Genomic DNA, 54774 nt, shown 5'->3' with positions numbered 1-54774 from the left:
GACATCCTTTTTGGAAATCGTCGAACTGGAAGACGGACGCATTGCTTTGCGTCGTTCAGAGGAAGAAGGCGAACCCCTGGTTATTATCGAGTTTTCCGGTGATGCCAAAGGCTTTCTTCATGGCCAGCAAGTGGAGGTGGCCAAAGCCATGATGAACGTCGGCGTGCAAATGGCCGCGCGCATGGCTGAAGGCGAGAAAGTTTCGGATGGCCCGCGAGTGCTGCATTAAGGTTGCTTCTTGCAGTGTTGTGAGAAACAACAGACAAAAAAATCCCCGGTAGCAAGCCGGGGATTTTTTTATGCTTAGCGCTTAAGCGCTGGCGGTAAGTGCGGCTGAATCGCCGTCAGTACAGCCTTAAAGCACTTAGTGTTGCCGGCAACAATATGCCCCTTGGCCAAGAAATCGTGGCCGCCGGTAAAGTCACTCATTAAGCCGCCCGCTTCTTGAATCAGCAGTGCACCGGCTGCCATGTCCCATTCGGACAGGCCGAACTCCCAAAATGCATCAAAGCGGCCAGCGGCCACGTAGGCTAAGTCTAGGCTGGCAGCGCCGGCACGACGAACACCAGCCGTTTCACCGACCAAGCTGCGGAACATGCCAAGATAGCTGTCCAAGTATTCCAGCTGGCTATCGCGGAACGGAAAGCCTGTGCCCAGCAGTGCACCCTCAAGGCTTTTGCGGTTGCTCACGCGGATGCGCTTGCCGTTCAGCTGTGCACCACGGCCACGGGTGGCGGTGAACTCTTCTTGGCGAGAAGGATCCAGTACAACGGCGTGCTCAAGGCGGCCTTTGTATTTGCAGGCGATGCTGACCGCGTAGTGGGGCAGGCCACGGGTGAAGTTGGTGGTGCCATCCAGCGGATCGATCACCCAGATGTAATCTTTGCCTTCGCCTTTGCCTTCTTGGAAGCCGCTTTCTTCGCCGTAGAAGCCATGGTCAGGGTAGGCCTTTTGCAGCGTGCTGATGATCAAGCGCTCAGCGGCCAGATCAATCTCGGTGACGTAGTCTTTGGCATCCTTTTCGTTGACGCTGATTGCATCCAGTCGGTCAGTGGAGCGGATGATCAGTTCGCCGGCTGCGCGAGCGGCACGCAGGGCAATATTCAACATGGGTTGCATGGAAGGATACCTAGACTGTTAAAGAAAGCCGGCCATTCTAGCAGAAAACCGAATAACTTGAAGGAGTCATGGCGTGCTGGGTGAGGCTTTTGTAACATGCCTGTCCCTGCGGATTCTGTAAGTAGCTTGAGCGTGTCTGAGAACATTCGAATTGTATTGGTCAACACCAGTCATCCCGGCAATATCGGTGGTGCCGCGCGTGCCATGAAAAACATGGGCTTAAGTCATTTATATCTGGTTGAGCCAGAAGACTTTCCCAATGGGAATGCGAAGGCGCGCGCCTCAGGGGCGGACGATATTTTAGAAAACGCCCGCGTGGTGAAAACCTTAGATGAGGCGCTGCAAGGTTGCTCTTTGGTCATGGGAACCAGTGCCCGTGACCGGCGTATTCCTTTGTCGTTGCTTGACCCGCGCGAGTCAGCGAACAAGGTGCTGGAGCATTTTGATGCTGGGGTAGAAGGGGATGTGGCGCTGGTGTTTGGTCGTGAGCACTCCGGGCTGACCAATGAAGAGTTGCAGCGTTGTAAATTTCACATTCATATCCCGTCTAACCCAGAGTTTAGCTCGCTGAATTTGGCGGCTGCCGTGCAGGTGTTGGTGTATGAGCTGCGGATGGCGCAACTGGCCCGGGCTGAAGCGCCGCTCAAGCAGCGCAAATTTGAAGCGTCATCCATGCTCAATGAACAGCCAGCCAGTGCTGATGAGATGGAGCGGTATTTCGAGCACTTAGAGCAAGTGCTGATCGAGGTGGGCTTTCATGATCCGCAAAAGCCACGTCATTTGATGGCCAGGCTGCGCCGCCTGTATGGGCGTGCTGAGGTGAATAAGTTAGAGATGAATATATTGCGTGGCATTTTGACGGAGACACAGCGTAGCTTGCGTGGTGAGCCAGGTAAGCGGGGAGGCAGTGATGTTTGAAGGTATAAAGGACGATATCCAAAGTGTTTTCCGTCGCGATCCGGCAGCACGCAATACCTGGGAAGTCATCACCTGCTATCCAGGCTTGCACGCCATATGGTTACACCGTATTGCGCATGCTTTGTGGCTGCGTGGCTGGAAGTGGTTGGCGCGCGCTGTGTCTAATTCGGGGCGTTTTTTGACCGGCATTGAAATTCATCCTGGCGCCAAAATTGGTCAGCGCTTCTTTATTGATCACGGTATGGGTGTGGTGATCGGTGAAACGGCAGAGATTGGTAACGATGTCACTCTTTATCAAGGCGTGACCTTAGGGGGTACCAGCTGGAACAAAGGCAAGCGCCATCCGACGCTAGAAGATGGTGTGGTGGTTGGTGCGGGCGCCAAGGTTTTGGGGCCGTTTACCGTGGGTGCCGGGGCTAAAATTGGCTCCAATGCAGTCGTGACCAAGGCGGTGCCGGCGGGCGCTACGGCAGTAGGCATTCCTGGTCGCATCATTGCCAAGGCGGATGATGAGCAGGTTGCGCGGCGTCAGGCGATGGCCGAGAAAATCGGCTTTGACGCCTACGGCGTAAGTCAGGACATGCCAGATCCTGTGGCGCAGGCGATCGGCCAGATGCTGGATCATATGCAAGCGGTGGATGACCGTTTAGGTGGCATGTGCAAAGCCCTGACAGCGCTGGGCAGTGATTATTGCGCCAAGGCGCTGCCAGAGTTAAACGCCGCTGATTTTGCCGGTGTAGCCGTTGAACCTGTGGAGGATGCGGCAGGCAAGGCGGAAGGCGAAGTGGCCAAGGGCTGATTGTCAGCGGGGCTTCTGTTATAGTCGCCCCGCAGCTTTAGCTAATTCCGACTAAATCACTAGGTTAAATACTTGACTTAAATAGTCGGGATTAGCATACTGGCACCACGTTCCAGCCACCTGTGATGAGTCATGCGTCTGACTACTAAAGGCCGTTACGCGGTTACCGCTATGCTTGATCTTGCGCTACATGCGCAATCAGGCCCTGTATCGCTGGCTGATATCTCCGACCGTCAAGGCATCTCGCTGTCTTATCTAGAGCAACTGTTCGCCAAGTTACGGCGCTGCGAGCTGGTTTCCAGTGTGCGCGGCCCGGGTGGCGGCTATCAGTTATCGCGTGAGTCGCAGTCTATTCATGTGGCGCAAGTGATTGATGCAGTCAATGAGTCCGTCGATGCCACGCGCTGTCACGGTGCGGGCACCTGTCATCCCAGTGGAACTTGTCTCACACATCACCTTTGGTGTGACTTGAGTCAACAGATCCATGATTTCTTAAGCGACATTAGTCTGGCCGACTTGGTCAAGCGCCGTGAGGTGCAAGAAGTCGCTGCGCGTCAGGATCGTCGCACCGACGATGCACGACGCGCGCTCGATACTATTTTGACGTCGGCAGTTGACTGACCGGCGCAGCCCAAGCCTGAGGGGATAACACCATGAAATTGCCGATTTATCTTGACTACTCAGCGACCACTCCAGTGGATCCGCGTGTGGCGCAGAAGATGATCGAATGCCTGACCTTGGAAGGGAATTTCGGCAACCCAGCATCACGCTCGCACCTGTTTGGCTGGAAAGCCGAAGAAGCGGTGGAGAACGCTCGCCGTCAGGTGGCGGAGCTGGTGAATGCTGATCCACGCGAAATCGTTTGGACTTCCGGTGCGACCGAGTCTGATAACTTGGCGATCAAGGGTGTCGCGCACTTCTATCAGGGCAAGGGCAAGCACATCATTACCTCCAAGATCGAGCACAAAGCAGTGCTGGATACTTGTCGTCAGCTTGAGCGCGAAGGGTTTGAAGTAACCTACCTTGAGCCCGATAGTGACGGTGTGATTTCGCCCGCCCAGGTCGAAGGCGCACTGCGCGAAGACACCATCTTGGTCAGTTTGATGCACGTGAACAATGAGATTGGTGTGATCACCGACATTGCCGCCATTGGCGAACTGACCCGCAGTCGTGGTGTGCTGTTCCATGTGGATGCTGCGCAATCCACTGGCAAAGTGGCGATTGATCTTGATGCGTTGAAGGTCGACTTGATGTCGTTCTCGGCGCATAAAACTTACGGCCCCAAAGGTGCCGGCGCATTGTATGTGCGCCGTAAGCCGCGTGTGCGTCTTGAGGCGCAAATGCATGGCGGCGGCCACGAGCGTGGCATGCGTTCGGGCACTCTTGCCACGCATCAGCTGGTCGGTATGGGCGAAGCGTTTCGTCTGGCCAAGCTAGAGCTGGAAAAAGACCGTGAGCATGCCAAAGCACTGGCCAAGCGTTTTTGGGACCAGCTGTCAGACATCGAAGAGGTTTACCTCAACGGCTCGGCTGAGCAACGCGTACCGCACAACATGAACGTCAGTTTCAACTACGTGGAAGGCGAGTCGCTGCTGATGTCGTTGAAAGATTTGGCGGTATCTTCTGGCTCGGCGTGTACTTCTGCTTCGCTGGAGCCTTCTTATGTGCTGCGCGCTCTGGGCCGTAGCGATGAGTTGGCGCATAGCTCGATTCGTTTCAGTTTTGGTCGCTTCACCACCAATGAAGAGGTGGATTTTGCAGCGACGCAGGCGCGCCAGGCAGTCGAGAAGCTGCGTGAGTTGTCGCCTCTGTGGGATATGTATAAGGACGGCGTAGACCTGTCCAAGGTGCAGTGGCAGGCCCACTGAGCCCCGAACGATTAGCGAGGATTACTACCATGGCATACAGCGAAAAGGTCATCGACCATTACGAAAACCCACGTAACGTGGGCAAGCTTAACGATCAAGATCAGGATGTGGGGACCGGCATGGTCGGCGCTCCAGCCTGCGGTGACGTTATGCGCTTACAGATTAAAGTAAGTGCTGACGGCGTGATCGAAGACGCCAAGTTCAAAACCTACGGCTGCGGCTCGGCGATTGCCTCGAGCTCGCTAGCGACTGAGTGGATGAAGGGTAAAACCTTGGAAGAAGCCGCTCAGATCAAAAACACCCAGCTGGCTGAAGAGCTGGCATTGCCGCCGGTCAAGATTCACTGCTCAGTTCTGGCTGAGGATGCGATTAAAGCTGCTGTGCAAGATTACAAGCAGAAAAATGGCATTTCCTGAGGAGAGTTAAGGCAATGGCTGTCACCATGACCGAAGCAGCAGCGCAACACATACGTCGTTCTCTTGATGGGCGCGGTAAAGGTGAAGGGATTCGCGTTGGCGTACGTACCACAGGGTGTTCTGGTATGGCGTATGTGCTGGAGTTTGTTGATGAGCCAGTGAGCGAAGATCAGGTATTCGAAAGTCACGGCACCAAGGTGTATGTCGACGCAAAAAGCTTGGTTTACATCGATGGCACCGAGTTGGATTTTGTTCGTGAGGGCCTTAACGAAGGCTTCAAGTTCAATAACCCCAACGTGCGTGGTGAGTGCGGTTGCGGCGAAAGCTTCAATGTCTGAGTGCCACTTTGGTCTGTTTGGTTTAAAGCCTGCGTTTGAGCTGGATTTAACCGAGTTATCTGCGCGCTACCGTGAGATGGCTAAGGCGGTGCATCCGGATCGTTTTGCCGATGCCGATGCGCGCGAGCAACGCTTGGCCATTGAGCGCTCGGCCAATATGAACGAAGCCTATCGGGTGTTGAAGAACCCGGCGCAGCGCGCGCTTTACCTGTTGCGTTTGCAAGGCTGCGATTTGGCCCTGGAAGCGACGGTGCAAGATCCCAGTTTTTTAATGCAGCAAATGCACCTGCGTGAAGCGCTGGAAGAAATCACCGACTGGCCCGCAGTGAATGCCTTCAAAGCAGAGTTAAAACAGCTGCAGCAAGCGCAAGAGCAAGAGTTTTCAGCTATTTGGCAGGATGCTGCGCGCATGTCAGAGGCCGAACGCTTGGTGCGCCGCTTACAGTTTCTCGATAAGTTGGCCAGGGAAGTGCGTCAGCTAGAAGAGCGTCTGGACGACTGAACCTTATTGCGATGCTAGGCAGCGCCTGGCTAAGAATGACCCATGGCACTACTACAAATTGCAGAACCAGGACAGGCTCCTAAGCCGCACCAGCGTCGCTTGGCGGTGGGTATCGACCTGGGTACTACCAACTCGCTGGTAGCCAGTGTGCGCAGCGGCTTGGCTGAAACGCTGCCCGATGCGGACGGCGCGGTTATTCTGCCCTCGGCCGTGCACTATCAGGCCTCGGCGACTGTGGTCGGCGCGGCAGCCAAAGCGGCGACATCGCAAGATCCTTTGAATACCATCGTGTCGGTAAAGCGCCTGATGGGGCGCGGCTTGCAAGATATTCATCAGCTGGGCGAGCAACTGCCTTACCGCTTTGTTGCTGGCGATTCGCAAATGCCGTTTATCGAAACCTGCCAGGGCAACAAGAGCCCTGTCGAGGTGTCGGCCGATATTCTTAAAGCCCTGCGCGCTCGTGCTGAACAAACCTTGGGCGGTGAGTTGGTTGGTGCGGTGATTACCGTACCGGCTTATTTTGATGATGCGCAGCGTCAAGCCACCAAAGATGCGGCCAAATTGGCCGGTCTCAATGTGCTGCGTTTGCTTAATGAACCGACTGCAGCAGCGGTGGCCTATGGCCTAGATAAACAAGCTGAAGGTGTGGTGGCGATTTATGACTTAGGCGGCGGCACGTTTGATGTGTCGATCCTGCGTCTAAGTCGCGGCGTATTTGAAGTGCTGGCCACCGGTGGTGACAGCGCGCTGGGTGGCGATGATTTGGATTTAGCCATCGCACACTGGGTGCTGGGCGAGGCGCAGGCCTCCACTGATTTAACTCCGGCCCAACAACGAAGCTTATTAGAGCAGGCTTGCGCAGCCAAAGAGGCACTGACTGACGCATCTTCGGTACAGCTCAGTTATGGCTCTTGGCAGGGCGTGCTAACCCGCGAGCGTTTTGTTGAACTGATCGATCCATTGCTTGAGCGTACCCTTAAAGCCTGTCGCCGCGCCTTGCGCGATGCCGACGTTGAGCTTGAGGAAGTGGACGCTGTGGTCATGGTGGGTGGTTCTACACGTGTGCCCCGTGTTCGAGATGTGGTTGGGCGCTTGTTTGCGCGCGAGCCCTTAACCGATATCGATCCCGATCAAGTCGTGGCTATCGGTGCTTCTATCCAGGCAGATGTCTTAGCAGGCAATCGCAGTGGCGATGAGCTGTTGCTGCTGGATGTGATTCCGCTGTCGTTGGGGCTAGAAACCATGGGCGGACTGATGGAGAAGGTGATTGCGCGCAACACCACGATTCCATCGGCACGCGCCCAAGAATTCACCACCTATAAAGATGGCCAAACGGCCATGTTGATACATGTGCTGCAAGGTGAGCGTGAGTTGATCAGCGCCTGTCGCTCACTGGCGCGCTTCGAGTTGCGCGGCATTCCGCCGATGCCGGCCGGCGCGGCCAAAATTCGCGTGACCTTTCAGGTTGATGCCGATGGCTTATTGGATGTCACAGCGCGTGAGTTGAACTCGGGCGTTGAAGCCAGCATCCAAGTTAAGCCCTCGTATGGTTTAAGTGATGATGAAATCGCTCGCATGCTCACAGAATCGATGGAATATGCCGGTGTCGATAAAGACGCCCGCGCTCTGGCTGAGGAACAGGTGGATGCCGATCGTTTGTTAGAGGCGGTGCAGGCAGCTTTGGCGGCGGATGGTTTGGCTTTATTGAGTGAGGCGGAGCGCCGCGATATTGATCAAGCAATCGCGCAGTTGCTCCAAGTGCGTGCGCAAAGTGCGGATGCGGCGGCAGTGAGTGCGGCCGCTAAAGCGCTGAGCGTGGCCACCGATGAATTTGCTGCTCGCCGAATGGATGCCAGTGTTCGCGCGGCACTTGCTGGCCGCAACGTGCAAGAAATTGAGGAATAAGTCATGCCGCAAATAGTATTTTTACCCCACCCCGAACAATGCCCGGAAGGGGCTGTGATTGAGGCGCAGACCGGTGAGACCATCTGCGATGCGGCGCTGCGTAATGGCATTGAGATTGAGCACGCGTGCGAGAAGTCGTGTGCGTGCACGACTTGTCACGTCATAGTGCGTGAGGGCTTCCAGTCGCTTGAGCCTTCCGACGAGCTTGAAGATGACATGCTGGATAAGGCGTGGGGGCTTGAGCCTGATTCGCGCTTATCTTGCCAGGCTGTCGTGGCTGACAGTGATTTGGTGGTAGAGCTGCCCAAGTACACCCTCAATCAAGTGTCCGAGCGTCATTAAGGAGGCCAGCATGAAGTGGGTGGATGTGTTGGATATCGCGATTGAACTGGTGGATACCCATCCTGATGTTGATCCGCGCTATGTCAATTTTGTTGACTTACATAATTGGGTAGTGGCCTTGCCGCAATTTGATGATGACGCCCAGCGCGGCGGCGAGAAGGTGCTTGAGGCGATTCAGCAAGCTTGGATCGACGAGCGCGACTAAAAGCGCCCTTCGCTTAAATTTCATAACCCGCGTATAATCCGCGGGTTTAATCCGTTGTTTTATCTTGCTTTCTTAATTTATTGGAGTTTTCCATGGCTGTTGAACGCACTCTGTCCATCATCAAGCCCGATGCTGTTGCCAAGAACGTAATCGGTGAAATCGTCACCCGTTTCGAGAAGGCCGGCCTGAGCGTTGTGGCTTCCAAGATGGTGCAGCTGTCCGAGCGTGAAGCGGGTGGCTTCTACGCCGAGCACAAAGAGCGTCCTTTCTTCAAAGACCTCGTTTCTTTCATGACTTCTGGTCCTGTGGTTGTTCAGGTGCTGGAAGGTGAAGGCGCTATCGCTAAAAACCGTGAGCTGATGGGCGCAACCGACCCGAAGAAAGCTGACGCCGGTACTATCCGTGCTGATTTCGCAGTGTCTATCGACGAAAATGCTGTTCACGGTTCTGACTCTGAAGCGTCTGCTGCTCGCGAAATCGCTTACTGGTTTGCTGCCACCGAAGTGTGCGCACGCATCCGCTAAGTGTTATTGAGAGTATTGTGATGAGTGATCAGACTGCCCCAAAAGTGAATTTGCTCGGCTTAACCAAGCCGCAAATGGAAGATTTCTTCGAGTCGATAGGCGAGAAGCGCTTTCGGGGTGGTCAGGTCATGCAGTGGATCCACCACTTTGGTGTGACCGATTTCACTGGCATGACCAACGTCGGCAAGGCTTTGCGCGCAAAGCTCGAAGCACGTGCCGAAATTCGCCCGCCTGAAGTGGTGAGCGAAGATATTTCCGCCGATGGCACACGCAAGTGGGTAGTCCGCGTGGCATCGGGTAGCTGTGTTGAAACGGTGTACATTCCACAAAATGGTCGGGGCACTTTGTGTGTGTCTTCTCAGGCTGGTTGTGCGCTGGATTGCAGTTTTTGCTCAACCGGCAAACAAGGTTTTAACAGCGATCTGACCAGTGCCGAAATTATCGGCCAGGTGTGGATCGCTAATCAGTCGTTTGGCAGTGTGCCAGCGAAAATTGATCGCGCCATCACCAACGTGGTGATGATGGGAATGGGCGAGCCGTTGTTGAACTTTGACAACGTTGTGCCGGCCATGCAGATCATGATGGAAGACTTAGGCTACGGCATCTCTAAGCGTAAAGTGACGCTATCGACCTCAGGTGTCGTGCCGATGATCGATAAGCTCGCCGAGCACGTGGATGTCTCTTTAGCGCTGTCATTGCATGCGCCTAACGATGAGCTGCGTAATCAGTTGGTGCCGCTGAACAAGAAGTATCCACTGGATGTCTTGCTCGATACCTGCAAGCGTTATGTCGCACGCTTAGGCGAGAAGCGCGTACTCACCATCGAGTACACCTTGCTCAAAGGGGTGAACGATCAGCCCGAGCACGCTGAGCAGATGATTGCATTACTGAAAGATGTCCCTTGCAAGATTAATTTAATCCCGTTTAATCCATTTCCACATTCGGGTTATGAGCGGCCGAGTAATAATGCGATTCGCCGCTTTCAAGACAAGCTGCATCATGCCGGCTTTAGCGTGACAGTCCGCACCACGCGTGGCGAAGATATCGACGCGGCTTGCGGTCAATTGGTGGGGCAGGTGATGGACAAAACCCGTCGCAGTGAACGCTATATCGCCGTACGGCAGCTGGATGAAGACGCTGCCGCTAACCGTAACTGACAGGGAGTAACCTCATGCATTGCCAACGTGCATTGTTCATGATGTTTGCAATATTGCTTTTGGCTGGCTGCGTCAGTACGACGACCTCTGGGATGCGTAACCCGCTAAAAACCGAAGAAGGGCGTGAACAGGCCGTTGATGCCTACGTTGATCTGGGTAAGGGCTACCTGCGCTCAGGTACCCCAGAGCGCGCCAAGACTCCCTTGAAGAAAGCGTTGGATATTGATCCGGATAATACCGATGCCCTAGAAGCACTGGCTTTGGTATTCCAGTATGAACAAGAGAACGAGCTCGCTGAGGATTACTACCGCAGGGCGTTATCAACGACTAACGATCCGCGCGTCTTGTACAACTACGGCGGCTTTCTGTTCGAACAAGCTCGCTATGCCGAGGCCTACAAACAGTTTGAACTGGCTTCTAAAGATACCCTCTACGACAGTCGCTCGCGTGTGTTTGAGAGTCTTGGCATTACCGCACTGCGGTTAAATGATCCCGTCAAGGCGAAGAAGTTTTTGGTTAAATCGCTACGCCTTAATCGCGATCAGCCGCTGGCATTGATTGAGTTGGCGGAGCTGACCTATACCAACAAAGACTACTTGGCTTCCCGTGACTACTACGCCGCTTATTCGGATCTGATTCGTCAACAGGATGCTCGCAGCTTATGGCTGGGTATTCGTTTGGCACGCGTGTTTGATGATCGTGATACGGCGGCCAGTTACACCTTGCAGTTAAAGCGTTTGTTTCCGGCGTCACCGGAATATCAGGAATATCTTAAAACGGGTGGGCAATGAGTTCCGTAGTACCTGACGCGCCGGTTAATCCGGCCAATCCTGGTGAAACACTGCGCCAAGCGCGTGAAGCGAAAAACTTGTCGCAAGACAGCGTCGCGCAGAGCCTGAACCTAACGCGCGCTAATCTGAATTATCTTGAGGAAGGCGCTTTTGAGCGCTTGCCTGGGTTGACCTTTGCCCGTGGTTACGTACGTGCTTATGCCCGCCTGTTGGAGCTGGATCAGAATCGCTTGGTCGTCGAGTTCGATCAATTTACCGGCACCACTGCCGGCGCGGCCAATGTACAAAGCTTGAACCGTATGAGAGAGCCAGTACGCACCTCGCGTTCGGTTATGCGCTTTCTTACCTTGGTAGTGTTTTTGTTGTTGGCCGTTGGCACCTTCCTTTGGTGGCAAGAAAGTCAGCGTCCGGTTGTGGATGTGGGCGGGCTGAGTTTGAATGAGGTAGAAGTCGACTCGGTGGACGGTACGACAGAGGTGCATCGTTTTGACGCTGAGCCCGTCGCGACTGATGAGTCTGTGGCTGACACTTCCGATGAGTCTGTAGCTCAGGCAGCAGCAGCGTCAGAGGCCGCTACATCAGCCGAAGCTCCGCAGTTAGTCGATGGCCAACAGACCAGCGCAGCAAGTTCTGAAAGCCCTGAGCCGTCCGCTTTGTCATCTGGCGCGCCTGAGCAAGTAGCGCCCGAGTCAGAAGTCACTACTGACCCCGTTGCAGCGGATATCGCTGCGAGTGAAACAACTACGCTAACGCCTGTAGCGCCGCTAGGCGAGCCAGCTAGTGCGGTGGTGGATGCCGCTGAAGCGCCGTTACAAGCAGGTGAAGGCCGCGTCAGCATTGGTTTTTCCGCCGATTGCTGGACGCAAGTGGCCGATGCCAGCGGTAAGGTGTTAATCAGCACGCTTAAGCGCAAGGGCGACACGTTAAGTGTGGTCGGTAAAGCGCCGCTGAGTTTGATTTTGGGTGACGCCAGCGCAGCCTCGGTATCGTTTAACGGCAACGCTGTGGATTTGAGCGGCTATAGCCGCGGTAATGTTGCTCGCTTAAAAGTGGGCGAGTAACGCAAGCGCAGGATACGTAGCACAATGCATGGTGAATCGCCGATCAAACGCCGCCTGTCGCGCAAGATTTGGGTGGGCTCGGTACCGGTAGGTGGTGATGCACCTATCGCCGTTCAGAGCATGACCAATACCGAAACCTGTGATGTTGCCGCCACGGTTGGTCAAATTGAGCGCCTGGAACAGGCGGGTGCCGATATCGTGCGCGTCTCGGTACCCAGCATGGAAGCCGCCGAAGCCTTCGGCCAAATCAAACAGCGGGTTAACGTGCCGTTAGTGGCCGACATCCACTTCGACTACAAAATTGCATTGCGCGTGGCCGAGTTAGGCGTCGATTGCTTGCGGATCAATCCGGGCAATATTGGGCGCGAAGACCGTATTAAGGCGGTGGTTGACGCCGCACGCGCGCGCAATATCCCAATTCGTATTGGGGTTAATGCCGGCTCCTTAGAAAAAGACCTGCAAAAGAAATACGGTGAGCCAACGCCCGAGGCGCTGGTCGAGTCCGCGATGCGCCATGTCGATTACCTCGAAAAACTCGACTTCCCAGATTTTAAAGTCAGCGTTAAAGCCTCTGATGTTTTTATGGCGGTTAATGCCTATCGTCTGCTGGCAACACGAATTGAGCAGCCCCTGCACCTTGGTATTACCGAGGCGGGTGGACTGCGCTCGGGTACCGTTAAGTCAGCAGTGGGCTTGGGGATGCTGTTGGCCGAAGGTATCGGTGACACCATTCGCATCTCATTGGCGGCTGACCCTGTCGAAGAAATCAAAGTCGGTTTCGATATTCTTAAGTCACTGCACTTACGTTCACGCGGGATCAACTTCATCGCTTGTCCGAGCTGCTCAAGGCAGAACTTTGACGTGGTGAAAACCATGAATGACCTCGAAGGGCGTTTAGAAGACCTGCTCGTGCCGCTGAATGTTGCGGTCATCGGCTGTGTGGTTAACGGCCCTGGCGAGGCGAAAGAAGTCGACGTTGGCCTTACCGGCGGCACACCTAACTTGGTGTACATCGACGGCAAACCCTCCGGCAAGTTAACCAATGACACCTTGGTTGATGATTTGGAGCGCTTGATTCGCGACAAGGCCGCCGAAAAATTAGCCCATGACGCCAGTCTGATTGCGCGTAGTTAAGGATTTTTTGTGAGTAAAAACCTGCAAGCCATTCGTGGCATGAATGATATTCGCCCGAATGAATCGCCTGTCTGGCGCTATCTAGAGGCCCAAGTGAGTGGCTTGCTAGACACCTATGGCTACAGTCAGGTGCGCTTACCGATCGTTGAATTTACCGAGCTGTTTAAACGCTCGATTGGTGAAGTCACCGATATCGTTGAAAAAGAGATGTATACCTTCGCTGATCGCAACGGTGACTTGCTGACATTGCGTCCAGAAGGCACTGCAGGCTGCGTGCGCGCCATGCTCGAACATGGTCTGACAGGCGGTGGACAGGTACAAAAAGTTTGGTACAACGGGCCAATGTTTCGCCATGAACGACCGCAAAAAGGCCGTTATCGCCAGTTTCACCAAATGGGCGTGGAAGTCTTCAACTTAGCTGGGCCTGACATTGATGCTGAGTTGATTATTTTGACTTGGCGCTTGTGGGGCAAGCTAGGCCTGCGTGATGCCGTAACCTTAGAACTTAATACGCTGGGCACAAGTGAAGCCCGCGCGCGCTACCGTGATGCTTTGGTGGCCTACCTTGAGGTGCGTCGTGATCAGTTGGATGAAGACAGCCAGCGTCGCTTGACGACCAATCCGCTGCGGATCTTGGATAGCAAGAACGCTGACACGCAAGCTTTGTTGGTCGATGCGCCCAAACTGGATGCTTATTTGGATGAAGAGTCCAAGGCTCACTTCGCCGGCCTTCAGGCGCGCTTGCAAGCGGCGGGCGTGCCGTACGTCATCAACAGCAAGCTAGTGCGTGGCTTGGATTACTACGGCAAAACCGTGTTTGAGTGGGTAACGGACAAGTTGGGCGCGCAAGGCACGGTGTGTGCCGGCGGCCGTTACGACGGTTTGGTTGAGCAGCTAGGCGGCAAAACAACCCCGGCGGTGGGCTTTGCCATGGGCGTGGAGCGCTTGGTGCTTCTGCTGGAAACCCTTGAGGCGGTACCGGCTGAGTTGTCACGCAGCGTAGATGTGTATTTGGCGGCTTTTGGTGAGCCTGCCGAGCTTGCAGCGCTCGCCTTGGCGGAGCGTTTACGTGATACTCTGCCGTCCTTGCGCGTGGTGGTGAATGCCGGCGCCGGTAGTTTTAAAAGTCAGCTGAAAAAAGCGGACAAAAGTGGTGCTGAGTTAGCTCTGATTCTGGGGGATGACGAGCTAGCCCAAGAGCAGGTCGGGGTTAAACCGCTGCGCGATGACAGCGCCCAACAAACCATGAGCTGGAATGATTTGCCAAGTTTCTTGGCTAATCGTTTCGGGCTTTAAGTAAGACTAAGGAGTAACAGCGTGGCCCCGCAGACCGAAGAAGAACAGATTGCTCTGCTCAAAAACTGGTGGAAAGAGAACGGCATGCCGATCGTGACCGGTGCTGTTTTAGCGTTGGCCGGTGTATTTGGTTGGCAAGCTTGGCAAGAGCATCAGCAGGTCAGCAATCAGCAGGGCTCGATAGCGTTCGAACAGCTGATGCAGGCGATGCTCGCCAGCGGCGAAGCGGTTGATGCCGATAAGGTTTTGAAGCTGGCTGACACCCTTAAAACTGAACACGCAAACAGTGCTTATGCTGCCTTCGCTAGCTTATTTGTGGCCAAGTTGGCCGTTGAGCAAAACAAGCTCGACGATGCCGCCGCTGAGCTTAAAAATCTGCTCGATGGGCAGGCCACTGCCGAAGTTAAAGAAATTGCACGTCAGCGTTTGGCGCGTGTATTGGCAGCGCAAGATAAAGCGGATGATGGCTTGGCATTACTGACTGGCGAAGCCAGTGCCGCCTACATTGCAGCGCGCGCCGAGATTCGTGGTGACTTACTCAAGCAGTTGGGTCGATTTGACGAAGCCCGTGCGGCGTATCAACAAGCACTGGATGCGGGCAGCGATGGCGCCAGCGTGCAATTAAAACTGGATGACTTAGCCAAGGAGGAGGTGTAAATGCTGCGTAATAAACTACTTGGCGTTTTAGCGTTAACCGTTTTAGTCGCGGGCTGCTCAAGCAACAGCAAAAAAGAACTGCCACCGGCAGATTTGCCTGACTTTGAAGAAGAAGTGCAGCTGGATAAGCAGTGGAGTCGCGGCATCGGTTCGGGCCAAGGTGATCTGTATAACCTGCTAACTCCGGCTATTGATGGCGATCGTATTTTTGCGGCGGATAGTGAAGGTTTAGTGGTCGCAATGGATCGCTTTAGTGGCGATGTGTTGTGGAAAAAAGAGCTCGATAAGCCGGTAAGTGGCGGCGTAGGTGCTGGCGAAGGCTTGGTGCTGGTCGGTACTTTGCGTGGCGATATTATTGCCCTAGATGCCGCCAGCGGTAAGCGCCGTTGGAAAAAGCGTCTTAAGAGTGAAGTCTTGTCGGCCCCTGTCACCAATGGCCGCGTGGTCGTTGTACAAACGCAAGACGACAACTTGTTGGCTTTGGATGCGGCAACTGGTGATCAGCGCTGGATTTATGAAAACACCTTGCCGGTGTTGACCCTTCGCGGCACCAGTAACCCGATTATTACCCGCAATTTAGTCGTTGCTGGTTTGGCCAGCGGTAAGGTTATTGCCTTAGATGCCGATCGTGGCTTGCCCGTTTGGGAGCAACGCGTAGCCATTCCACAAGGCCGCTCCGAGCTTGAGCGCGTGGTCGATATCGACGGCAACTTGGTGTTGTCCGAAAGCACGTTATACGTGGTCAGCTATCAAGGTCGCGTTGCTGCGCTGGATATGCGCAATGGGCAAATCCGCTGGCAGCGTGAAGCGTCCAGCTACTCAGGTTTGGGTGAAGATTTAGGCTCGGTATTTGTGAGCCATGCTAACGGCACGCTAGAGGCGATTGATGATCGCACCGCGACGGCTCTGTGGAGTCAGGATGCGTTGGCTCGTCGTCAGTTGAGTGCGCCGGCGCCATTCTCTACCTACCTCGCGGTGGGTGATTTTGAAGGTTATTTGCATCTGATCAGTCAGGTGGACGGTCGCTTTGTAGGGCGCACTAAAGTTGACGGCGATGGCTTGCGTGTTCGTGCGCTGGTCGTTGGTGACTGGCTGTATGCCTTCGGCAATGGTGGCGAGCTGGTTGCTCTGACCCTACGCTGATATAGCGCTGAAGTACTGCGCGGCCGCTGTCTCAAGGGACAGCGGCCGTTGCCATTTTTAATTTGAGGTTTGGTGTTCATGGTTCCTGTAATCGCCCTCGTAGGGCGGCCCAATGTGGGCAAATCAACACTCTTTAATCGTCTGACCCGATCGCGTGATGCGTTGGTAGCCGACTTTGCCGGCCTGACGCGCGACCGTAAATACGGCGAGGCACGTTGGCAGGGCCGTGACTACATCGTTATCGATACCGGCGGTATCAGCGGCGATGAGGAAGGTATCGACGCCAAAATGGCCGAGCAGTCATTGCTGGCGATTGAAGAAGCCGACTATGTCTTGTTCTTGGTCGATGCCCGCGCCGGCTTGACCGCCGCTGACTTGATGATCGCGGAACACCTGCGTAAGCGAAATAAAACCAGCTACCTCGTTGCCAACAAGATCGATGGTATCGATTCGGACGTGGCGCGAGCCGAATTTGCTCCCGTCGGCATGGGTGAGTTGCAACCGATCGCCGCGGCTCATGGTCGCGGGGTCAGCAACCTCATGGAGGCAGTGCTTGGGCATATTGAAGTGCCCGAAGAGCCTGAGTTTGAAGAAGTTGAAGGTGAAGACAGCGAAGCCGCAGCCTTAGCGCGCGCAGAAGCGCAAGCCAAAGCCAGTCGTGAAGAGCACGGCATCAAGATCGCCATTATCGGCCGCCCGAACGTTGGTAAATCGACTTTGGTCAACCGCATGCTCGGCGAAGAGCGCGTGATTGTATTCGACCAAGCCGGCACAACACGCGACAGCGTGTATATCCCCTTCGAGCGCAATGAAGAGCGTTACACCTTGATTGACACCGCCGGTGTGCGTCGTCGTGGCAAGGTGTTTGAGGCAGTTGAAAAGTTCTCGGTGGTGAAAACCCTGCAGGCAATTCAAGACTGTAACGTGGTGATTTTTGTCATGGATGCCAGCGAAGGCATCGTTGAACAAGACCTCCATCTGTTGGGCTTTGTGCTGGAAAGTGGCCGCTCTTTAGTCGTGGCGCTGAACAAGTGGGATGGCTTGGAAGAGAGCCATAAGCAATACGTGAAGACCGAACTTGAGCGTCGCTTGATGTTCGTGAACTTCGCCGATATCCACTTCATTTCGGCGCTACATGGCTCCAACGTCGGTAATTTGTATGGCTCGGTTAAGCAGGCCTATGAGTCCGCCACCCGCCGTTATCCGACCAACAAGCTAACGCAAATCCTTGAGGATGCGCTGAAAATGCACCAGCCGCCGCTGGTCAATGGTCGCCGGATTAAACTGCGTTACGCGCACTTGGGCGGTGTGAATCCGCCGATTCTGGTGATTCACGGCAACCAAGTTGACTCTGTGCCGCGTTCGTACACCCGCTACCTAGAGAACACCTTCCGTCGCGTGCTTAAACTGATCGGTACACCGATTCGTATCGAATATAAAGGGGGCGAGAACCCCTATGCAGATAAGCGCAACACCCTGACACCGCGTCAGGAGTACAAGCGTAAGCGCATGATTTCGCACATTAAAAAGTCAGAAAAGAAGAAAAAGAAGAAGTAAGAAACACGCCAATAAAAAACGGCAGCCTAGGCTGCCGTTTTTTATTGGCTGAGCAAGGGGTTATGACTCAATCGCCACTTTGTAGGTTGGGCTATCCAGTTCATGCGTGCAGAACGGGCCGGCTTGGTTGAGCAGGGCGATGCAGTCTTCGGATAGGTGACGCAGGACGACTTTCTTACCGTCGTCGAGGTAGCGGCGGGTGAGCTTGTCGATTGCCTCGACACCGCTGGAGTCCATCACGCGGGTATTGGCGAAGTCGATGATGACGTTGTGCGGGTCACGCTCGACCTTGAACAGCTCACCAAACGCCGTGGCGGAGCCAAAGAACAGTGGGCCTTCCAGCTCGTAAATCACCACGTCCTCGTCTTCCAAGCGTTGCTGGATACTGATGCGCGCATGCTGCCAAGCAAATACCAGCGCAGCAATAATCACCCCGCAGATCACCGCGACGGCTAAGTCCGCGAACACGGTGATCACGGTGACAGATACCAACACCACCGCATCGGCTTTAGGCATGCGCTTAAGGCGCGAAAAACTGCCCCATTCAAAGGTGTTCACGCAGACCATGAACATGATGCCAACCAACGCGGCCACCGGCAGCATGCCGATGTAGTCCGCTAGGCTCACCACAAAAATAATCAGCAGCACCGAGGCGGTAATGCCGGAAAGGCGCGTCAAGCCACCGCTGGTGAAGTTGATGATCGATTGACCAATCATCGCGCAACCCGCCATGCCGCCGAAAAAACCGCAGGTGGTGTTGCCGATGCCTTGGGCGATGCATTCACGGTTGCCGGCGCCGCGCTGGCCACCCATTTCGTCCAATACCGCCAGCGTGAGCAGTGACTCGATCAAGCCAACCAAAGCCAAGATCACCGAGTAAGGCAGGATGGTCATCAAGGTGTCGAGGTTGATCGGCGCGGTGGGGATATGAAAGCTCGGCAAGCTGCCGCTGATGTCGGCCAGATCGGCCACGCGCTTGGTGTCGAGATCCATGCCAATGACCACCGCGCTGATGGCGATAATTGCCGCCAATGAGCTGGGGATCACGCTTGTGAGCTTGGGGAATAACCACACAATGGCCATGGTGGCGCCGACCAGGGCGTACATAATCCAGTTTTCCCCGTCAAACAACGGGAACTGGGCCATCATGATCACGATGGCTAGGCCATTCACAAAACCAAAAATGGCGGGCTGCGGCACTAGGCGGATGAACTTACCTAAGCCTGCGGCACCAATGCTGATTTGGATCAGGCCGGTGAGAATACTGGCCCACAACACGTACTCCAAACCATGGCTAGCGGCGAGCCCCGCTAACACCACCACCATGGCGCCTGTCGCGCCTGAAATCATGCCCGGTTTACCGCCCAGCAAGGCGGTGATCAGGCCGAGCATAAAAGCAGTATGCAGGCCGACGATGGGCGATAAGCCTGCCACCAAGGAAAAGGCCACGGCTTCAGGGATCAGGGCAATGGCAACCACGGTGCCAGACAACACGTCATTTTTGACGCTGGGGATGCGGGTTTGGCTTAGCTCAGACATCAGCTTCTCGTGTGAGGCGGGCCAGCAAGCTGGACACAGCCGGTTACAAAAGGGGGGCGCACCTTATCATAGATGGCCCCCTAGCTGTGTCGGCGGTTACGCGTTAGCTCGCGGCGAGGGTGGGGTAGTCGGTATAGCCTAGTGCATCACCGCCGTAAAAGGTGTTGGCGTCAGGCTCGTTCCAAGCGGCGCCCTGTGAGATGCGCTCGACCAGATCAGGGTTGGCGATATAGGCGCGGCCATAAGCAATTAAGTCAGCGGTGCCTTCGGCAATAAACTGCTCTGCCGTGATGGCATCAAAGCCGCCGGCGACAATCAATACGCCTTGGTACAGCCCGCGAAGTTCTTTCAGCAGTGCGGCGGCTTGCTCGCTGCCTGCGCCAGTCCAATCGGGTCGATTGATGTGTAGGTAGCCCAACTGGCGGCTGTTGAGTTGCTCTACAAGGTAGCGGTGTGTTTGTTCAGGGTTGTCATCGTGCATATCGTTGAAGGTGCCGTAGGGCGATAAGCGAATGCCAACTTTGCGACTGTCGCCTACTCGAGCGATCACCGCATCGAGCACTTCAAGAATCAGGCGTGCACGATTTTCTACGCTGCCGCCGTAGGCGTCAGTGCGTTGATTGCTGCCGCTGGCTAAGAATTGATCCAACAAATAGCCGTTGGCGGCATGAATTTCTACACCATCAAAGCCGGCGTCGAGGGCGTTGCTGGCGGCTTGGGCGTAACTCGCGACTAATGACGGCAGCTCATCAAGCTTGAGCGCACGTGGCAGGCTAGTTGCGGCCATGCCATGACTGCCGTCGGCATATTGCACATAGCACTGGGCGTTGGCCTGAATCGCGCTCGGTGCTACCGGGGCTTGTTGTTTGGGTTGTAGGGCGGTGTGAGAAATCCGCCCTACGTGCCAGAGCTGAGCAAACATGCGCCCGCCGGCGTTATGCACAGCGTCAGTAACCAAGCGCCAGCCGGCCAGCTGTTCAGGGCTATGGATGCCGGGTGTCCACGCATAGCCTTGGCCTTCAGGGCAGATTTGCGTGGCCTCACTGATGATCAGGCCAGCGCTGGCACGCTGGGCGTAGTATTCAGCGTTCAGGGCGTACGGAACATTGCCGGGCTGGCTGCGCTGACGAGTCAGCGGCGCCATCACGATGCGATTCGGTAGGGTGAGAGCGCCCATGCTTAGGGGCTGAAGCTGTGCGGAGTGTGCCATTTCAATCTCGACGTTGAGTGCAACAAAGCGTTGCGATGCGGTCATTATTAGCATTGCCTGCTTTTATACAAGTACGTACAATTTTGTCATGTACTTACTTTTTTGATAGCTATGGAGTGACGTCAATGTCTGCCAAAGAGTCGCTGTCGGCTGAATCAGGCAATACGGTAAACACGGATAAGCAGCTGGTCGGCGCGGATAAAACCTATAGCTCCCCAGTCGAAGTCACCTTGGAAGTGGTTGGCGGCAAGTGGAAAAGCTTGCTGGTGTATCACCTGATGGATCAGCCACTGCGTTTTTCTGAGTTGCGCCGCCAAGTGCCGGGGATTACCGAGAAGATGCTGACCCAGCAACTTCGCGAGCTGGAGCGCGACGGTATCGTCAGTCGTACGGTGTTTGCTGAGGTGCCACCGCGCGTGGAGTACGTCGCCACCGAGCATGGCCGCACGCTTAAGCCGGTACTGAATGCCATGTGCAACTGGGGCCGTGAACATTGGCAGCAATCGCAGCCGACTGAGGGCTGAAATATGGCGTTTGTGATGTTGCACGCGGTCTTGTGTGCGTTGTTTGCCGTGCTTGCCCTGCAGGTTGACCCACAGGATGGGCAGGCGGTGGCGGCGGTTTTTGTCTTTCTGGCGCTCGCGTTTGCCTTGCTCACGCGGCGCACTGCACTGCGGACGTTGCTGCGTGTTATGGCATGGCTGCAGGCGGCGCTGATGGGCTTGGGCTTGTCGCTGTTTTTAGTGGCCGCGACCATCGGTGGCAGCTTTCATATCAGTCCGGCGCTGCAATGGCCTGCCTTGTTGGCGGGGGTGTTGATTGTGACTTCGTTATTGGCGGCGCGGCAGTTGAAAACCATTCAGGCCGTTTAAAACGGCCTGAGCTTGGTTACATTTGGCTTTGTAAGTAGCGCTCAAGGCCAAGGGTGTCGATCAGTTGTAGCTGCACTTCCAGCCAGTAGGCGTGATCTTCTTCGGTGTCTTTCAGTTGCGCGCGCAAAATGTCGCGGCTTTGGTAGTCCTTGTGCTGCTCACACAAGGCAATGCCCTTGGCCAGCGCCGCGCGTACTTCGTACTCTAGTTCGAGGTCTAACTTGAGCATTTCCGGCACTGTTTTGCCCACGTGCACGGTATTGGGGGCCATGTCCGGTGTGCCTTCCAAGAAGAGAATGCGCTTGAGCAGGGCATCGGCGTGCTCGGTTTCTTCTTCCATCTCGTGATTGATACGCTCGTAGAGCTTGTTCAGCCCCCAATCCTCGTACAGACGCGAGTGAATGAAATACTGGTCGCGGGCGGCTAGCTCGCCCTTGAGCAGTTGGACGAAATAGGCGATGACTTCACTGTTGCCTTGCATAGAGAACTCCTTGTGCGCGCTGTGCGCGACTCAATATAGCTGTGCGCAAGGCTAATGGCCGGGCACACCGGCCACCGGGGCCTTAAAGCGGAAGATATGGTACGGCGCATGTTCGCGCATATTGGCTTTGCTGCGCAGCATTTGTTCGGGAATTGCGCTGTCGGCCAGATACAGCCAGCCGTTGGGGCCAAAACTCAGCGCGTCGGCCCAGCGAATTTGTGCACTTTTAACCAAGGTACTTAGGCTGCCATCGGGCTTCATGCGCAGTACGGCACCGTGTTCGACGTCAGTGATATAGACGCCGTGTGCATTGTCGATGGATAAACCGTCGGCTAACGGTTTATTGCCGATGCGCTCAATGCTGGCGATCACCAAATCATCGTTGCCGCTTTGCAGGGCGCTCGTGGGTACACGAAATAAGCTGGTGTGGTTCATGGCCGCGTAATAGAGAAACGCGTCGTCATTGGACAGCACTAAACCATCGATGCCGGCTTTGAGGCTGACTAAACCGCCCAAAAAAGTCATGGCTTTGCTGGGGGTTTGTATCAGCCAGTTCTCAGCGCTGACCGAGTCATGCTGGTCGAGCAGGCGGCGGGCTTGGCGTTTTTGCGTGTCAAAAACGATGATCCCGGCGCGCTTAGCAAAAAAACCGACATCAGCCAGATAAACCCAGCGGCCGTCGCTGCTGACTTGCAGGTCTTGCACGAACGAACCAATCCCCGCCACATCGCGGGGCAAGGCAAAGCGCTCGACCAACTGGTTATTGTTGAGGTCAAAGCGCAGCAGGTGTGCGCCTTTAACCCCGTGCAGGCCATGATCGACCGCCCAAAGCTGGTTTTGTCGATCAATCACGATGCCAAGGATGTCACCTAGCTGGCTCTGAATCTCGGCATTGGGGAAGGCAACCGCTTGGCCATTGCGCCACTCCACCAAACGGTTATGTTCAGGGCGCGACTCGGGGTGAATAGTGAAAAACAGACGCTCGTCAGCACTAACGGCGACATTGCCAATCGGCTCATCGGAGCTGGCGGCGATGTCTAACTGGTCTTCGGGGATCAGCGGCGGGCCGCTAAGATCAGGGTAGGATTCGCCGCCGCCATAGCGCAGAAACAGGCCAAGCGCGGCAGCGCCAATCAGGCTAAGTAGAACCACTAAGGCGCGGCGCATAAACACTCCAGTGCTGGGCGCTTAGACTGGCCCGCGGCTTGGCTTATTGCTCGTCGAGGGCGAAGGCCGTCAGGCAATAGGTGGTAATGCCAGCATCTTGCAGCTTTTGCGAGCCGCCAAGTTCAGGCAGATCAATGATGGCGGCGGCTTCATACAGGCTGGCACCCAAACGGCGTACCAGTTGCGCTGCGGCTAACAGCGTGCCGCCAGTGGCGATCAAGTCATCAAAAATCAGCACCGAGTCGCCGTCACACAGGCTATCGCTGTGAATTTCCATAAAGGCTTCGCCGTATTCGGTGGCATAGCCTTCGCTGATCACATCACCCGGCAACTTGCCTTTTTTGCGGAACAACACCAAGGGCTTATTTAGCTCATAGGCGATGATCGAGCCGATGATAAAGCCACGTGCATCCATGGCACCAATATGGCTGAACGGCGCGTCGATGTAACGCTGGATAAAGGTGTCCGCCACCATGCGCGTGGCTTTGGGCGAATGAAACAGCGGTGCAATGTCGCGAAAAATCACGCCGGGCTTGGGGAAGTCCGGCACGGCACGAATTTGCGACTTGATCAGGCATTCATCAAAAATCATCGGCTTACTCGCAGCGTCCGCCCGCCATGGCATACAGCTCGGTGGGGTTGGTCAGGTGTACGTCTTTACCTTCCGCCTCAATCAGACCTTGCTGTTGGAAGCGGGTAAACACGCGCGACACGGTCTCTACCGCTAAGCCTAGATAATTGCCGAGTTCGCTGCGCGACATCGGTAGGCGGAAGTGATGGGCGGAAAAGCCACGCAAGCGGTAACGGCCGGAGATATTCACCAAGAAAGTAGCAATGCGTTCGTCGGCGTTTTTCTTCGACAGCAACAGCATCATTTGTTGGTCTTCGCGAATCTCGCGGCTCATGAGGTTCATCAGTTGGCGGCGTAGCTGGGGCAGTTCCATGGCCAAGTCGTCAAGACGCTCGTAAGGTATCTCGCACACGTTGGTGGTCTCGAGCGCAACAGCGGAAACGCCATGGCTATCGCCGGCCAAGCCTGCCAAGCCGACCACTTCGCTAGGCAGGTGGAAGCCGGTGATTTGCTCTTCACCGGCATCGCTGACCACGTAGGTTTTGATCGCACCGCTACGAATGGCGTACACCGAGGTAAAGGTGTCACCTTGGCGATATAAGTGATCACCTTTTTTCAGCGGACGACCACGTTTGACGATGCTGTCTAATTGATCAATATCGTTAACGTTTAAGGAAATGGGTAGGCACAGACTGGCGAGGCTGCAGTCATTGCAGTGAGTCTGAAAGCCAGAACCGGTTTTATGGCTGCAAGAGTGAGAGCTAGCAGGCATGACGACGTTCCTAATCGAAATTTTCGTTAGGGTACCGCAAGCCTGCTTATGCCTCTAGAACAACTTTCAGCAAAAAACTTATATAACGCGGGAAAAGCGCTGGGTATTCACCTCTGGCAGGTAGCGGTCAAACACCATGCAGACGCTGCGCACTAATAGTCGTCCTGCAGGGCTGACGGCCAGACCTTGCCCGTCAAGACTGATCAGGCCGTCGGCGGCTTGTTGCTGCAAACGTGGCATTTCAGCGGCGAAGTAGTCATGAAAGGCGACATTGAACCGCTGTTTGAACGCGGCAAAATCGAGCTTAAAGTGGCAGGCTACTTGCTGAATCACCCAGCGCCGCAGGTGATCGTCATCGTTCATTTTCAAGCCGCGCACCAAGGCCAATTGCCCGTTGTCGATTTGCTCTTGATAAACATTGAGATCGGCGCTGTTTTGGCAATACAAACCGCCAATCTGACTGATGGCAGATACGCCAAGGCTGACTAAATCGCAGTGGCCGTGCGTGGTGTAGCCTTGGAAATTGCGGTGCAGCGTGCCGTTGTCTTGCGCCATCGACAGCTCGTCATCGGGCAGGGCGAAGTGGTCCATGCCGATGTATTGATAACCGGCGTCGGTCAGCAGCTCGATGGTGGAGTGCAGCATGCCGAGCTTTTCGCCGGGCGTTGGCAGCTCGGCCGCGTTGATACGGCGCTGCGGCTTGAAGCGCTCTGGCAAGTGGGCGTAGTTAAACACCGACAAGCGATTGGGCTGCATGTCGATGATGGCCTTAACCGTGTCACGGAAGCTGTCTTCGGTTTGCTTGGGTAGGCCGTAAATCAGGTCAATATTGACCGAGCGATACTCCAAGGCACGCGCTGCATCCAGCACTGCGCGGGTTTCTTCTAGGCTTTGCAGGCGATTAACGGCGCGCTGCACTTCGGGGTTGATGTCTTGCACCCCCAAACTCACGCGGTTAAAGCCCAGATCACGCAACAGGCCCATGGTGGTCCAGTCGGCTTCGCGCGGATCAATTTCGATGCTGTAGTCGCCGTTGTCGTCGCTGCGCAGGTTGAAGTAGTGACGCAGGTTCTGCATCAACTGCTTCAACTCGCCGTGGCTTAAAAACGTCGGGGTGCCGCCGCCAAAGTGCAGTTGCTCGACCACTTGGCGATTGTCTAAGTGTGGCGCTAGCAAACTGGCTTCGTGGGCGAGACGCTCCACATAGGGTTGGCTGCGGCCACGGTCTTTGGTGATGACCTTATTGCACGCGCAGTAGTAGCAAATGTTGGCGCAGAAAGGCACATGCACGTACAGCGATAACGGCCGCAGCGCTTGCTTGCTTTCGCGCAGCGCTTGGTACAAATCAATCGGGCTGATTTGGTCGTGGAACTGCACAGCCGTGGGATAAGAGGTGTAGCGCGGGCCGGCAACGTCGTAGCGACGGATGAGGTCGGTGTCCCACAGAGGTTGAGTGCTCATTGTTTAGCCCGTGTCTGTTTTGTATGGGCCAAGTGTACGAGCTGGTGTTTTTATCGACTTGACACATATCAACGGGGTAGCAGGAATGCCGCGCGCGTTAGTGCCCCATGAGTAATTGCTGGTGTGGGCCGGGAAACGTCCATACGGCAAAGAGCATCACCAGGATGCCGGCTGCTTGGCGCGTGAGCGGGCGCTGCAGAAGCCGTTTGGTTTTCTCCGCGGCCAGCCCCGTCAGCACCAACAAGGGCAGGGTGCCCAAACCAAAAGCGGCCATGAGACTCATGCTGGTCAGGGCGCTACCTTGGCTGGCACTCCACAGCAAGGTGCTGTAGACCAGCCCGCAAGGTAGCCAACCCCACAGTGCGCCAAGGGTTAACGCTTGTGGCAGCGACTGTACGGGCATAAAGCGGCGGGTAAGCGGCTGCAGATAGCGCCATAGACCTTGACCTAAGCGTTCGACGCGCGTCAAACCTTGCCACCAGCCTGCCAAGTACAAGCCCATGGCAAACAGCAGGGCGGCGGCAAAACCACGCAGCACGTTGGCAAAACCTTGATGGGCGGCCCAGCCGAGTAAGCCCAGTAGCAAACCAGCCAAGCTATAGCTGGCAATGCGGCCTAGGTTATAGCTGAGCAAGATGGCTAGTCGGCGCTGTTGCGCCTCAGCCGGAATCGCGAGGGTGAGCGCGCCCATCAAACCGCCGCACATCCCCAAGCAATGTCCCGCACCTAAGAGGCCTAACACGAAGGCGCTGAGGTGCAATAACAGCTCGTTCATGCTGACTTATCGCTGTTGTTTTCAGCGGATTGGCTGCCGGTACTATTGCTGTGCTCAGGCTGTGCGGCTTGATGAGCGGGATCGTCGTCATCAAACAGGATGCTGTGTGCTGGGCCATCTAAGTCATCGTATTGGCCGCTATCCACCGCCCAGAAAAACAGCCAGGTGGCGGCGATTACCAAGATGATTGCAATGGGGATGAGGTAATACAGCGCATTCATACGGATGTCTCGGCGGGGGCTCGGCTTAAGCGCAAGGCATTGAGCACGACCAATAAAGAACTGACAGACATGCCCAGCGCCGCCCAGCCCGGAGTTATCCAGCCTGTCGCCGCAAGGGGCAAGACCAGTAGATTGTACAGGCAGGCCCACGCCAGATTTTGCCGAATCACCTGACGGGTGCGTTCGGCGATGTGCAAGCTGGCGATAACGCTGCTGAGGCGATTACTTAACAGCACCGCATCAGCACTGGTTTTGGCAAGATCCGTGGCCGAGCCCATGGCGATGCTGATGTCGGCGGCGGCGAGTACGGGTACATCGTTAACCCCATCGCCCAGCATTAACACCCGTTGCCCTTGCTGTTGCAGTGCTTGCACGTGGGCCAGTTTGTCGGCGGGTGTTTGTCCGCCAAGGGCAACATCCAACTGCAAATGGCTGCCGAGCTTGGCCACCATAGGCCCGCTGTCGCCGGAGAGTAACTCGCAACGCCAGTGACGTTGGCGCAGGGCCGCGATCAAGTCCTGCGCATCGGCGCGCAGTTGGTCATCCAAAACAAACCACGCCAGCGGGCCATGCTGATTGCCGAGAAGCAACCATTGGCCGCTGTCTTGGCTAATGTGCGGAACAGCTTGCTTGCTCAGGGCACACACAAAATGTGGCTGACCAATGCGTAAGGTGTGACTGCCAACATGCCCTGCCAAGCCAAGCCCCGGATGATTCTCCATGTCGCTGGCTTGCAGGTTGCTGTGCCCCAGCGCACGCGCAATCGGGTGTTCGGAGTGTGCTTCGAGCGCCGCAGCTAAGGCGCGGCAAGCTTCTGCGTCGAGGTCGGCCAGCGGGATGATCTGCCGTAGGCTCAAGCGGCCCTCGGTGAGCGTGCCGGTTTTATCCAGAACAACCGTGGTGATCTGGCCGAGGCTCTCCAGTACGTGGCCGCGGGTGAGCAATAAACCTAAGCCATGCAGCGTGCCGGTCGCGGTGGTCAGCGCGGTTGGGGTAGCCAGTGACAGGGCGCACGGGCAGGTGGCGACCAGCACGGCGATCACAATCCACAGCGCCCGCTCGGGCTCGATTTGCCACCAAACATAAGCGACTACGGCCGAAAGCAGCAGCACGCTGATCAGGAAATATTGCGCGACGCGGTCGGCGAGCTCTGCCAAACGTGGCTTTTCACTTTGTGCCCGCTCCAGCAAGCGCACGATGGTAGATAGGCGCGATGCTTCACCTAAGGCGCTGACCCGAATATGCAGTGGGCCTTCGATATTCAATGTGCCGGCATGCACGGTGTCGCCACACTGGCGCAGCACCGGCAGATATTCGCCTGTCAGAAGCGATTCATCGACGCTGGAGCTGCCTTGGCAAACCACCCCGTCTGCAGGGACGATGGCGCCAGGTAGCACTTCTAACTGGTCATTAACCTGTAATTCGCGCAGCAGCACGCGCTCGCTGAGCCCGTCGGCGTTAACCCGCAGGCACGAGGCTGGCAGCAGGTTGACCAGTTCGGCGGTTTTACTGGCGGTGCGTTCGCGGGCGCGGCGCTCAAGGTAGCGGCCGGCTAAGAGGAAGAAGGCAAACATGCCCACGGCGTCAAAGTACAGCTCACCCTGACCGCTGATGCAGGTCCAAATGCCCGCGAGATAGGCAACGCCAATGGCCAGTGAGACGGAAACATCCATGGTCAAGCGGCGCGTGCGCAAATCCCGTAAGGCGCCTTTAAAAAAGTCCGCGCAGCAATACAGCACGATCGGTGTGGTCATGAAGAGGCTGACCCAGCGCAAAATTAAGTGCATGTCGGCAGAGAGATCGATATTGAACTCGGGCCAAGTAGCCATCGAGGCCATCATCACCTGCATCCAAAGCAGCCCAGCGAGCCCCAGCTGGCGCAGCGCACGGCGATTCTCGTTGTGCAGCTGTTGCGCCGCTTGATCGGGCTGGTAGGGCTGCGCGGCGTAACCGATACGGCGAATTTCACTGAGCAGTTGTGAGAGTTTGATTTGGTCGTCTTGCCAGCGCAGGCTGAGGCGATGATTGCTTAAATTGAGCGTGGCCTGCTCGACCCCCGCGACCTGTTGCAGATGGCGTTCGATTAGCCAGCCGCAGGCGGCACAGGTGATCCCTTCAACCAACAGCAGGCATTCACGGCTGGTGCCGTCTTCGCGAACTAGCTCGTGCTGTACGTCCGCGCGATCGAGCAGGGCGAGTTCATCTTGGATGATGCGCGGCAAGTCTTGCGGGTTAGCGGAGGGTTCGCTGCGGTGTTGGTAATAGCTGTCTAGGCCCGCCGCCACGATGCTTTGGCACACGGCATGACAGCCCGGGCAGCAAAAAGAGCGGCTCTGGCCAAGTACCTCAAGCTGCCAAGGGCTGCCTGCCGGTACGGGGAGGTCGCAATGAAAGCAAAGGCCGGTATGCGCCATCAGAATTCGGCGGTTAGCACCAATTGCTGTTCGGCCGCTAAGTGAAACTCATCAAACAAGCGCCACTGTTGACCGCCTTCCTCGCCGAGCAACTCGACAAAGCGCCGGCCGGTGATCTCATCCAGTAATTGGCCAACATAGCGCGACGGCTCGCTGGGGCTTTGCGCCATGCGAATGGTGCGGTCTTTGTTGGGCTGGGTCGGGGAGATAACGTTAAGCGTTAGCTGGCTGGGTAGGCTCATGCCACTTAAGCGCATGTCTACTTCGCCCGTGGTGCTGTCGATGCGGATGTCCGCAACAAGCTTTAACTGCTCAGCCAAGCGCTCGCGCGCAAGGGATTGGTTAATGCCTTTGCCGACGTCGTAGTAGTCATCAGACAGCACAGGGTCTTGGTAGTTAATGGAAACGATTAGCAAGGTGGTGCCGCCACTGACACCGAAGGCCAACATGCCTAGCAAGAAAAGCAACCAAGGCTGTTTGTACCAAGCGGCGGATTTACTCATCGTCGTCATTACGGGCTCTTAATGGAGTACAGGGCCGATGAAGCGGCTATCGGTTTGCCGGCGTACATCAGCGTCATCGAGGGAGTGGATTTTAAAACGAATTTCGTTGGTGCTGTTAGTCAGCTGCTCCGGGTCGACCGAGAGCTCCACAGGCAGCGAGAGAATTTCACCCGCTGCAGCAGTGACTTCGCGGCGGCCTTCCAGTTGCAAGCCCTCTAAACCATCCACATCGATCACATAGGTGTGTTCGCGCTGGTCTTTGTTCATGACCTTGAGCGTATAGACGTTTTCAATCCGGCCTGTTTCGTTTTCACGGTACAAGACGCGGTCTTTTAACACATCTAATTCCACCAGCGGGCGATTCACCACGGCATAGGCAAATCCCAGCAGCATGGCCACCAAGGCAACGGCGTAACCAATCAAGCGCGGGCGCATCAGGTGAGTTTTCTCACCATTAAGATTGTGCTCGGTGGTGTAGCTGATCAGGCCTTTGTCGTAGCCCATCTTATCCATGATGGTGTCGCAGGCGTCGATGCAGGCTGCGCAGGTGATGCACTCGTATTGCAGACCGTCACGGATGTCGATGCCGGTAGGGCAGACGTGTACGCAGGCTTTGCAGTCGATGCAGTCGCCCAAACCTTCGGCTTTGTAGTCACTATTGCGCTTGCGGGGGCCACGACTTTCACCACGGCGTGGGTCGTAAGACACCACCAAGGTGTCTTTATCAAACATCACGCTCTGAAAGCGCGCGTAAGGGCACATGTAAATGCACACTTGCTCACGCAGATACCCGGCGTTGAGGTAGGTGGCCACGGTAAAGAAGCCAATCCAGAAATAAGCCCAGCCACTGGCTTCGAGGGTAAATATCTCGATCACCAGCTCGCGCATGGGGGTGAAATAGCCGACAAAGGTCAGGCCGGTGATGAAACTGACCAAAAACCACAGGCTATGTTTGGCGGTTTTTTTCAGCAGTTTGCTTTGGCTCATGGGCTGTTTGTCGAGCTTCATGCGCTGGTTGCGATCACCTTCGGTGACTTTCTCCGCCCACATGAAAATCCACGTCCACACGCTTTGTGGGCAGGTGTAGCCACACCACACACGACCAGCAAACACGGTGATAAAGAACAAACCAAAAGCGCTGATGATCAGCAGGCTCGAAAGCAGGATAAAATCCTGCGGCCAGATGGTCATGTTGAAGATGTAGAACTTGCGCTCAGGCAGGTTCCACCAGATCGCTTGCCGCTCGCCCCAGTTCAGCCACACCGTGCCGAAGTAGAGTAAAAACAGAAAGGCACCACCGCCCATGCGCAAATTGCGGAATAAGCCGGTAAAGGCCTTGGTGTAGATTTTTTCCTGTTTGGCGTAGAGGTCAAACTCGCCGTTGTCTTGCTTGGCGGGTTGGCTGGGCTTTGGCGTTACGTCCCTTACGGGGATCTGGTCATTCATCAGGCTGATCCATTCTGAGCAGAAACAACTTGGCCGGCATGTGCCGGCCAAGTGTTGGGCGAATCACCCGTTAAGGATACGCGCTAAGCGCGCATTCAGCCTGCGACACAGGGTCGCGTTGGCTTATTTCTCAACGTTGGCTTCGCCGTGTGACAGGCTGTACACGTAAGCGGCTAGCAGGTGAACCTTGTCATTACCCAGCAGCGTGTGCTGCGCAGGCATCTGACCGTTACGACCGTAACGAATGGTTTGCTGAACCTGAGTGTAGCTGGAGCCGAAGATCCAACCTTTATTGCTGGTCAGGTTCGGTGCACCCATCAACGGGTTACCTTTGCCGTCCGCACCGTGACAGGCTACGCAGTTGGTGGCGAAGATCTTTTGACCTGCCTCAACGTCAACGCCTTCAGGGTTCTTTAGGCCAGCCAGATCACGAACATACGCTGATACGGCCTTCACGCCACTTTCACCAATAGCATCAGCCCAAGCCGGCATAGCGCCTTGGCGACCCTGCATGATGGTGGTTTTGATGGTTTCTGGTTCGCCGCCCCAGCGCCATTGGTCGTCGGTCAGGTTGGGGAAGCCGTGGCTGCCTTTACCGTCCGAACCGTGGCATACCGCGCAGTTAGAAGCGAACAGACGGTTACCCATTTTCAGGGCAGCTTCGTCTTTGGCCACTTCTTCGATCGGCATGGCGGCGTACTTGGCGTACAGCGGGCCGTATTGCTCGGCGGCCTTGTCCATTTCTTTCTGCCACTGGTTTTCTTGCGTCCAGCCCAGCAGACCTTGCCACTTGCCTAGGCCCGGGTAGAGCGCCAAGTAGCCAATGGCGAAGATGATGGTGCCGACAAACAGCATGAACCACCACTGCGGCAGTGGGTTGTCAAACTCTTCAATCCCGTCGAAGGCGTGGCCCAAGGTTTCTTCGGTTTCTGATTTACGCTGCCCCTTGCGGGTAGAGAAAATCAACCAGAAGAGACCGATGATGGTGCCGACCACGAGGACGGTGATGTAACCGCTCCAGAAATTGGTCATTGCTTACTCCTAGATTCTTGCTCGATGCGCTTGGCTGCCTCTGGATCGTCGGCGAAGGGCAGCATAGCGTCGTCGTCAAAACGCGCCTTACGCTTGCTGCCATAAGCCCAAATCACTACGCCAATGAAGGCGATAAAGACCAGAGCTGTGCCTAAACCGCGGAGGGTTCCGATATCCATCGCATTCACCGCTTGTTAGTGATCGCTGTGCCCAGCACTTGCAGATAGGCGACGATGGCATCCATTTCGCTCTTGCCTTGAACGGCCTCTTTAGCACCGGCGATATCTTCGTCGGTGTAAGGCACGCCCAAGGTGCGCATGGCGCTGATTTTGTCAGCGGTTTTTTTGCCATCCAGCACATTCTCAGCAAGCCAAGGATAAGCAGGCATGATCGACTCTGGTACTACGTTGCGCGGGTTGTACAGGTGCGCACGGTGCCATTCATCGGAGTAACGGCCGCCTACGCGAGCCAGGTCAGGACCGGTCCGCTTGGAGCCCCACAGGAAGGGGTGATCCCAAACGCTCTCGCCAGCGACAGAGTAGTGGCCGTAGCGCTCGGTTTCAGCGCGGAACGGACGCACCATCTGCGAATGGCAGCCAACGCAGCCTTCACGGATGTAGATGTCACGGCCTTCCAATTGCAGCGCGGTATAGGGCTTAAGGCCCTCCACCGGCTCAGTGGTTTCTGGCTGGAAGAACAGCGGCACGATCTGGGTTAGACCGCCAATGCTGACCGCAATGATCATAAAGATGATCATCAGGCCTAGGTTTTTTTCGACTAATTCATGGTTTTTCATGTCGTGTCTCCTTAGGCCATCTGCGCTGCAGCTTCGGCTTCAGCCGGCTTGGAATCACGGACAGTGCGCCATGTGTTGTAGGCCATCAGCAGCATGCCGGTGAGGAAGAACGCACCACCGATCACACGCACGACGTAGCCGTACTCACTGGCCACCACGGATTCAACGAAGCTGTAGGTCAAGGTGCCGTCTTCGTTGACTGCGCGCCACATCAAGCCTTGGGTAATGCCGTTCACCCACATTGAGGCGATGTACAGCACGGTGCCGATGGTGGCGAGCCAGAAGTGGGCGTTAATCAATGGAATGCTGTGCATTTCATTGCGGCCAAACACCTTCGGCAGCATGTGGTAGATCGCGCCGATAGAGATCATCGCAACCCAACCCAAAGCGCCGGCGTGTACGTGGCCGATGGTCCAGTCGGTGTAGTGCGACAGGGCGTTAACGGTCTTGATCGCCATCATCGGGCCTTCGAAGGTGGACATGCCGTAGAAGGCCAAGGAAACCACCAAGAAGCGCAAGATCGGGTCAGTACGCAGCTTATGCCACGCGCCAGACAGGGTCATCATGCCGTTAATCATGCCGCCCCAGCTGGGTGCCAGCAGGATCAGCGACATCGCCATGCCCAACGACTGCGCCCAGTTAGGCAGCGCGGTGTAGTGCAGGTGGTGCGGGCCGGCCCAGATGTAGATAGAGATCAATGCCCAGAAGTGCACGATCGACAGGCGATACGAGTAGATGGGACGCTCAGCCTGCTTGGGTACGAAGTAGTACATCATGCCCAAGAAGCCCGCGGTCAAGAAGAAACCTACCGCGTTGTGGCCATACCACCACTGAATCATGGCGTCAGTTGCACCGGAGTACGCAGAGTAGGACTTCAGGTAGTCAACCGGCAGCGCTGCACTGTTAACAATGTGCAGCAGGGCAACGGTCAAAATAAAGCCACCGAAGAACCAGTTGCCGACGTAGATGTGCTTGGTCTTGCGCTTGATTACTGTGCCGAAGAACACCAGCGCGTAGCTAATCCAGACGACTGCAATGAGGATGTCGATCGGCCATTCCAGCTCAGCGTATTCTTTGCTGCTGGTGTAGCCCATTGGCAGGGTAATCACTGCCAATACGATCACAGCTTGCCAGCCCCAGAAGGTGAAGGCAGCCAGACCATCCGAGATCAGGCGAGCTTGGCTGGTGCGTTGTACAACGTAGTAAGACGTTGCAAACAAGGCGCAACCGCCAAAGGCGAAGATTACGGCATTGGTGTGCAGCGGACGCAGGCGTCCGAAGCTGGTCCACGGCAGGCCTAAGTTAAGCTCAGGCCAGACCAATTGGGCAGCGATAAACACACCCATGGCCATCCCAATGACCCCCCAGACTACCGTCATCACGGCAAACTGGCGGACCACCTTATAGTTATAAGCAGTCGGAGTAGTTGCTGTACTCATTGCTAGGGGTTCCACGGTTCGAGTTTTATGGGGACAGAAAAAGCGGCGCAAGTATGGGGAATGACCTTAGTCAATGCAATGACAAAGGCCTTTCGGCTATGGGGTAAAGCCCTATTTAGAGGCTTGCTGCCCGGCTGCCATATTTTGGGCCACGGTTTTCTCGGTGCGCTGGAGGCATTTGTCGCGGATATTATTGTTACAAAGTGCGACTGGGCCTAAGGATAGCGCTAATTGGCTGATGATTGAATATTTACAATCTTGCTCTAGGTCAATGCAGTGCTTGCCAACTCACCGAAGAGGATAGACGTGAACAGCAATTTTTTGTGGAACAAGCCGTTAAAAGACGCGCAATGGTTGTTGGTCCTAGCCCACGGCGCGGGTGCGCCGATGGATAGCCCGTTTATGCAGCAGATGGCTGAGCTATTGGCCGAGCGGGGCATTGCCGTGGTTCGCTTTGAGTTTGCTTACATGCAGGCGCGGCGCGCCGATGGGAAAAAACGCCCGCCGAACCCGCAAAAACAATTGTTGGAACACTGGCAGACGGTGATCAATGCCTTGTCAGCGCAGTGGGCAGGGCGCATAGCGATTGGCGGTAAGTCGATGGGCGGGCGCATGGCGAGTCTATTGGCGGCAGATGAGTTGCCAGAAGCGGTGAGCGCCTTGGTGTGCTTGGGTTATCCGTTTCATCCACCGGGTAAGCCTGAAAAAAACCGTACCGAGCATTGGCCGCGTATCGGTGTGCCCAGCCTGATCGTACAGGGTGAGCGCGATCCGTTCGGCAAGCCGGATGAGGTGGTGCATTACCGGCTCGGTGGGCAAACGCGCCTAGTCTGGCTAACCAGTGGCGATCACGACTTTAAGCCGCTAAAAGCTTCGGGCCTGTCGCAAGCGGATAACCTTGTCGCGGCAGCCGATGCGCTGCAGGCTTTTCTGGCACAGCTTTGAGACTACTCAGCTAAGCGTCTACACAGCCAGACGTAGGCACAGCCAGACACCGACCACGCGGACGGCGGTGTTATAGTGCGCGGCCCTGCACGTTGAGGTCGTTATGAATAGCCTATTAATCCAGTGTCGCCCCGGCTTTGAGACCGAAGCCGCCAGCGAAATTGCTCTGCACGCCGAGCAATATGGTGCGCATGGCTATGCGCGAACGCAGGCGGGACAAGCGTGGGTTGAGTGGGTGACGCAAGACGCCAGCGCTTGCGAACGCTTGATGCGCGAAGTGCGCTTTAACCAGCTGATTTTTATTCGACAGTGGGCGCGCGGGCAGTTTGTCGATTTGCCAGAAAAAGACCGCCTAACCAGTTTGCTCGGTGTATTTAAGGCTTACCCGCGGGTTGCTCAGGTTTGGTTGGAAGTGCCTGATACCAACGACGGCAAGTCACTCGCGAGCTTCTGCAAGAAGTTTACCGCCCCACTGGAAAAGGGCATGCACAAGGTCGGCTGCTTACGCGCCAATGCCGAGTTGCCGCAGCGTATACAGTTGTTCTTCCTTAATAGTCAGCGTGTGTTTGTCGGTTTGGCTGAGCGTGCCAATGCAGCGACATGGCCGATGGGGATTCCACGGCTTAAGTTTCCGCGTGAGGCGCCCAGTCGGTCGACGTTAAAGCTGGAAGAGGCGTGGCATCACTTTGTGCCGCGCGAACAGTGGGATAGCCGTTTGGCCCCTGCCATGACGGCGGTAGATCTTGGCGCAGCGCCCGGTGGCTGGACATGGCAGTTGGTGCAGCGGCATATCCGTGTCAGCGCGGTGGACAATGGGCCGATGGACCCTGCACTGATGGACTCAGGCCTTGTCGAGCATTTTCGCGCTGACGGTTACCAGTTCGAGCCGCGTAAGTCGGTGGATTGGATGGTGTGCGATATCGTTGAGCGCCCTGCGCGCACGGCGTGGCTGATCGAGCAGTGGCTAGGCCATGGCTGGTGCCGCGAGGCGGTGGTCAATCTTAAGCTGCCGATGAAAAAGCGCTTTGATGAAGTGCAGCAAATCTTAATGCGCCTAGAAGAGTTCTTTGACGAGGCGGGCGTTAAGGTCTCCATTCGCTGCAAGCAGCTGTATCACGACCGCGAAGAAGTGACCTGTCACTTGCGGCGTTTTAACTGAGTAAAACCACAACGGGCACCGCAGTGCCCGTTGTGGTTTTTATGCTGAGCAGGTTAAGCGCAAAGGCTTTAAGCGCTAATCGCGGTATTGCTCAGTGCGCCGCTGTGCGCCAACGCATTGAGTACCGCCGACAACGCAGCGGCGGTGCTGTCTTCGCCCTCGGCATAGCCGTAATGATCGCGACCGTGCACCTTGATCGCCACATACACCACGGCGCGGGCGTCGCTGCCTTTGCCAAGCGCGTGCTCGTCAAATTGTTGGATAACCACACTCGTGCCGCAGTGTTTGCTTAGCGCTTGACTAAAGGCATCCAACGGGCCGTTGCCTTGGCCTTGCAACAACACTTCGTGCTGATGACTGTGCAGGGTGGCCAGTAAGCCTTGTTGGTCATCCCAACGAATATGTTTCAGTTGTTGGCTGTCGGTAGCACCAAAGGCTTGTTGCAAGCAGGCGTGGATGTGCTCGCCGCGCAGCTCGCCGCCGCTTTGCTCGGCCGCTTGCTGCACCACTGGGCTCAATGCCAGCTGCAGATAGCGGGGTAAATGCAGGTCGTATTCGCGCTGCAAAATAAACGCGGCACCGCCTTTGCCCGACTGACTGTTGACGCGAATCACCGCTTGGTAGTCGCGGCCTAAGTCGGTGGGGTCGATCGGCAAATAAGCTACATGCCAGAGCTCGTCTTCACGCTGGCGGCGCTGCAGGCACTTATTGATGGCATCCTGGTGGCTACCAGAAAACGCGGTAAACACCAGCTCGCCAACCCACGGGTGGCGCGGGTGCACGGGTAACTGCGTGCAGGCTTCGACTGTGCGGATGATTTCATCAGCATCGGACAAATCAAGCTGCGGATCGATGCCTTGGCTGTACAGGTTCATGGCCATGGTGACCAAGTCCATATTGCCGGTGCGCTCGCCATTGCCCAGCAAGGTGCCTTCGATACGGTCAGCGCCGGCCAACAACGCCAGCTCGGCAGCGGCCACACCACAACCACGGTCATTGTGGGTGTGAATGGAAATATCAATGTGTTCGCGATAGCGGATATGCCGGCAGATGTATTCCACTTGGTCGGCAAACACGTTGGGCGTGGTCATCTCCACGGTGGCGGGCAAGTTGATAATGCAGCGCAACGTCGCCGAGGGTTGCCACTCGTCCAGCACGGCATTGCACACCGCCAGTGCATAATCGGGCTCGGTGCCGCTGAAACTTTCGGGGCTGTATTGGAAACTCCACTGGGTTTGTGGGTAGTGCGCGGCGTAATCGCGCACCCAGCGTGCGCCTTGCACGGCCATCGCTTGAATGCCGGCTTTATCTTGCTGAAAGACTTGCTCGCGTTGCACCGTGCTGGTGGAGTTGTACACGTGCACCACAGCGCGCTTAACGCCGACCAAGGACTCGTAGGTGCGCGCAATCAAGTGCTCACGGGCTTGGGTCAGCACCTGAATGGTGACATCGTCGGGGATGCGGTCTTCTTCGATCAGCCGGCGGACAAAGTCAAAGTCCGGTTGACTGGCTGAGGGGAAGCCAACTTCGATTTCTTTAAAACCTAGCTTGACCAGCAAATCAAACAGCCGCTGTTTTTGCTCCACGTCCATCGGCTCAAGTAGCGCCTGATTACCATCGCGCAAATCAACCGCGCACCATTTCGGCGCGTGTTCGATGCGCTGCTCTGGCCAAGTACGGTCAGGCAGGTTGATGGGGTGGTAGCGAGGATACTTGCGAGCGTTGAACATGGTGGTCTCTCGAGTGATGTGCGCTGTGCGAGTTGCCTTGAGCGGACCATTAAACAGCGGGTAGCCATCAGAAGGTCTAAAGTTCGGGGCCGCTTGTGGCGGCCCCTAGGTACCGAAGTGGTGTGAACTTCGATGCCAAGAAGTCTATGCCGCTTGATGAGGTTTTTTGTTGCGAATGTTGTGGTTTGTTGCTGTGTTGCTTTCTGTAAATTGTCGTTTCCAGTCATTTATAGCAACTTTATGCCTATGAATGATCTTGTGCCGGGATTTGTACCGTGCTGTGCGACAATTAACGCGCCATTTCTTGCTGGATTGGCAAAGCATTGTTGTTAGTAACGCGTAGGTAGAGCTGCTGTGGATACTCCTGATGTGATCTTTGATGCCTCTGGTTTGATGTGCCCAGAGCCTGTGATGCTGCTGCACGGCAAGGTGCGCGAGCTGCCCGACGGTGGACTGCTAAAAGTCATTGCTACAGACCCTTCGACCCGCCGCGACATTCCCAAGTTTTGCCGTTTTTTAGGCTACGAACTGCTGGATCAGCGTGAAGAGCAGGGCACCTACCTGTACTGGATCCGCAAGGCTGCACAGGCGTGAGTCGTTACTACTTTGCCTATGGCTCCAACATGAACCCAGCGCGGATGCAGGCACGCGGCTTGCGCTTTGATCAAGCGGAGCTGGGGCGCCTATCCGGCTACGCGTTGTGCTTCAACAAGCGTGCGCATGATCGTGATGGCTATGCCTACGCCAATGTGCGCCATGCCCGCGGCGAGGTGGTGCAAGGGGTGTTGTACCGCCTGTGTGATGGGCACGAGATTAGCAAGATGGACCCGTTCGAAGGCACGCCGGTGTTTTACAGCCGCGAAGTCATGCCTATCGAAACAGCCGCAGGCATACAGCCAAGCTGGGTGTACTTTGCTAACCCCGCCATGCGCGCCGAAGGTTTATTGCCGGCGCACGGTTATATGCAGCATTTGTTGGCGGGCAAGCCGTTCCTCAGCGACGACTACTGGGCAGCCTTGGCGGCATTGCCCACCCAGCCCGACTGACCGGGCGCGAGCTGGCAGGCGCGCAAGGTGTCTTGCCAGGCCTGTATATGCGTGTGCTGCGCCTGTTGATAACGTTGCCAGAGCCGCTCGAGCGAGGCCAAATAAGCCTCGAAGGCCGCTGTGGCGCCGGGCTGCGCACGCCACTGTTGGATCAAGCCATGCCAGCGCTGGCCACGCTGATCCACCCTCGCAAGGTACGGCTGTAATTGCCCGGCAAAGTATTTGATCATCACGTTTTGCGCGATGCGCGCGGGCGGTGTTGCGCGGCCAAGCGGGCACAGCGGCTTACGCGCGGCGCGCTGTTGCAGCATCTGCGTGCCGTGCGTAAGCGTTTCAGTTAGACGCAATACGCTGTGCAGCCATTGGCCGCCGCCTGTGCTGCGGCTTAAGCCAAGCAAATGCTGATCAATCTCGTTGGCGGTCAAGACAGGCCGTTGCTGGAAGCGAGACGGCAAGTTCACCAGCGCGGCAAACTCGTCCAACCAAGCGCCGGCCGGATTCTCAGGCGCTAAGCCGTGCTCGGCAAAACGCAGATGCTGGCGCACCTCGCTGCTGGCGGCGAACAGATTCCAATAATGCAACGGGAGCTGTTGCTGCTTTTGTTGTTTAAGGCTGGTTAAGGCGGCGTGCCAGTCACTGTTTTGCTCGGCTGACTCGCGTAAGCAGGCCTCCAGCTCATGCACTAAGGCAACTTCATAGGCCAGTTGATGACTGGGCTGCATGACTTTGCCAAGGATGCTGTTGCGCTCGCTGATCAATACCCTGAGACGCGGGCACGTGCTGCTATCCACCAGCAGCTCCAACAAGCTGATACGGGTGTCGGGAATACCATTAACCAAGGCGCGTTTAGGCGGCGGGCGCAGCACTAACAAGGCTTGACGATCAAAGGCCGGGGCCGTTGGCTGCTCTAATGCGCGCGCCAGACGGCTGAGGTAGTCCTCTTGCAGTGCGGCGGCTGGGTCGGCTTGCTCGCAAGCGGCCAGCAGGGCGCACAGCATGACAACAATGAGTTTTTGCATCACCTTAGGATGCCCGACGAATCTCCCGCTGGGCAATTTTGCGCAAGCGAATGGCCAACAGCACCGCAGCAACGCTAAGCCCTGCGACTAAGCCCATCCATAACCCTGCTGGGCCGCGCGCTGAGCCAAAGAAGTCGCTGAGCCCGAGGCTAGCGCCAAGCGGCAAGCCGATGCACCAATAGGCGAACAGGGTGAGCAGCATCGTGCTGCGGGTGTCGTGATAACCGCGCAAAGCACCGGCTGCGGTGACTTGAATGGCGTCAGAGAACTGAAAGATTGCTGAGAACACCAACAGACTGGCGGCCAGGCTGATCACTTGCGCATCGTTGGTGTAAATGCCGGCAATGCTGGTGCGTAGCCACATGATCAGGCTGACCGAAAGACAGGCATAACCGAGGGCAACGGCGAGGCTAGTCCACGCTGCAAATTCGGCCTGTTGGGGGGCGTTACGTCCCAACGCCTGGCCGACACGCACGGTGCTGGCCATGCCAAGCGAGTAGGGGATCATGAAAATCAGGGATGACACGTTCAGGGCGATTTGATGACCGGCAACCACAATCGCGCCAAGGCCGCCAATCAGCAGCGCGATCACTGAAAAAATACTCGCCTCGGCAAAAATGGCCACACCTATCGGCGTACCCACTTTGAGCAAGTGCTTAAGCGTGTTGCCTTCTGGCCAACTAAAGCGGCTGAACAGACGGCTGGCTTGATACGCCGGCGCCCAGCGCACCCAGAGCAAAAGCCCCAAAGCGCTCAGCCACATCACCAAGGCCGTGGCCCAGCCGCAGCCCACGCCGCCCATCGCCGGCAGGCCGAACTTGCCGTAAATAAACACGTAATTAGCCGGAATATTCAGCAAAAGCCCCAGTACGCCAAACACCATACTGGGCCGCGTGATGCCTAGGCCATCGCTAAAACAGCGCAGCACCAAATACAACGCAATAGCGGGTAAGCCCAAGGCAACGGCTTGCAGATAGCCCATGGTGGGAGCAATCAAGGCGGCGTCCACTTGCATCCAATGCAAAACCGGCTCAGACAGCCACAACAGGGCGCAAGCCATTAGACCAATGGCCAAGCCCAGCCATAAGCCTTGGCGGACTACTTCGCCGATCTCGCCTTGTTGACCGGCACCAAAGCGGCGCGCGACCTCCGAGGTGGTGGCCAACAAAATACCGCTAATAAAGAGAAACACCGGCACCCAAATGGAGTTGCCCAGCGCAACGGCCGCTAAGTCATTGGCGGAGACGCGCCCGGCCATCACCGCATCAACAAATCCCATCGCAGTGTGCGCCAGTTGCGCGACAATGATTGGCCCCGCCAAGATGAGCAGGGCGCGAACTTCCTTTAGAATGCGCAGGCTCAAGACAGGCTGATGGGGTAAATCACGCATGGTAGAGGGCTCGACAGATCAATCGATGAGTGAAAAGCAGGGCGCATACGCGCACACTGCAGACGGTCATTGTACGTGTTCGACGCCGCTAACATTTGCCCGAAAGGGACATGCGATTGCAGATTTACACATGCTTTTTCGCCGATGCTTTAGTAGTGACTACGCCGTGGAATTAGTCGGCGGCGCGGATGAACCGCTGTATGTGCCCGCAGCTTCTGGGCGCAATAGTCAAATCATCTACACCCACGACTACATCGCCAGTGCGTTGCATGAAATTGCGCACTGGTGCCTAGCCGGCGCTGCTAGACGGCAACAACTCGATTACGGTTACTGGTATTCACCCGATGGTCGCAGTGCTGAGCAGCAACAAGCGTTTGAATCTGTCGAGGTTAAACCGCAAGCACTGGAGTGGCTATTTAGCCAAGCTGCGGGGCAGCGCTTTGCAGTGAGCATCGATAGTCTAAACGCGCCAGAATACGATCGCCGGCCTTTTCAGTTGGCCGTTTGGCAACAAGTGCAACGCTACTGGCGGTATGGTTTGCCAGCGCGTGCGGCTAGCTTTGTTAACGCTTTGCTCGCGCACTATCAAACTCACTCTGACTTTTATCCCGAGGCGTTTCGCCTGGAGGACTTGTAATGAACCAGCCGCTACGCATTGTGGCCGATGAAAATATTCCCTTAGCAGAGGCTTTTTTTGCTGAGCTGGGTGAATTGACCCGCTTGCCTGGACGCGACTTGTCGGCAGCGGCGGTGCGCGAGGCGGATGTCCTCTTGGTGCGTTCGGTAACGCAGGTCAATCAAGCGCTACTGCAGGGCTCCAAGGTGCGTTTTGTTGGCACCTGCACCATCGGGACCGATCACTTGGACTTGCCTTGGCTGGCCGAGGCCGGCATTCAGGTCGCCAGTGCGCCCGGCTGCAATGCCCGCGCGGTGGTAGATTATGTGTTGGGCGCGTTACTGCACTTGGCCGAGTTATCCGGTGAAACGCTCGAGGACAAGGTGATTGGCATTGTTGGTGCGGGCCGCGTGGGCGGTGCGTTACACAAGGTGCTCAAGGCGCTGGGTTTAGAGGTTCGTGTGTGTGACCCGCCACGAGCGGCCGAAGAAGAGGGCGAGTTTTATAGCTTGCAGGCGTTGATTGCCGAAGCCGATGTGCTGTGCCTGCACACCCCACTTATCCACGAAGGTGAGCATCCGACATGGCATTTGTTGGACGAGGCTCGTATTGCCACGCTCAAGCCGGGGCAATGGCTGATCAATGCCGGACGTGGTGCTGTGGTCGATAACCAAGCGCTGCTAGCGCGCTTACAGGCGCACGATGATTTGTGGGTTGCGTTAGATGTATGGGAAACCGAACCCAATGTTGAGGCTGAACTGGCTCGGCGCGTGCACTTGGCCACGCCACATATCGCCGGCTACAGCCTTGATGGACGCTTGCGCGGCACCGAGATGATTTATCAGGCGTTGTGTACAGCACTGCAAACCGAGGCCAAGCAAAGTTTGGCCAATGTGATACCGGAGCACTGGCTAAAAGGCTTACGCGTGACCAGCAAGGCCGAACCTGCGGAGTTACTCGCGCTGATCAGTCGCAGCGTGTACGACCCACGCCGCGATGACGCGGCGTTTCGACGTCACTTGCGTTTGCCCGCGCACGAGCGCCCAGCGGCATTTGATGCGTTACGCAAGCACTACCCCGTGCGCCGAGAAATACCCGGCCTTAAGCTTTTCACACGGCAAAGCTCTGCTGAACTCAATCAGCTGAGCAAAGCGTTAGGTTGCAGTGTGGATACGCTGTAAACCGCGGTGGCTTTTTGCGGCGGCTTTTTAGTGATTGGTGCCGAGTAAATCTGCGTTTTGCGCGGCGAGTTCGCGGCACGCTTGCTGGATCATGGCTTCGGTGATGGGCTTTTCACGCCCTTGTTCATCCACTAAAAAACCCAGCGCGGCAGGGGCTTGAGTGGTTTTGGCGTTATTTTGACTGCTTTGGCGACTGCTAGACATAAGTGCAAATCCATCATCAGGCTGTTGTACAGAGCCGATCTTTGTCGGCATGGTCAGTGTGCTTACTCACTATGACTGCGCGGTGACATCATTAAGACACCTTAATTAAGCTGCCTTTTTGTGAAGAAACGTAAACGCAGCATCGCGCTGATTGATTAAAGCGCCTCATGGGCTGTTTGCTCATATTGTTTGGGCATGAAAAAACAAGGTTAAGTAGCTAAATGACCAGCACTCTCGGACTCATCATTAACCCCTTAGCAGGCCTTGGCGGCAGTGTAGCGCTCAAAGGCAGCGACGGCATGGCTGAGCAGGCGCAAGCCCTTGGTGCGACACCGCGTGCGCAGGCGCGTACCCATCAAGCGCTGGAGGTGTTGCTGCCACTGCGTGATGTTCTGCACTTCTTAACTTACCCAGGTGCTATGGGGGAGGGTGTGCTCAAGGATCTTGGGTTTTCTTATGAGGTGATCAGCAGCCCGCATCCTGGCCCGACTACGGCGGCCGACACCTGTGCCGCGGTGCAGGCTTTGCAGGCACGTCCGTTAGCCTTGCTGTTGTTTGCAGGTGGTGACGGCACCGCACGCGATGTCTGTTCGGTGGCTAAAGCAGGTTTGCCGGTGCTGGGTGTCCCCGCGGGGGTCAAGATTCAATCAGGGGTGTATGCGGTCAGTCCGCGGGCAGCCGGTGAGCTGGCACTGCGCCTGTTGCAAGGTGGCTTGGTGCGCTTAACCACAGGCGAAGTGCGCGATATCGACGAGGAAGCGCTACGTGCAGGCAAAGTCGGCAGTCGTTATTTCGGCGAGTTGTGCGTGCCGGTCGAAGGCGGCTTTTTGCAGCAGGTCAAGCAAGGCGGCGTCGAGTCTGAAGAGCTAGTCCTGCAAGACTTGGCCGATTGGCTTAATGAGGATTGGGAGCCCGGCGTGCGCTATGTGTTTGGCCCCGGTTCAACCTTGCATCAACTGGCCGAGATACTGGGTCAAGAAACCACGTTGCTGGGTGTGGATGTCCTGCAAGACGGGCAGGTGATCGCCCGCGATGTCACCGAAGCACAGTTGTTTGAGCTGGTTGATCAACATCCGGCCAAATTGCTGGTGACGGCTATCGGCGGGCAAGGCCATGTACTGGGTCGTGGCAACCAGCAAGTCAGCCCAAGGGTGGTACGTGCCATTGGTCTTGAGCACCTGCGAGTGGTGGCGACTAAACGCAAACTCGCCACGCTCAATGGCGCACCATTGCGGGTGGATAGCGGCGATGTCACGTTGGATAACGCCTTTGCGCCGGTGCTTAAGGTATGGGCCGGTTACCGTGAAGAGTTGCTCTACCCCTTGGAGGTACTATGAGCGCACCCGAGCCGAGTGAAGAGTTGTTAGCGGCGATTCGCCAAGTCATGCCGTATGGCAAATACGCCGGTCGGCGCTTATTAGAAATACCAGAGCCGTATTTGGTTTGGATGCACGGCAAAGGTTTCCCACGCTCAAAGCTTGGTCAGCAATTGGCGCTGATTTATGAAATCAAGCTCAATGGACTAGAAGGGATGCTGCGACCATTACTGGATCGGCGCTGAGTGACGAAAGCGGGCGAGGGTGTAGCGCGCGATGTCGGCCAAGTCCTCGCGTTTCATAAAGAGCCCATCACTGGCCAGCTTGGCCAAACCATGCATCGCAGCCCATAACAGCTGGGCGAGGCGCAACGTGTTGTCGCTGGGCGGCACTAGACCGTCTCTTTTGAGCTGATCAAACAAGCTCACGTACTGGCGAAAGCAGTCTTTGGCGTAGCGTTGAAAATCGTCGGTGTCGCGGTGCACTTCGGGGCCATCGCGCCATAGGATTTGGCCAAACATCAGGCCGTAAAGCGCAGGGTTGTCCAAGGCAAAATTCAGATAATTGATAACGGCTTGGTACAGGCGCTCGTCTAAGGCTGTGCTTTCATCATCAACAACGTGTTGCAGGTTACGGTTTAACTGCATAAAACCACGCTCGCCGAGCGCAGCTAACAAGGCTTGTTTGTCGCGAAAGTGATGATACGGCGCTTGCCGCGATACCCCAACCATCTCCGCCAGTCGCCGTAATGACAGAGCCTCAAGGCCTTCGCGGCCAATTAAATCGAGGCTGGCTTCGATCAAGCTGTGCCGAAGATTGCCGTGATGGTAGTCGTTGCTAGCGTTGGTCATGCAAAGGGCTTCTATAACAAATATCAGGAAGGGCTGACTTGACAGTGTCAGGATGGCGCCTCTATCTTGACGCCGTCAACCCCTCAATGCCGCATTAAAGGTGCACCATGTCTGAGTTAACGTATAAAAGCTTCAAGGTGACCGTCGCCGAACACATCGCCCATGTGCAGTTAAATCGCCCAGACGCGTTGAACTCGATGAATGCCGATTTCTGGCTGGAGTTACCAGAGTGCATGCGCGCACTAGAGGCCAGTGGCGAGGCGCGGGTGATCGTGCTGTCATCGACCGGCAAACACTTTTCGGCAGGCATGGATTTAGGCGTGTTCACCAATCCAAAAACTGTCCCCATGAGCGGTGATCCAGGCCGCATGGCTGAAAATCTGCGCCGCACGGTTATGCAGCTACAAGCCAGCTTGAGCTCGCTGGAAGAAGTGCGTCTGCCGGTGCTGGCAGCCATTCACGGCGGCTGTATTGGTGGTGCCTTGGATATGGTGTGCGCGGCAGATTGCCGTTACGCCACCGCCGACGCTTACTTCACCATTAAAGAAACCGAACTCGGCATGACCGCTGACGTCGGCACCTTGCAGCGCTTGCCGAAGCTAATCCCGCAAGGTGTGGCCCGAGAGCTGGCCTTCACCGGCCGTAAATTCGCCGCCGAAGAAGCCAAAACCCACGGCCTAGTCAACGAAGTGTATGCAAGCCAAGAAGCGATGCTGGAAGCGGTCATGGCGATCGCCAAGCAAATCGCCGCACATTCGCCCTTGGCGGTTACTGGTTGTAAAGAAATGCTCAACTACAGTCGCGATCACAGCGTCGAAGACAGCCTTAAGTACATGGCGACCTGGCAATCAGGCATGTTCCGTCCCAACGACATGATGAAAACCTTCCAAGCCAAAGTGACCAAACAAGCCCCGCAATTCGACGACTTGTTCGCGGTTAAGCAGGTATTTAGCGAGTAAGGCTTAGCCCCTTATCAAGAGCCCGCCGGTTTGCGTCTGTGGGCTAATAGTGACCGCCCGCACCCTGCAATGGCTACGCTATCGCAGGGTGTTTGGTTTCTGGCTGTGATCAATATGCGCGTGATCGAAAGGGCAAAAAGGGCATGCCAACACGCTAAGAAATAGCGAATTGCCTAATAAGCATGCTTTTGAGGCAATAGCCAAAACCGGCTAGGCGGTCAAAGTGACCTAAGTGCTTGATTGTATTGGTGCCCGGAGCCGGAATCGAACCGGCACGATCGCAATGATCGGGGGATTTTAAGTCCCCTGCGTCTACCTATTCCGCCATCCGGGCCGGAGGAGGGAAGGCGCATATCATAGGTGTTTAGAATGTGTGCGTCGAGACAAAAAGCTAAGTTTTTCAACGATTTCTACATGGAAAGTGATCTTGCCCGTCACCAGTAGGCACTTCGTGAAGCGACAAACAACCGCGAGGTGAACCATGGCAGGGCAATCCACCAGAGTGGGAAACCGCATACCCACTATCTGCAAGCCCATAAAGTCGAAGCTCATGCTCTGGCTGAGCGCATTGGTGTTAGCAAAGCAGCCAGCCAGTTAGAACGCATGGCTCTCAACCTTACGGCTGACATAGTAAGCAGCAAGACCAACTCAAGAGAAAAGGCCGCTACAAGGAAAAAATACGCTGCGCATTACCGCCCAAAAATAAGTCTTTGCTTTGCTCATCGAGGCCCAATTGGTCTAGGCCTTGCAAAGCCTTTGCGGCAGTGATCATCGGGTAGTTGGTGCCAAACAGCACCTTGCTGCGGCCATGCGTCTGCATGAACTCAACCAATGCCTGCGGATACCGTAATGCTGTGTAGGCGCTGGTATCGAGATACACATTACAGTGCTTGGTGGCCACGGCAATGGCTTCATCCGTCCACGGGTAACCGATGTGGCCGGCAACGATAGTCAGCTCGGGAAAATCTAGCGCAACTTGATCTAAGTAAATCGGTCGCCCAACCTCGCTTGGCATTAAATGCCCGGTATGGCCAATTTGCGTACAAAAAGGCCCCAAGATCGGCACACGCGGTCGCGTTGCAGCAAGAATGCGAAATCAGCTCGCCGAATGTGTTGATGGCGCGGCTTAAAGAGTTACGTGCAGCCGGCATTGTTGAGCTAGAAACGACCGGTGGGTATTACTTAACCACTGAAGGTCAATTGTTGCTGGAGGCCTTAGGACCATTAGCACAATGGGCTGACCGCTGGGCACAGAATGTCGGTCGTGAAGATTTGGCTTGTTTCGGGAAAAATCAACGCTAGCCTCGTCTGCTGATATAGATAAGTTCGCATAATATATATTATGTTAAATTACGTAATGCCAACTGGCTGGAGCTGACGGTCATAAGCATTAGAAGCAAACATCATTGCGTGTCAGGTGGCGTTAGCCATAAAACTAATGCAGCGCAGTTACTGGTTGCCCAGCCCCATACGCTTAGCAAATGAGTCTGGGGCTATGTTCCGTCTGTATTAGCCTTTTTGTTTGGCCAGATAAGCGCCTAGGCGTTGTCCCATTTCGGTGCCTAAGGCTTGTAAGCCGCTCATGGGCCGTACCATGACTTCAAAATCGACAATTTTGCCTTCGTCGTTAAAGCGCACCATATCAATGCCTTTAAGTTGCTTGTCGCCTACTCTGGCACTGAACTCCAGCACCACACTGGTGCCGTCTGCGCTGGCTAGTTCGCGATGGTAGCGAAAGTCTTCAAACACGCCGAAGACGGTATTCAGAATCATCGATACTACGGGCGCACCCGGATATGGCGTGTGCGCCATCGGTGAGCGAAACACCACATCAGGCGCCAGCAGCGCAGGTAACTCGCTTAAATTGGCACTGTCGATCATGGCTTGCCATTGCTGCAAGGTGGCTTGGCACTGGGGGTTTAGCGCTAACGTACTCATCTTATTGTTGTGCTCATGGCGGTATGAGCCTTGAAGGTATGGTGCGATCTTGGCAGCGTCAAGATTAAGGCCAACGAAATACGCAACGCTTATGTTTTAGTCACGCCAAATCAACTGCGGCCATTGTCCTGTTAATGTTGTCTTTACTCTTAAGCGTTCTTGATAGCTCACGGGCAGCGTGCTTAAGGCAGGATCAAGCATGCGCTCACAACGCACAATTTGAATCGCCAGCCGAGTGACGCCCAGATTTCTAAGTCGAGAGGCAATGCGCAGCAGTTCATCGCCGCTGAGTAATGCTGGATGCCAGCTCACGCGGACTTCATAAGCCACACCGCTGGCCAAGAGTAACTCTAAGCCATACCAATTATGGCTTCCGCTACCGGGTACGCCGGTGATCAACGGCACGCTTTGTGGCAGGCCTTTGATGTCATAACCCACCCAATCGACTAATGGCAGCACTTGCTGAAGGGCTTTGGGTTTTATGCCGGCGGTGTGCAGGCCGACTAAAAAGCCCATCGCCCTCACCTCCTCAATTGCTTGCGGCAACTCCGCCTGCAAGCTGGCTTCGCCGCCGCTAAAAACAACCGCCTGCAGTAAGCCTTGGCGTTGCTGTAAAAACTCAAGCACCCCTCGCCACTCAAGCTCGTTGCTGCCGCGTGGGGTGATCAAGTCTGGGTTATGGCAATAGCGACAGCGCCACGCGCAGCCTTGGCAAAACACCACGCAGGCTAAATGCTCGGGATAGTCCAAGGTGGTCAGGGGCAATAAGCCCCCGACCCGCAGTGCCGCTGCCGTCATGCTTAGGCCTTGGCTTCGGTGAAGTGCTGGCGTTCGCGGTGCTCCGACTGTTTGCCTGGGTTAAAGGCAGCAACCGGACGGTGATAACCCATAACACGCGTCCATACTTCGCAGCGCTGACGTTGTTCGGTGGGTAAGTTGGCTTTATCCATAGCAATTCTCCTGATTGTGGGGGTTGAACGCGGGTTTAACAGGCAGCGCAGGCTTGTTGAGCCTGTTGTTGCAACAATTTTTCATCGCACTTGGGACAAAACTCGTGCTCGCCATCGAGATAGCCATGCACGGGGCAAATCGAAAAGGTCGGTGTCACGGTCAGGTACGGCAAGCGGAAGCGACTTAACGCGGTGCGGACTAAGGTTTTGCACGCTTGGGGGGATGAAATACGTTCAGCCATGTACAAATGCAGCACCGTGCCGCCGGTGTACTTGCATTGCAGCGGGTCTTGCAGTGCCAGCGCTTCAAACGGATCGGCGGTAAAGCCTGCCGGCAATTGCGAGGAGTTGGTGTAATACGGTGCTTGCTCTGAGCCGGATTGCATGATGCCGCGATAGCGTTTTTGGTCTTCTTTGGCGAAGCGGTAAGTGGTGCCTTCAGCCGGTGTAGCTTCAAGGTTATAGAGATGGCCACTGCGCGTCTGGAATTCGACCATTCGCGCACGGACATGATCCAAGATGCGCAGGGCTTGTGCACGGCCTGCTTCGGTATGCATGCCCTGCTCGCCTCGGCTGAAGTTAAGCGCCAGCTCATGCAAGCCATTCACGCCGATGGTCGAGAAATGATTACGCAACGTGCCCAGATAACGCTTGGTGTATGGATACAAGCCCATATCCATGTGGTGTTGAATCACTTTGCGCTTCACCTCAAGGCTCTCATAGGCAAGTTCTAGCAGATCATCGAGCTGTGCCAACAGCGCGACTTCATCGCCGGCAAAGCGATACCCCAAGCGGGCACAGTTGATCGTGACTACCCCCAGTGAGCCGGTTTGTTCGGCTGAGCCAAACAGGCCGTTGCCGCGTTTGAGCAGTTCGCGCACGTCGAGCTGCAAGCGGCAACACATGGAGCGCACTTGATTGGGCTGCATGTCGGAGTTTAAGAAATTCTGAAAATACGGCAGGCCGTATCGCGCGGTCATTTCAAACAGGCGCGTGGCGTTGTCGCTATCCCAAGGGAAGTCATGGGTGATGTTGTAGGTGGGAATGGGGAAGGTGAACACCCTGCCCTTGGCGTCGCCAGCCATCATCACATCGATATAAGCCTGATTGATCAAGGCCATTTCCGCTTCAAGCTCGCCATAGCAAAACGGCATTTCCTCACCCGCAATCACCGGCACTTGTTCGCGCAGGTCTTCTGGGCACACCCAGTCAAAGGTCAGATTGGTAAACGGTGTTTGCGTGCCCCAGCGTGAGGGCACATTGAGGTTGTAAATAAACTCCTGCATCGACTGGCGCACTTGCGCGTAGCTAAGCCGGTCTTTGCGCACGTAGGCCGCCAGATAGGTGTCAAACGAGCTAAAGGCTTGCGCCCCCGCCCACTCGTTTTGCAACGTGCCAAGAAAGTTGACCATCTGCCCCAGCGCGCTAGACAGGTGTTTGGGCGGCCCGGCCTCTACCCTGCCCGGCACGCCATTGAGACCTTCGTGCAATAACGTGCGCAGCGACCAGCCGGCGCAATAGCCGGCCAGCATGTCTAGATCATGGATGTGCAAGTCTGCTTCGCGGTGCGCAGCGCCAATGGCCGGGCTGTAGACTTCATCCAGCCAGTAGTTGGCCGTCACTTTGCCTGAGACATTCAGAATCAAGCCGCCCAATGAGTACCCTTGATTAGCATTGGCGCGCACGCGCCAGTCGGCTTGCGACAGGTACTCGTTCATCGAGGCCGCTACATCGACCAATGTTTTATGGTCACGGCGCAAGCGGCCGTGTTGTTCGCGATAGACAATATAGGCGCGTGCCGTGGCGTAATAACCACACTCCATCAACACGCGTTCAACGACATCTTGTATCTGTTCAACCGCCACCCACGCATTGCCACACAAACGCGCCTGCACCGCTTGTGCAATCGTCGTCGCCGTGGCCGCGTCGTACTCCTGGGTGGCGCTACCAGCCGCCGCTAACGCAGCGCTGATTTTGTCCAACTCAAAACTAACTTCACTGCCATCGCGCTTACCCACCAAGCTTGGCGAGGTGTTCTGGTGTGGCGTTATCATGGGGCACCTATCCTTGATATGGGGTTTATTTTTGTTTGAATACACAACATGTTGTGCAATCTACCCATAAAGACAAAGTCGCCCTTGATGAGAATCAAGAAGTGATGAAAACCGCCCCGGCCTGTGTCAGCCATCTACAAAAATGCAAAAAGCCCTTGAGCTGGCACCGTGCCATACCGCTACACTGTGAGCATCCTGTGTCTGCCTGTTGATGTGTCCATGGAAGAACAAACCACACGCTTTGAAGACCTGCGCCTGATGCCGGGGCAAGCTTTGCAGCTGGAGATTGATGGCTACAACCAAGAGCGCGATAAAGCCCAGCTGTTAGGCTATCGGCCAAGTCATAGCATCATCATTAGTGCGCCGATGAGTAACGGCGTGTTAGTGCCGTTAAAAACGGGTATGCCGCTGTCGGTGCGCTTATTTGCACAACAGCTCAACTGTGCTTGTGGTTTTCGTACTGAGGTACTGGCCACGCCGCGCCTGCCCTACCCGCACCTGCATTTGGCGATGCCGAAACGCTTGAGCTTGGGCGAGGTGCGCACCAGCGTGCGTGCCAAGGTTAATTTGATCAGCTCGGTGTATTACGGCGCCGCACAGCAAAAATGCTCGGCAATCATCAAAGACCTAAGTCTGGGGGGCTGCCGTTTACAGGCACGTGCACTGGATCTATGCCCAGGCGATGAACTGAAGCTCACAGCGCAAGTTGCCGTGAGTGGGATTGAGCGCATCGTGACGCTCAGTGGCCACGCGCGCTCGGTACTGCAGGATAACGAGCACACCGTGATTGGCGTGCAGTTTGCCGAGATCAACGACACCGATCGCATTACGCTGCACGCCTACGTGCTCACCCACTTACACAGTGCCGCGGCTTAAAACAGCCCGACCTTTAGCTCATCCAGCCAGTTAATAAACCGCATCACGTCGTCACCTTGGTAGATGGCGCCGTGTTGCGGACACAGCATGTCGATAGGCAGCTTGGCAGCGCGTTCGCACCAGTCGCGCTTGGCACTGTTAGAACCCATCCAACGCCGGTGAAAACCTTCGGCATGGCGAATGTGCTGGGCAAAGTCGCGGACGAAAATTTCTTGCTGATCGTGCGGCAGCATGGCTGCGCCGATATCACCGCTAAATAAGATCTGGGCTTTGGCATCCCACAAGTGAAAGTTGCCGGATGAGTGCAGATAGTGTGCGGGGATGGCGTGCAAGGGATGGCCATGCAAATCAATATCGGCACCGTCGTCAGCGATGCTCAACAAGGTGTGCTCATCGCCACCAAAATGCGGGATGAAGCTCTTCCACAGCCCGGAGACGTGACAGCGTAAATCAGGATTGAACTCAAGCCAGAGCGCCAGTGACGAGATAACGTCAGGGTCCTGATGGCTGGCAAAGATCTGCCCTACTTGCGCCGGATCGATGACTTCACTGACGGCGCTAAAAACCGCCGGAAAAATCTCCAAACCGCCGGGATCGGTGAGTAACGCCTGCCCCGCATGGGTAATCACGTACTCATTGGTATCAATTAAGCAATGCGGTTTGTCGGGGTCGCGGGCAATCACAAACCAACGGTGCGATCCTTGCTCATACAGTGTGATGGCCTTTTTCATCCTTAGCCTCCGGTGGCTTGTTTTAAGCGGTCTAAGCTGGCGAGCACATGATCGACACACTGAGCAAAAGCCAGCGAGGTGTCGGTGAGTGTGCTGCCTTGAGCACCGGCATAGGCGGCTTCAATGCGCGCCGAGCGGGCAATCACCGTGCCGAACAAACAGTTTTGATAGGCGTCGGACAAATGCTCGCGCATCGCCGAAAAAGTTTGCTCGCGCTCACCGTGTAGCGTGTCGAGCCGACCTAACTGACGCTGCCGCGCTTGCGGAAGCCAGTCGGTGGTACTGCGGCCCTCGGCTTGTTGCAGCAAAGCGTGGCGCTTACGCAAACACAAACGCTGGGTTTCAACGCGGACCAAGTTAACGCTCAGCGCGGAGATGGCTTCCATGTGCTGGGCTAACTCACGGCTAAAGGCACGCAACTCCGTAGAAATCACGCCAAAGCCACGGGCCACCTCGCCAAATTGCTTGGCCAGCAAGATGGCATTCAGGCCAAGCAAGTTGACCTGAAAAGCGATGGTGCTAATGGTTTTGATATTTTCCCGCAGGTTAACCACCTGCCGTAACGGGGTTTGTGTGCTTTGCATATGAACACCCTACACCTTGGCTATTTCAGCCTAGCTGGGTATTTGCGTACAGGCTTGATCTATAGCAAGCCCTCGCTAAACCAGTGCGGCGTTAGGCACGCTGGCAAAGCCTTGGCGGATGTAGTTAGCCAGTTCTTGGGCAATCAACGAGCCACCGGAATCCGGCAGGCGCAGGTTGATGTAGTGCGCAGGCAGCGGCGGCAAGCCCGCTTCGGCACTGACAATGCTGAGGTTGGCTGGAATTAAGCTGGATAAATACGGCGCCACCGCCATATCGGCCTCCACAGTGGCCAAGATCGATTCCAAGTTGCCGACATTACACACCGCCAACCAGTCGATAGTGGCTTTATCTAGCGCTTTTAATGTGGGGCCGCGAAAGGCGCAAAACTCTGAACCCAATGACACTGGCAGTGGCTTTTGCCAGCAAGCTTCACCGTTAGGCGCGCCGATCCACACCAGGTTGTCGCGCAGCAACAAGGTGCCCTCTTTGCCCGGCACGCTTTCGGTGGTTAAGGTCAGGTCGACTTCGCCTTGTTTTAGGCGCGCGAGCAAGGTTTCGGTGACATCGCAAATCAGCGTCAGCTGGATTTTGGGATGCTCGCGACTAAAGCGCCGCATGATGCTGGGCAGCATCGGGCGGATGATATCCAGCGGCACGCCCAACTTTATCTCGCCGGTAAATTCAGGGCGGGTCATGAATTGCCACGTTTCATCGTTAAGCGAAATCAGTCGATACGCGCGCGACATTAAGCGCTCACCGTCGGCGGTTAAGCGAATGGTGCGGTGATAGCGTT

At 55.9% G+C, this 54774-nt stretch carries 63 protein-coding genes and 1 tRNA gene (2 of these 64 cut by a window edge); 33 read left to right on the top strand and 31 right to left on the bottom strand.

The window, feature by feature from the left end:
• On the top strand, positions 1-229 hold the 3' portion of the coding sequence (locus MKI83_RS07990; protein ID WP_241584732.1) for a hypothetical protein. The gene continues 5 nt to the left of window position 1, outside the view; the window shows 229 of its 234 coding nt (coding positions 6-234); its start codon lies off the left edge, out of view; its stop codon occupies positions 227-229.
• Between the two features lie 74 nt (positions 230-303).
• On the opposite strand, the gene suhB is transcribed toward MKI83_RS07990, so the two are convergent.
• Complete coding sequence (suhB, locus tag MKI83_RS07985; protein ID WP_241584731.1) at positions 304-1119, bottom strand: inositol monophosphatase family protein; 816 nt, start codon at positions 1117-1119, stop codon at positions 304-306.
• Between the two features lie 132 nt (positions 1120-1251).
• On the opposite strand from suhB, the gene trmJ reads away from it, so the two are divergent.
• From trmJ to der, 19 genes are all read left to right on the top strand, one after another.
• Positions 1252-2037, top strand: coding sequence for a tRNA (cytosine(32)/uridine(32)-2'-O)-methyltransferase TrmJ (gene trmJ / locus MKI83_RS07980; protein ID WP_241584729.1), 786 nt, complete (start codon positions 1252-1254; stop codon positions 2035-2037).
• Positions 2030-2836 (top strand): serine O-acetyltransferase, encoded by an 807-nt coding sequence (cysE, locus tag MKI83_RS07975; protein ID WP_241584728.1) that lies wholly within the window; start codon positions 2030-2032, stop codon positions 2834-2836. The genes trmJ and cysE overlap by 8 nt, the downstream gene beginning before the upstream one ends.
• Positions 2837-2968: 132 nt before the next feature.
• On the top strand, positions 2969-3457 hold the full coding sequence (gene iscR / locus MKI83_RS07970; protein WP_241584726.1) for a Fe-S cluster assembly transcriptional regulator IscR: 489 nt from the start codon (positions 2969-2971) through the stop codon (positions 3455-3457).
• A gap of 32 nt (positions 3458-3489) precedes the next feature.
• Complete coding sequence (locus MKI83_RS07965) at positions 3490-4704, top strand: IscS subfamily cysteine desulfurase (protein ID WP_241584723.1); 1215 nt, start codon at positions 3490-3492, stop codon at positions 4702-4704.
• Positions 4705-4733: 29 nt separating this feature from the next.
• On the top strand, positions 4734-5120 hold the full coding sequence (gene iscU / locus MKI83_RS07960) for a Fe-S cluster assembly scaffold IscU (RefSeq protein WP_241584721.1): 387 nt from the start codon (positions 4734-4736) through the stop codon (positions 5118-5120).
• 14 nt (positions 5121-5134) lie between these two features.
• On the top strand, positions 5135-5458 hold the full coding sequence (gene iscA, locus MKI83_RS07955) for an iron-sulfur cluster assembly protein IscA (protein WP_241584719.1): 324 nt from the start codon (positions 5135-5137) through the stop codon (positions 5456-5458).
• A complete protein-coding gene (hscB, locus tag MKI83_RS07950) occupies positions 5451-5960 on the top strand; it encodes a co-chaperone HscB (protein WP_241584717.1) in 510 nt (169 codons plus the stop codon). The genes iscA and hscB overlap by 8 nt, the downstream gene beginning before the upstream one ends.
• A gap of 42 nt (positions 5961-6002) precedes the next feature.
• Positions 6003-7865, top strand: a complete 1863-nt coding sequence (hscA, locus tag MKI83_RS07945; RefSeq protein ID WP_241584715.1) for a Fe-S protein assembly chaperone HscA — start codon at positions 6003-6005, stop codon at positions 7863-7865.
• 3 nt (positions 7866-7868) lie between these two features.
• Entirely contained in the window at positions 7869-8207 is a 339-nt protein-coding gene (fdx, locus tag MKI83_RS07940) for an ISC system 2Fe-2S type ferredoxin (protein ID WP_241584713.1), read from the top strand.
• A gap of 10 nt (positions 8208-8217) precedes the next feature.
• Complete coding sequence (iscX, locus tag MKI83_RS07935) at positions 8218-8412, top strand: Fe-S cluster assembly protein IscX (RefSeq protein WP_241584712.1); 195 nt, start codon at positions 8218-8220, stop codon at positions 8410-8412.
• Between the two features lie 92 nt (positions 8413-8504).
• Complete coding sequence (gene ndk, locus MKI83_RS07930; RefSeq protein ID WP_241584711.1) at positions 8505-8936, top strand: nucleoside-diphosphate kinase; 432 nt, start codon at positions 8505-8507, stop codon at positions 8934-8936.
• A gap of 20 nt (positions 8937-8956) precedes the next feature.
• Positions 8957-10093 carry a dual-specificity RNA methyltransferase RlmN gene (gene rlmN / locus MKI83_RS07925; protein ID WP_241584710.1) on the top strand — a complete coding sequence of 379 codons (1137 nt, stop codon included), beginning with the start codon at positions 8957-8959 and terminating at the stop codon, positions 10091-10093.
• Between the two features lie 14 nt (positions 10094-10107).
• Entirely contained in the window at positions 10108-10884 is a 777-nt protein-coding gene (gene pilW / locus MKI83_RS07920; protein ID WP_241584709.1) for a type IV pilus biogenesis/stability protein PilW, read from the top strand.
• Entirely contained in the window at positions 10881-11945 is a 1065-nt protein-coding gene (locus MKI83_RS07915) for a RodZ domain-containing protein (RefSeq protein WP_241584707.1), read from the top strand. Before pilW ends, MKI83_RS07915 begins: the two co-directional genes overlap by 4 nt.
• A gap of 24 nt (positions 11946-11969) precedes the next feature.
• A complete protein-coding gene (gene ispG / locus MKI83_RS07910; RefSeq protein ID WP_241584705.1) occupies positions 11970-13079 on the top strand; it encodes a flavodoxin-dependent (E)-4-hydroxy-3-methylbut-2-enyl-diphosphate synthase in 1110 nt (369 codons plus the stop codon).
• Between the two features lie 9 nt (positions 13080-13088).
• A complete protein-coding gene (gene hisS / locus MKI83_RS07905) occupies positions 13089-14375 on the top strand; it encodes a histidine--tRNA ligase (protein WP_241584703.1) in 1287 nt (428 codons plus the stop codon).
• Between the two features lie 21 nt (positions 14376-14396).
• Positions 14397-15032 (top strand): YfgM family protein, encoded by a 636-nt coding sequence (locus tag MKI83_RS07900; protein ID WP_241584702.1) that lies wholly within the window; start codon positions 14397-14399, stop codon positions 15030-15032.
• A complete protein-coding gene (gene bamB, locus MKI83_RS07895) occupies positions 15033-16175 on the top strand; it encodes an outer membrane protein assembly factor BamB (protein WP_241584701.1) in 1143 nt (380 codons plus the stop codon).
• A 78-nt stretch (positions 16176-16253) separates the two neighbouring features.
• Positions 16254-17732, top strand: a complete 1479-nt coding sequence (gene der / locus MKI83_RS07890; protein WP_241584700.1) for a ribosome biogenesis GTPase Der — start codon at positions 16254-16256, stop codon at positions 17730-17732.
• 60 nt (positions 17733-17792) lie between these two features.
• Here the strand turns inward: der and MKI83_RS07885 are convergent, their stop codons facing one another.
• Together MKI83_RS07885 and MKI83_RS07880 are read right to left on the bottom strand one after the other, a co-directional pair.
• Positions 17793-19271, bottom strand: coding sequence for a SulP family inorganic anion transporter (locus tag MKI83_RS07885; protein ID WP_241584699.1), 1479 nt, complete (start codon positions 19269-19271; stop codon positions 17793-17795).
• 103 nt (positions 19272-19374) lie between these two features.
• Positions 19375-20481 (bottom strand): alkene reductase, encoded by a 1107-nt coding sequence (locus MKI83_RS07880; protein WP_241584880.1) that lies wholly within the window; start codon positions 20479-20481, stop codon positions 19375-19377.
• A 125-nt stretch (positions 20482-20606) separates the two neighbouring features.
• On the opposite strand from MKI83_RS07880, the gene MKI83_RS07875 reads away from it, so the two are divergent.
• Both MKI83_RS07875 and MKI83_RS07870 read left to right on the top strand, forming a co-directional pair.
• Positions 20607-21005, top strand: a complete 399-nt coding sequence (locus tag MKI83_RS07875; RefSeq protein WP_241584698.1) for a winged helix-turn-helix transcriptional regulator — start codon at positions 20607-20609, stop codon at positions 21003-21005.
• A 15-nt stretch (positions 21006-21020) separates the two neighbouring features.
• Positions 21021-21353: a hypothetical protein gene (locus tag MKI83_RS07870; protein ID WP_241584697.1), complete on the top strand. Its 333-nt coding sequence runs from the start codon at positions 21021-21023 to the stop codon at positions 21351-21353.
• Positions 21354-21369: 16 nt separating this feature from the next.
• On the opposite strand, the gene bfr is transcribed toward MKI83_RS07870, so the two are convergent.
• From bfr to ccoN, 14 genes are all read right to left on the bottom strand, one after another.
• Positions 21370-21834: a bacterioferritin gene (bfr, locus tag MKI83_RS07865; protein ID WP_241584695.1), complete on the bottom strand. Its 465-nt coding sequence runs from the start codon at positions 21832-21834 to the stop codon at positions 21370-21372.
• A 51-nt stretch (positions 21835-21885) separates the two neighbouring features.
• Positions 21886-23001 carry an L-dopachrome tautomerase-related protein gene (locus tag MKI83_RS07860; RefSeq protein WP_241584693.1) on the bottom strand — a complete coding sequence of 372 codons (1116 nt, stop codon included), beginning with the start codon at positions 22999-23001 and terminating at the stop codon, positions 21886-21888.
• 43 nt (positions 23002-23044) lie between these two features.
• The gene (locus MKI83_RS07855) at positions 23045-23593 is read right to left on the bottom strand and encodes an adenine phosphoribosyltransferase (protein ID WP_241584691.1); all 549 of its coding nucleotides are present in this window, start codon (positions 23591-23593) and stop codon (positions 23045-23047) included.
• A gap of 4 nt (positions 23594-23597) precedes the next feature.
• The gene (gene fnr, locus MKI83_RS07850; RefSeq protein ID WP_241584690.1) at positions 23598-24344 is read right to left on the bottom strand and encodes a fumarate/nitrate reduction transcriptional regulator Fnr; all 747 of its coding nucleotides are present in this window, start codon (positions 24342-24344) and stop codon (positions 23598-23600) included.
• 78 nt (positions 24345-24422) lie between these two features.
• Positions 24423-25805 (bottom strand): oxygen-independent coproporphyrinogen III oxidase, encoded by a 1383-nt coding sequence (hemN, locus tag MKI83_RS07845; RefSeq protein ID WP_241584687.1) that lies wholly within the window; start codon positions 25803-25805, stop codon positions 24423-24425.
• Positions 25806-25902: 97 nt separating this feature from the next.
• Complete coding sequence (locus tag MKI83_RS07840; protein WP_241584685.1) at positions 25903-26580, bottom strand: sulfite exporter TauE/SafE family protein; 678 nt, start codon at positions 26578-26580, stop codon at positions 25903-25905.
• On the bottom strand, positions 26577-26801 hold the full coding sequence (gene ccoS, locus MKI83_RS07835) for a cbb3-type cytochrome oxidase assembly protein CcoS (RefSeq protein ID WP_241584683.1): 225 nt from the start codon (positions 26799-26801) through the stop codon (positions 26577-26579). The genes MKI83_RS07840 and ccoS overlap by 4 nt, the downstream gene beginning before the upstream one ends.
• Complete coding sequence (locus MKI83_RS07830; protein WP_241584680.1) at positions 26798-29215, bottom strand: heavy metal translocating P-type ATPase; 2418 nt, start codon at positions 29213-29215, stop codon at positions 26798-26800. Before MKI83_RS07830 ends, ccoS begins: the two co-directional genes overlap by 4 nt.
• Entirely contained in the window at positions 29215-29727 is a 513-nt protein-coding gene (locus tag MKI83_RS07825; protein ID WP_241584678.1) for a FixH family protein, read from the bottom strand. The genes MKI83_RS07830 and MKI83_RS07825 overlap by 1 nt, the downstream gene beginning before the upstream one ends.
• Before the next feature lie 9 nt (positions 29728-29736).
• Positions 29737-31164, bottom strand: a complete 1428-nt coding sequence (gene ccoG / locus MKI83_RS07820) for a cytochrome c oxidase accessory protein CcoG (protein WP_241584676.1) — start codon at positions 31162-31164, stop codon at positions 29737-29739.
• A 123-nt stretch (positions 31165-31287) separates the two neighbouring features.
• The gene (ccoP, locus tag MKI83_RS07815; RefSeq protein WP_241584674.1) at positions 31288-32196 is read right to left on the bottom strand and encodes a cytochrome-c oxidase, cbb3-type subunit III; all 909 of its coding nucleotides are present in this window, start codon (positions 32194-32196) and stop codon (positions 31288-31290) included.
• Positions 32193-32375 carry a cbb3-type cytochrome oxidase subunit 3 gene (locus MKI83_RS07810; protein ID WP_241584672.1) on the bottom strand — a complete coding sequence of 61 codons (183 nt, stop codon included), beginning with the start codon at positions 32373-32375 and terminating at the stop codon, positions 32193-32195. The genes ccoP and MKI83_RS07810 overlap by 4 nt, the downstream gene beginning before the upstream one ends.
• A gap of 5 nt (positions 32376-32380) precedes the next feature.
• On the bottom strand, positions 32381-32992 hold the full coding sequence (gene ccoO, locus MKI83_RS07805; protein ID WP_241584669.1) for a cytochrome-c oxidase, cbb3-type subunit II: 612 nt from the start codon (positions 32990-32992) through the stop codon (positions 32381-32383).
• 11 nt (positions 32993-33003) lie between these two features.
• Positions 33004-34431 (bottom strand): cytochrome-c oxidase, cbb3-type subunit I, encoded by a 1428-nt coding sequence (ccoN, locus tag MKI83_RS07800; protein ID WP_241584667.1) that lies wholly within the window; start codon positions 34429-34431, stop codon positions 33004-33006.
• 306 nt (positions 34432-34737) lie between these two features.
• Between ccoN and MKI83_RS07795 the strand changes: the two genes are divergently transcribed.
• Together MKI83_RS07795 and rlmM are read left to right on the top strand one after the other, a co-directional pair.
• Positions 34738-35376 (top strand): alpha/beta family hydrolase, encoded by a 639-nt coding sequence (locus tag MKI83_RS07795; protein WP_241584665.1) that lies wholly within the window; start codon positions 34738-34740, stop codon positions 35374-35376.
• A gap of 103 nt (positions 35377-35479) precedes the next feature.
• On the top strand, positions 35480-36535 hold the full coding sequence (gene rlmM, locus MKI83_RS07790; RefSeq protein WP_241584663.1) for a 23S rRNA (cytidine(2498)-2'-O)-methyltransferase RlmM: 1056 nt from the start codon (positions 35480-35482) through the stop codon (positions 36533-36535).
• A gap of 68 nt (positions 36536-36603) precedes the next feature.
• Here the strand turns inward: rlmM and leuA are convergent, their stop codons facing one another.
• Positions 36604-38265, bottom strand: a complete 1662-nt coding sequence (gene leuA, locus MKI83_RS07785; RefSeq protein WP_241584662.1) for a 2-isopropylmalate synthase — start codon at positions 38263-38265, stop codon at positions 36604-36606.
• A 354-nt stretch (positions 38266-38619) separates the two neighbouring features.
• Between leuA and tusA the strand changes: the two genes are divergently transcribed.
• Together tusA and MKI83_RS07775 are read left to right on the top strand one after the other, a co-directional pair.
• A complete protein-coding gene (tusA, locus tag MKI83_RS07780) occupies positions 38620-38859 on the top strand; it encodes a sulfurtransferase TusA (protein WP_370867368.1) in 240 nt (79 codons plus the stop codon).
• On the top strand, positions 38856-39311 hold the full coding sequence (locus MKI83_RS07775) for a gamma-glutamylcyclotransferase family protein (protein ID WP_241584661.1): 456 nt from the start codon (positions 38856-38858) through the stop codon (positions 39309-39311). The genes tusA and MKI83_RS07775 overlap by 4 nt, the downstream gene beginning before the upstream one ends.
• On the opposite strand, the gene MKI83_RS07770 is transcribed toward MKI83_RS07775, so the two are convergent.
• Complete coding sequence (locus tag MKI83_RS07770; protein ID WP_241584660.1) at positions 39269-40330, bottom strand: DUF3080 family protein; 1062 nt, start codon at positions 40328-40330, stop codon at positions 39269-39271. The two genes, MKI83_RS07775 and MKI83_RS07770, sit on opposite strands and share 43 nt — an antisense overlap.
• Positions 40331-40334: 4 nt before the next feature.
• Positions 40335-41720, bottom strand: coding sequence for an MATE family efflux transporter (locus MKI83_RS07765; protein ID WP_241584659.1), 1386 nt, complete (start codon positions 41718-41720; stop codon positions 40335-40337).
• Positions 41721-41850: 130 nt separating this feature from the next.
• On the opposite strand from MKI83_RS07765, the gene MKI83_RS07760 reads away from it, so the two are divergent.
• A complete protein-coding gene (locus MKI83_RS07760) occupies positions 41851-42357 on the top strand; it encodes an elongation factor P hydroxylase (RefSeq protein ID WP_241584658.1) in 507 nt (168 codons plus the stop codon).
• On the top strand, positions 42357-43517 hold the full coding sequence (pdxB, locus tag MKI83_RS07755) for a 4-phosphoerythronate dehydrogenase PdxB (protein ID WP_241584657.1): 1161 nt from the start codon (positions 42357-42359) through the stop codon (positions 43515-43517). The genes MKI83_RS07760 and pdxB overlap by 1 nt, the downstream gene beginning before the upstream one ends.
• Positions 43518-43544: 27 nt before the next feature.
• Here pdxB and MKI83_RS07750 read toward each other — a convergent pair whose 3' ends face one another.
• Positions 43545-43721 carry a PA1571 family protein gene (locus MKI83_RS07750; protein ID WP_241584656.1) on the bottom strand — a complete coding sequence of 59 codons (177 nt, stop codon included), beginning with the start codon at positions 43719-43721 and terminating at the stop codon, positions 43545-43547.
• Between the two features lie 221 nt (positions 43722-43942).
• Here MKI83_RS07750 and MKI83_RS07745 point away from each other — a divergent pair, with 221 nt between their 5' ends.
• Together MKI83_RS07745 and MKI83_RS07740 are read left to right on the top strand one after the other, a co-directional pair.
• Entirely contained in the window at positions 43943-45058 is a 1116-nt protein-coding gene (locus tag MKI83_RS07745) for an ATP-NAD kinase family protein (RefSeq protein ID WP_241584655.1), read from the top strand.
• Complete coding sequence (locus MKI83_RS07740) at positions 45055-45282, top strand: DUF3820 family protein (protein WP_241584653.1); 228 nt, start codon at positions 45055-45057, stop codon at positions 45280-45282. The genes MKI83_RS07745 and MKI83_RS07740 overlap by 4 nt, the downstream gene beginning before the upstream one ends.
• Here MKI83_RS07740 and MKI83_RS07735 read toward each other — a convergent pair.
• Entirely contained in the window at positions 45265-45888 is a 624-nt protein-coding gene (locus MKI83_RS07735; RefSeq protein WP_241584652.1) for a TetR/AcrR family transcriptional regulator, read from the bottom strand. The two genes, MKI83_RS07740 and MKI83_RS07735, sit on opposite strands and share 18 nt — an antisense overlap.
• Positions 45889-45995: 107 nt before the next feature.
• Here MKI83_RS07735 and MKI83_RS07730 point away from each other — a divergent pair, with 107 nt between their 5' ends.
• Positions 45996-46847: a crotonase/enoyl-CoA hydratase family protein gene (locus MKI83_RS07730; protein WP_241584651.1), complete on the top strand. Its 852-nt coding sequence runs from the start codon at positions 45996-45998 to the stop codon at positions 46845-46847.
• A 246-nt stretch (positions 46848-47093) separates the two neighbouring features.
• Here the strand turns inward: MKI83_RS07730 and MKI83_RS07725 are convergent.
• A tRNA-Leu gene (locus MKI83_RS07725) sits at positions 47094-47181 on the bottom strand.
• A 330-nt stretch (positions 47182-47511) separates the two neighbouring features.
• A complete protein-coding gene (locus tag MKI83_RS07720; protein ID WP_241584650.1) occupies positions 47512-47862 on the bottom strand; it encodes an amidohydrolase family protein in 351 nt (116 codons plus the stop codon).
• Between the two features lie 62 nt (positions 47863-47924).
• Here MKI83_RS07720 and MKI83_RS07715 point away from each other — a divergent pair, with 62 nt between their 5' ends.
• On the top strand, positions 47925-48149 hold the full coding sequence (locus tag MKI83_RS07715; protein ID WP_241584649.1) for a winged helix-turn-helix transcriptional regulator: 225 nt from the start codon (positions 47925-47927) through the stop codon (positions 48147-48149).
• 207 nt (positions 48150-48356) lie between these two features.
• On the opposite strand, the gene MKI83_RS07710 is transcribed toward MKI83_RS07715, so the two are convergent.
• The 4 genes from MKI83_RS07710 to MKI83_RS07700 all read right to left on the bottom strand — a co-directional run bounded on the left by MKI83_RS07710 (position 48357) and on the right by MKI83_RS07700 (position 51789).
• A complete protein-coding gene (locus MKI83_RS07710; RefSeq protein ID WP_241584648.1) occupies positions 48357-48785 on the bottom strand; it encodes a nuclear transport factor 2 family protein in 429 nt (142 codons plus the stop codon).
• A gap of 96 nt (positions 48786-48881) precedes the next feature.
• Complete coding sequence (locus tag MKI83_RS07705) at positions 48882-49583, bottom strand: anaerobic ribonucleoside-triphosphate reductase activating protein (RefSeq protein ID WP_241584647.1); 702 nt, start codon at positions 49581-49583, stop codon at positions 48882-48884.
• A gap of 2 nt (positions 49584-49585) precedes the next feature.
• Complete coding sequence (nrdD, locus tag MKI83_RS16915) at positions 49586-49735, bottom strand: anaerobic ribonucleoside-triphosphate reductase (protein ID WP_272493023.1); 150 nt, start codon at positions 49733-49735, stop codon at positions 49586-49588.
• 35 nt (positions 49736-49770) lie between these two features.
• A complete protein-coding gene (locus tag MKI83_RS07700) occupies positions 49771-51789 on the bottom strand; it encodes a ribonucleoside triphosphate reductase (protein WP_272493022.1) in 2019 nt (672 codons plus the stop codon).
• Between the two features lie 219 nt (positions 51790-52008).
• Between MKI83_RS07700 and MKI83_RS07695 the strand changes: the two genes are divergently transcribed.
• The gene (locus MKI83_RS07695) at positions 52009-52665 is read left to right on the top strand and encodes a flagellar brake protein (RefSeq protein ID WP_241584645.1); all 657 of its coding nucleotides are present in this window, start codon (positions 52009-52011) and stop codon (positions 52663-52665) included.
• Here MKI83_RS07695 and MKI83_RS07690 read toward each other — a convergent pair.
• From MKI83_RS07690 to MKI83_RS07680, 3 genes are all read right to left on the bottom strand, one after another.
• Positions 52662-53396 (bottom strand): oxygen-binding di-iron domain-containing protein, encoded by a 735-nt coding sequence (locus MKI83_RS07690; protein WP_241584644.1) that lies wholly within the window; start codon positions 53394-53396, stop codon positions 52662-52664. The two genes, MKI83_RS07695 and MKI83_RS07690, sit on opposite strands and share 4 nt — an antisense overlap.
• 2 nt (positions 53397-53398) lie before the next feature.
• Complete coding sequence (locus MKI83_RS07685; protein ID WP_241584643.1) at positions 53399-53980, bottom strand: methyl-accepting chemotaxis protein; 582 nt, start codon at positions 53978-53980, stop codon at positions 53399-53401.
• Positions 53981-54055: 75 nt separating this feature from the next.
• Positions 54056-54774, bottom strand: the 3' portion of a protein-coding gene (locus MKI83_RS07680; protein ID WP_241584642.1) for a LysR family transcriptional regulator. 157 nt of this gene lie beyond the right edge of the window; 719 of the gene's 876 nt are visible here — the last part of the coding sequence; its start codon lies beyond the right edge, outside the window — the gene reads right to left on this strand; its stop codon occupies positions 54056-54058.

Source organism: Atopomonas sediminilitoris (assembly GCF_022601735.1).
In the GTDB taxonomy this organism is placed as follows: Bacteria; Pseudomonadota; Gammaproteobacteria; order Pseudomonadales; family Pseudomonadaceae; genus Atopomonas; species Atopomonas sediminilitoris.
Note: the sequence above shows the minus strand (reverse complement) of the source record. Positions and strands in the feature narration are given on the sequence as shown.

Bases quoted from the DNA above. Each gene is read 5' to 3' on its own strand.
- MKI83_RS07690 (WP_241584644.1), bottom strand. From the start codon at position 53,396: ATGAAAAAGGCCATCACACTGTATGAGCAAGGATCGCACCGTTGGTTT.
- MKI83_RS07705 (WP_241584647.1), bottom strand. From the start codon at position 49,583: ATGACGGCAGCGGCACTGCGGGTCGGGGGCTTATTGCCCCTGACCACC.
- MKI83_RS07965 (WP_241584723.1), top strand. From the start codon at position 3,490: ATGAAATTGCCGATTTATCTTGACTACTCAGCGACCACTCCAGTGGAT.
- MKI83_RS07855 (WP_241584691.1), bottom strand. From the start codon at position 23,593: ATGATTTTTGATGAATGCCTGATCAAGTCGCAAATTCGTGCCGTGCCG.
- iscA (WP_241584719.1), top strand. From the start codon at position 5,135: ATGGCTGTCACCATGACCGAAGCAGCAGCGCAACACATACGTCGTTCT.
- fnr (WP_241584690.1), bottom strand. From the start codon at position 24,344: ATGCCTGCTAGCTCTCACTCTTGCAGCCATAAAACCGGTTCTGGCTTT.
- MKI83_RS07825 (WP_241584678.1), bottom strand. From the start codon at position 29,727: ATGACGACGATGAGTAAATCCGCCGCTTGGTACAAACAGCCTTGGTTG.
- MKI83_RS07730 (WP_241584651.1), top strand. From the start codon at position 45,996: ATGTCTGAGTTAACGTATAAAAGCTTCAAGGTGACCGTCGCCGAACAC.
- ispG (WP_241584705.1), top strand. From the start codon at position 11,970: ATGCATGGTGAATCGCCGATCAAACGCCGCCTGTCGCGCAAGATTTGG.
- rlmN (WP_241584710.1), top strand. From the start codon at position 8,957: ATGAGTGATCAGACTGCCCCAAAAGTGAATTTGCTCGGCTTAACCAAG.
- MKI83_RS07860 (WP_241584693.1), bottom strand. From the start codon at position 23,001: ATGCGCCGCGCCTTAGTGGTTCTACTTAGCCTGATTGGCGCTGCCGCG.
- MKI83_RS07830 (WP_241584680.1), bottom strand. From the start codon at position 29,215: ATGGCGCATACCGGCCTTTGCTTTCATTGCGACCTCCCCGTACCGGCA.
- cysE (WP_241584728.1), top strand. From the start codon at position 2,030: ATGTTTGAAGGTATAAAGGACGATATCCAAAGTGTTTTCCGTCGCGAT.
- ccoN (WP_241584667.1), bottom strand. From the start codon at position 34,431: ATGAGTACAGCAACTACTCCGACTGCTTATAACTATAAGGTGGTCCGC.
- MKI83_RS07750 (WP_241584656.1), bottom strand. From the start codon at position 43,721: ATGTCTAGCAGTCGCCAAAGCAGTCAAAATAACGCCAAAACCACTCAA.
- ccoS (WP_241584683.1), bottom strand. From the start codon at position 26,801: ATGAATGCGCTGTATTACCTCATCCCCATTGCAATCATCTTGGTAATC.
- MKI83_RS07885 (WP_241584699.1), bottom strand. From the start codon at position 19,271: ATGTCTGAGCTAAGCCAAACCCGCATCCCCAGCGTCAAAAATGACGTG.
- MKI83_RS07745 (WP_241584655.1), top strand. From the start codon at position 43,943: ATGACCAGCACTCTCGGACTCATCATTAACCCCTTAGCAGGCCTTGGC.
- MKI83_RS07840 (WP_241584685.1), bottom strand. From the start codon at position 26,580: ATGAACGAGCTGTTATTGCACCTCAGCGCCTTCGTGTTAGGCCTCTTA.
- nrdD (WP_272493023.1), bottom strand. From the start codon at position 49,735: ATGGATAAAGCCAACTTACCCACCGAACAACGTCAGCGCTGCGAAGTA.
- ccoP (WP_241584674.1), bottom strand. From the start codon at position 32,196: ATGACCAATTTCTGGAGCGGTTACATCACCGTCCTCGTGGTCGGCACC.
- MKI83_RS07875 (WP_241584698.1), top strand. From the start codon at position 20,607: ATGTCTGCCAAAGAGTCGCTGTCGGCTGAATCAGGCAATACGGTAAAC.
- MKI83_RS07720 (WP_241584650.1), bottom strand. From the start codon at position 47,862: ATGCCAAGCGAGGTTGGGCGACCGATTTACTTAGATCAAGTTGCGCTA.
- MKI83_RS07710 (WP_241584648.1), bottom strand. From the start codon at position 48,785: ATGAGTACGTTAGCGCTAAACCCCCAGTGCCAAGCCACCTTGCAGCAA.
- der (WP_241584700.1), top strand. From the start codon at position 16,254: ATGGTTCCTGTAATCGCCCTCGTAGGGCGGCCCAATGTGGGCAAATCA.
- ccoO (WP_241584669.1), bottom strand. From the start codon at position 32,992: ATGAAAAACCATGAATTAGTCGAAAAAAACCTAGGCCTGATGATCATC.
- MKI83_RS07810 (WP_241584672.1), bottom strand. From the start codon at position 32,375: ATGGATATCGGAACCCTCCGCGGTTTAGGCACAGCTCTGGTCTTTATC.
- MKI83_RS07760 (WP_241584658.1), top strand. From the start codon at position 41,851: ATGCTTTTTCGCCGATGCTTTAGTAGTGACTACGCCGTGGAATTAGTC.
- MKI83_RS07870 (WP_241584697.1), top strand. From the start codon at position 21,021: ATGTTGCACGCGGTCTTGTGTGCGTTGTTTGCCGTGCTTGCCCTGCAG.
- MKI83_RS07740 (WP_241584653.1), top strand. From the start codon at position 45,055: ATGAGCGCACCCGAGCCGAGTGAAGAGTTGTTAGCGGCGATTCGCCAA.
- MKI83_RS07765 (WP_241584659.1), bottom strand. From the start codon at position 41,720: ATGCGTGATTTACCCCATCAGCCTGTCTTGAGCCTGCGCATTCTAAAG.
- MKI83_RS07770 (WP_241584660.1), bottom strand. From the start codon at position 40,330: ATGCAAAAACTCATTGTTGTCATGCTGTGCGCCCTGCTGGCCGCTTGC.
- MKI83_RS07685 (WP_241584643.1), bottom strand. From the start codon at position 53,980: ATGCAAAGCACACAAACCCCGTTACGGCAGGTGGTTAACCTGCGGGAA.
- MKI83_RS07735 (WP_241584652.1), bottom strand. From the start codon at position 45,888: ATGACCAACGCTAGCAACGACTACCATCACGGCAATCTTCGGCACAGC.
- ccoG (WP_241584676.1), bottom strand. From the start codon at position 31,164: ATGAATGACCAGATCCCCGTAAGGGACGTAACGCCAAAGCCCAGCCAA.
- hemN (WP_241584687.1), bottom strand. From the start codon at position 25,805: ATGAGCACTCAACCTCTGTGGGACACCGACCTCATCCGTCGCTACGAC.
- MKI83_RS07700 (WP_272493022.1), bottom strand. From the start codon at position 51,789: ATGATAACGCCACACCAGAACACCTCGCCAAGCTTGGTGGGTAAGCGC.
- ndk (WP_241584711.1), top strand. From the start codon at position 8,505: ATGGCTGTTGAACGCACTCTGTCCATCATCAAGCCCGATGCTGTTGCC.
- pilW (WP_241584709.1), top strand. From the start codon at position 10,108: ATGCATTGCCAACGTGCATTGTTCATGATGTTTGCAATATTGCTTTTG.
- pdxB (WP_241584657.1), top strand. From the start codon at position 42,357: ATGAACCAGCCGCTACGCATTGTGGCCGATGAAAATATTCCCTTAGCA.
- bfr (WP_241584695.1), bottom strand. From the start codon at position 21,834: ATGCAAGGCAACAGTGAAGTCATCGCCTATTTCGTCCAACTGCTCAAG.
- leuA (WP_241584662.1), bottom strand. From the start codon at position 38,265: ATGTTCAACGCTCGCAAGTATCCTCGCTACCACCCCATCAACCTGCCT.
- bamB (WP_241584701.1), top strand. From the start codon at position 15,033: ATGCTGCGTAATAAACTACTTGGCGTTTTAGCGTTAACCGTTTTAGTC.
- fdx (WP_241584713.1), top strand. From the start codon at position 7,869: ATGCCGCAAATAGTATTTTTACCCCACCCCGAACAATGCCCGGAAGGG.
- suhB (WP_241584731.1), bottom strand. From the start codon at position 1,119: ATGCAACCCATGTTGAATATTGCCCTGCGTGCCGCTCGCGCAGCCGGC.
- hscB (WP_241584717.1), top strand. From the start codon at position 5,451: ATGTCTGAGTGCCACTTTGGTCTGTTTGGTTTAAAGCCTGCGTTTGAG.
- iscU (WP_241584721.1), top strand. From the start codon at position 4,734: ATGGCATACAGCGAAAAGGTCATCGACCATTACGAAAACCCACGTAAC.
- rlmM (WP_241584663.1), top strand. From the start codon at position 35,480: ATGAATAGCCTATTAATCCAGTGTCGCCCCGGCTTTGAGACCGAAGCC.
- MKI83_RS07695 (WP_241584645.1), top strand. From the start codon at position 52,009: ATGGAAGAACAAACCACACGCTTTGAAGACCTGCGCCTGATGCCGGGG.
- MKI83_RS07880 (WP_241584880.1), bottom strand. From the start codon at position 20,481: ATGGCACACTCCGCACAGCTTCAGCCCCTAAGCATGGGCGCTCTCACC.
- iscX (WP_241584712.1), top strand. From the start codon at position 8,218: ATGAAGTGGGTGGATGTGTTGGATATCGCGATTGAACTGGTGGATACC.
- MKI83_RS07915 (WP_241584707.1), top strand. From the start codon at position 10,881: ATGAGTTCCGTAGTACCTGACGCGCCGGTTAATCCGGCCAATCCTGGT.
- iscR (WP_241584726.1), top strand. From the start codon at position 2,969: ATGCGTCTGACTACTAAAGGCCGTTACGCGGTTACCGCTATGCTTGAT.
- hscA (WP_241584715.1), top strand. From the start codon at position 6,003: ATGGCACTACTACAAATTGCAGAACCAGGACAGGCTCCTAAGCCGCAC.